Raw genomic sequence first — 57671 nt, 5'->3', positions numbered from 1 at the left:
GAAAATGTTTATATTGATATTCTCAATCAAGCTAGAGATTATGTTCATATCATGACGCCTTATCTCATTTTGGACAGTGAACTGGAGCATGCTCTGAAATTTGCGGCTGAACGCGGGGTTGATGTTAAGATTATTATGCCAGGAATTCCTGATAAAAAAGTGCCCTATGCTTTGGCTAAACGCTATTTCCCTGCTCTTCTTGATGCTGGAGTCAAAATCTACGAATTTGAACCTGGGTTTGTGCACGCCAAAGTTTTTGTAGCTGATGGTATTAAAGCAGTAGTAGGAACAATCAATCTTGACTATCGCAGTCTTTATCATCATTTTGAGTGTGCAACATACATGTATCAGACAGATTGTATCGCTGATATAGAAAAGGATTTTCAGGAGACACTTAAACAATCCAGGCGAGTAACCCGATCAACTCTCAGAAAAGAGAAAATTTCTACCAAAATAATCGGCGTGGTTGTTAAACTGGTAGCTCCGCTTCTATAGAACTTGGCAAATCACTATTCTTGTGTTACAATAGTTTTATGCGATGAGTCGATTGTGGCTATGCCACACGCGCTAAAGGAGATCATAACGCAGGAGCGGATCTTGGCAAGTTGTGTGAACCTGCTTGCCACGCTTTTTACAAAGTGCCTTTTCCCTTGTTTTAACAAGGGATTTTTTATTTTAAATTCAGTTCATACAGGCTTTTATTTTTAAGTGAAAAGTAGTATAATTAAACCTATTAAATGAATAATAATAAAGAGGTAATTTGAGACTATGGGATACACAGTTGCTGTCGTTGGTGCTACAGGCGCCGTTGGAACTCGCATGATTCAACAGTTGGAACAATCTACACTTCCAATTGACAAAGTACGTCTTTTGTCATCATCACGTTCTGCAGGCAAGGTTTTGCAGTATAAGGGACAAGATATCACTGTTGAACTAACGACTGAAGAATCGTTTGATGGGGTTGATATTGCACTTTTTTCAGCCGGCGGATCTGTTTCGGCTAAATTTGCTCCCTATGCTGTTAAGGCGGGTGCAGTAGTTGTTGATAATACATCTCACTTTCGTCAAAACCCTGATGTTCCTTTGATTGTGCCTGAGGTCAATGCTCATGCTATGGATGGGCACAATGGGATTATTGCCTGTCCTAACTGCTCAACAATCCAGATGATGGTAGCTTTGGAGCCTATTCGTCAAAAATGGGGGCTTGAACGGGTGATTGTGTCAACTTATCAGGCTGTGTCAGGAGCAGGTCAATCCGCTATTAATGAAACTGTTCGGGAAATCAAAGAAGTTGTCAATGATGGTGTTGAGCCTAAGGATCTTCATGCAGATATTTTGCCATCTGGCGGCGATAAAAAGCACTATCCAATCGCTTTTAACGCTCTGGCGCAAATCGATGTATTTACCGACAACGACTACACTTACGAAGAAATGAAGATGACTAAGGAAACTAAGAAAATCATGGAAGATGATTCCATTGCCGTTTCAGCAACCTGTGTTCGTATTCCTGTTCTTTTCTCACATTCTGAGTCTGTTTATATTGAAACTAAGGAAACGGCGCCAATTGAAGAAGTTAAAGCGGCCATCGCTGCCTTTCCTGGTGCAGTTCTCGAAGATGATACTGAGCATCAAGTGTATCCTCAGGCGGTTAATGCTGTTGGTAAACGTGAAACTTTTGTCGGCCGTATCCGCAAAGATTTAGATGTCGAAAAAGGTATCCATATGTGGGTTGTTTCAGACAACTTGCTCAAAGGTGCAGCCTGGAATTCAGTTCAGATTGCTGAAAGTCTTCATGAACGTGGTTTGGTGCGTCCTGCTAAAGAATTAAAATTTGAACTCAAATAAAGCCAAAACCGCAAACTAATCGTAAAACAGATGAAAGGGAGAGGTTATGTCAATTACAGATTTTAAAGACGCCAAAATTATTACAGCACTGGTTACACCATTTAACGAGGATGGCTCCATCAATTTTGCAGCTCTTCCAAAACTTATTGAGCATTTGCTTGCTCACCATACTCAAGGGCTTCTTTTGGCAGGGACAACGGCTGAAAGTCCGACTCTTACACACGATGAAGAATTAGAGCTGTTTGAAGCTGTTCAAAAGATTGTTAAGGGGCGGGTTCCTCTGATTGCTGGCGTCGGAACAAACGATACGCGTGACTCCGTAAACTTTGCTAAAGAAGTCGCAGAATTTGGTGGTTTTGCGGCTGGTTTGGCGATTGTTCCCTATTACAACAAGCCAACTCAAGAAGGATTATATCAGCATTTTACAGCTATTGCTGACGCTAGTGATCTTCCGATTATTATTTATAATATTCCGGGACGCGTGGTCACAAAGCTTGAAGCAGATACCATGCTGCGCCTAGCTAAACATCCTAATATTATCGGAGTTAAGGAATGTACCGATCTTGATACTATCGCTTACTTAGTTGAGAACAAGCCGGATGATTTCTTAGTTTATACTGGTGAAGATGGCGAAGCTTTTCATGCTCTTAATCTGGGAGCAGACGGCGTCATCAGTGTAGCTTCGCATACTAATGGGGATCAACTGTTTGATATGGTGGAAGCTATTGGAAACAGTGATATTAAAAAAGCGGCACAGATCCAGCGTCAGTTCCTGCCAAAAGTGAGTGCTCTTTTCTCAGTTGCCAGCCCAGCTCCTGTAAAGGCGGTACTCAACCATCAAGGTTTTAATGTCGGACCTTTGCGTCTGCCTCTGGTAGCTTGTACAGACGAAGAAGCCAAACGCATTATTGAAATTGTTGAAAAATAGGAAGATAAGGGTGGAGCTTGTTGCTCTGCCCTTGTTTTTTGAATACGATGGATTTCCCGATAGGCTGCTGTGCCAATCAAGGCTGTGAGAGTCAGGACACTTTCCTATCTTGACTTTTTAATGACATTATAGCTATTTTTCAAAGTTGTTTAGGTTAAAAAACTTGACAATTATTCTAACAATTTAGATAATAAGATAAACGTTAAAAGCGTTGAACAAGTTTTAGAAAGAGGTTTCTATGCAGGTTATTAAACGCAGCGGTCAGGTCGTTGACTTTGATCCCGATAAAATTTATCAAGCTATCCTTAGAGCAGCTCAAACTGTTTATGTATTAGATGATGCTTTGCGTCAAGACTTGGCGCAAGTAACAAAAAAAGTTGTTGTAGATTTGGAAGAAGCTCAGACTGAGCGCCCAACAATCAGCATGATTCAATCTTTAGTTGAGCATCGTTTGTTGGATGCAGGTTATATTAATATTGCGGAACATTACATTTCTTATCGCCTTCAGCGGGATCTTGAACGAAACGGTTATGGTGATCATATCAATGTGCATTTGCATTTTGAACAGCTTAAGTAGTGAAAAACGGCTTCATTTTATCAGATGGTTTAGACATATAGCAGTAGAGAGAGGAACTAGTTAATTGTACCCTCAGTTGGTTTTTTCAGACCGACTTTTGGGTATCAGCATAGTTGCTCTCTTTTTTTACAGAAACCTTATTTGATTTACATTTTACGATTTGATTACAAAATTTTATAGGCCAAAGATTATGATATAATGATATTATACGGAGGTCTTGCTTTATGTTAAAAGAAAAACGAAATAAGGGTTTTGTCCTATATTTAGTTTTGGGTTTTTGTTTTATTATTGGCGCTTTAGGAGCCTTTTTACTAATTTCACAAGCAAATAATCAAGAACCATCAGTTGTCTATAGGGGAGAATCAACCAACGCTTCTTCTGGGAATAGGGTATCTCTCGAAGTTTATGATATTTATTCTAAGCCAATAGCAGATATTAAGGGTCGTAAGACTGTTATCTGGCTGGTCAATTATAAAAATGGTTATGCCGGTCTGGAATCTAAGGAAAACGACAAAGATGTTGCCAAATTGATAAATGCTGGCGATTCTCTAAAAGACCATCCTAAGCGCATTACTGTTAAATACTATAATGCACATGGCAGTAACTTTAAAATCAGAAATTATTCAGGTGCTATGACTGGTGTTTTACGAACTTCTCCAGATATTAGCAAATATTTTTCTTATTATACCTATGCTTCGCTACAAGATGTTAAGTCTGATCGAGCATCTTTGCCTATCGTTTGTAGTATTTTAGGAGGAATTGGTCTTCTTTTTGTCGCAATTGCCTTCTTTGTACGATATAAAGTTAATAAAGCTTATGATGAGCTATATGCTGCTTATCCTGAATTAAACGGTAGTTTAGACCTCCTTCAGTCAGATGCGCTCTATCATGACGATAATCTTAAAATTGTAATTTATAAAGACCATTTGATTAGCTATTTTCGAGGCTTTGCTGTTATAAATTTACAGCAAATTGAACAGATTTATCATCGCATTGTCAAAACAAAACGTTTTTTCATAACAATCAATCAGCAATCCTTCCTTGTTGCTGTTAGAGCTGATAACAAGAAAAAAGTAAACTTGCCTATTCGCAATCGTGGCAAGAAGACAGATAGCGAGCTTCAGCCATTCTTTACTACAGTTCAGGAGCATTTTCCTAACATCAAAGTTGGTTATGATAAACTATTCTAAGGTTTTTATTGGCTAATATGTCTGACCGCAGGTTTGACCTGTGGTCTATTTTTTTGGTATGTCATATGTTCTGGAGCGAAAATCCCATGAGCATTAGCAGATTTGATATATTGAATACTTTTTTATGCTTCCTTAACAGAAGTAAAAACCGAACATTATTTTATTTAAATGAGTTTTTGTAGACAAAATCATTATGTTTTTATAATATATCTAGGGAAGGGTAAGAAATTACCTAGCGATGCTCTGCTGGAATATTTTTCTTCAGAGTTATAGGAAGGTCATCATATTAGTGCTACAAGTTGGCGAAGGATGACTTTTGACATACTCAAAAATCCTCTTTCAGTCCTTGTAGCTGAAAGAGGATTTTTTATGTATAACGATTTGCCTGTTTTTGATTATGAGGACATTCAGTTGATTCCCAATAAGTGTATCATCAAAAGTCGATCTGAAGCTGATACGACAGTGACTCTGGGTAAGCACCACTTCAAACTCCCTGTAGTACCTGCCAATATGCAAACGATTATTGATGAAGATGTGGCTGAAATGTTGGCAAAAGATGGTTATTTCTATATCATGCATCGTTTTGATGAAGAGGGACGCAAGCCCTTCATCGCACGTATGCATGCTCAAGGTTTGATTGCCTCTATATCAGTTGGAGTTAAGGACTATGAATATGACTTTGTCAGCAGTTTGAAAGACGATGCACCAGATTATATCACGATTGATATTGCCCATGGTCATGCAGATAGCGTAATCAAGATGATCAAACATATCAAGACAGAGCTGCCGGAAACCTTTGTCATTGCTGGAAATGTGGGGACACCTGAAGCGGTTCGTGAATTGGAAAATGCTGGAGCAGATGCGACCAAGGTCGGAATTGGTCCTGGCAAGGTTTGCATTACCAAGGTTAAGACCGGTTTTGGTACAGGTGGCTGGCAGCTGGCTGCTCTTCGCTGGTGCGCCAAAGCTGCACGTAAACCTATTATTGCGGATGGCGGTATTCGCACCCATGGTGATATTGCTAAATCAATCCGTTTTGGTGCAGCAATGGTCATGATTGGTTCGCTGTTTGCTGGACATATCGAAAGCCCTGGGAAACTAGTAGAAGTTGATGGTGAGACCTTCAAAGAATATTACGGTTCTGCTTCGGAGTATCAAAAGGGCGAGCACAAAAATGTGGAAGGTAAGAAAATCCTTCTGCCAACCAAGGGTCATCTTAAAGATAGTCTGCTTGAAATGAAGCAGGATCTTCAAAGTGCTATCTCTTATGCTGGTGGACGTGATATAAAAAGTCTCACACGGGTTAACTACGTTATTGTGAAAAACTCAATTTGGAATGGCGATACCATTTAATCTAGCAAACATACTGAAAGTTAAAAATCCCTCACAATCTATGGTAATTAATAGTAGAATTATATTCGTGTGATTGTCCAATATCTTTGACAACGAGAACAGACAGGTAAGTTTTTTGGTAGTAGGGGATTAAATAGAGATTTCAATTAATTGATTAGACACTAGCTCCCAAGCAATTTATCAGTCAGCATATTTTATAAAGAATGAATTCCAAGATAAGGCAAGGAATTTCACCATGCTAATTATTCGATGATTGAACGAATAATAGCCGTTAAGATTTTAGAAAATCGAAAATACTTTAGGGATGAACATGTTTACTAAAAGAGGTTAAACAAAAGTTCAACCTCTTCTTAATTTATATCTGTTTTTGTGAATAAGACAATTTTTGAGGTTATTTCACAATGATAATCAATAAATTTCGCATTTAGCGATTTTTTGCTAAGCTAATTTTGATGAAGCATTAGACTGTAGTTTTTCAAACCAAATACAATCTATTGTAAAAGATCATTTCTATTTACAGGTAAGATAAGAATATTGTCTATTGAATTGTTCTGAATAAAAAGTAATCAACCCAAAAATGCTTCACTGCTATCCTAGCCCTTTAAAAGTTGTATCTTTGTGATAAAGCCTTTTTACTGTTTGCTTCTTTGTAGATGATAAGGAAAGTTTGACGATATAGATCTCTTTATTTTAGAAAATAAACAAAAAACACTTGACTTGTAGTCAACTACAAGTGATACACTATCACCATCAACAAAAAAGGAGAAACAAAATGACAAAACATACAGCATCAATCGTACTTGGAACATGGTCTTGGGGAACTGGCGGATTTGCTGGTGGTAATGTGGTTTTTGGCAATCATCTTGATACGACTGACTTGAAAGATGTTTTTTCGGTTGCTATGGAAAATGGTCTCAAGACCTTTGATACTGCCTTTGCCTATGCTAATGGAGAATCTGAGAGAATTTTGGGTGAGTTAGTGAGCCAATATGACCGGTCAGAAGTCATCATATCTGACAAATTTACACCAGGAATGCAGGATGATACCAAAGAAAATCCAGTCGCAGATATGTTAGAAGGTAGTCTCAAGCGTCTGGGAACAGATTATATTGACATTTATTGGATTCATAATGCAGCTGACGTTGAACGTTGGACACCGTTTTTAGCAGACTTAGTCAAATCAGGACGAGTGAAACGAATCGGTGTATCCAACCACAGTCTTGAACAGGTTAAACGTGTTCAGGAAATCTTGAAACCAGCTGGGGTACAAATTTCAGCCGTTCAAAACCATTTTAGCCTGCTTTACCGTAATTCGATTGAAGATGGTCTGCTTGATTATTGTAAAGAAAATGACATCCAATTCTTTTCTTACATGGTTCTAGAACAAGGTGCTTTGTCTGGTAAATATGATAGCCAACATCCTATGCCAGCTGATTCCAATCGGGGTAAAACCTATAATCCAATGTTCTCGGCTTTGAATGATTTGCTTGCTGAATTGAAACACTTGGCTGATCAGTACAAGGTTAGTCCAGCACAAATTGCGACAGCTTGGGCAATCAGACGCGGAACAACACCTATTTTGGGTGTCACAAAAGTCGAACAAGTCCAAGATGCAGCTAAAGCTAGCAAGGTCCATCTCAGTGTAGCTGAAATGGCAGCATTAGAAGAATTGGCTTTACAAGCTGGTGTCAATACACGCGGTGGCTGGGAAGGACAAGCTTAGGGAGGTTTTTATGTTTTTAATCACAATTACCATTAATTCTGAACAAGTGCCAGCAGAGCAATCTGAGGAGTTGCTTGCCAATCACAGAGCATGGTTTACTTCTCAATTTGAAGCAGGGCATTTTAAAATCGTTGGCCCTTTGAAAGACAAAGGTATGGCAGGGATTGTCATTGCTAAAGTATCATCACGAGAAGCTTTAGATGAAATCATTGCACAAGACGCTTATTATCCAGACCTAGCTAACTACGATGTCGCTGAATTTAAGGCGAATTTAGTGGCAGATGATATCACAGGAGACTAAAATGAAAACAACCATTTTACTTTTTCACCCAGATTTACATGCTTCTCAGGCCAATAAAGCCTTAGCCCAAGCAGCTCAGGCAGCAGGAATTGAAGTACGTGATATTTATAGTCAGTATCCTGATGGTAAGATTGACGTGAAGACAGAGCAAGCCGTTCTTGAAACAACAGATCGAATTGTTTTTCAGTTTCCAATGTACTGGTATGCGACGCCATCTTTGATGAAAGAATGGTTAGACCAAGTTCTTGAATATGGCTGGGCCTATGGCTCTACTGGGAATGCTCTCCAAGGGAAAAAAGTTATTCTTGCCGTGACGCAGGGAGCTGGTGCGGAAGACTACACAGCTGATGGCCGCTTCCATGTGACGACTCAGGAATTACTCAAGCCGCTTGAAACCATAAAATACCATACAGGTCTGGTCTTTGAGGAACCGTTTGTTTTGCCAGGAGTGCTGAATCTATCTGAGGAATCTTTAAGTGAAGCAACTAAATCTTATGTTACACGTTTGAGTCGAGCTTGAAATTCTAGTATACTAGAGTTGAAAGATTCATTTAGATAGAAGGTAATGAGATGCAAGAAACGAAAAAATATACCATTACGGAAGTGTCACAAAAATATGATATTAATCCCAATACCCTGCGTTATTATGAACGGATAGGGCTTTTACCAGAGATTCCTCGTCAGTCTAATGGCAATCGTTATTTTACGGATGATCTCAATAAGTGGCTTGAAATGGTCATCTGCTTGCGTCACTCTGGTGTGCCAATAGAAGCCTTGATTGATTATTGCCAGTTACTCATGCAAGGAGATCAAACGGTGGAAGCGCGTGAAGCCTTGTTGCGTGAGCAACTAGCAGTGCTAGAAAACAAGCAAAAAAATCTCCAACGTTCCATTGATCGCCTCCATCGTAAATTAAGCCTCTATGAATCTGGAGAGATTTTAAATAAGGAGACTTACTATGAAGAATATGGCATTATCTTTGATGAAGATGGCAGCTGGAAGGAACGATTAGATGACTTTGAAAATTGATGCTTTTGCCCATGTGCTACTCCCTGAGTTTTTTGGAAAAATGCTGGCGCTGGATAAGAATCTAGTCTCAAAAATGCCCTTTATCCAAAACCCTATCTTGACGGATATGGCAAAACGCCGTAAGACTATGCCAGCTGAAACAAAACAAATCATTTCTTATGTCAATGCCAACCCAGAAGATTATCTGGACAGTGCTGAAGCTGCTCAATTGGTAGAACTTGCGAATGAGGAATTGCTAGCGACGGTCAAAGCGAATACGGATATCTTTGCGGGTGGAGTGGCCATGGTGGCGATGAACAATATTCCAGAAGCGGTGCGCGTGATTGAAAGTTTTGTTACTAGCCACCCTGAAATACTTGGGATTCAGTTATTCACACGTCATCTGGGGAAATCCCTAGCAGATGAGCGTTTCAAGCCAGTATTTGCAGCAGCATCTAAGGCAGATATTCCAATTTTGTTGCACCCAGTTTTTGATGAGCGGAAACCAGACAATAATATTATCTTTAGCTGGGAGTACGAATTAACCCAAGCTATGCTAGACATTGTGCAGGCTGATTATTTCAGAGAATTTCCAAATCTTAAAATCCTGGTTCACCATGGTGGGGCTATGGTTCCTTATTTTGCAGGGCGGATTGAGCATATTTTGCCAGAGGAGCAGGCGGCTGATTTCAAGAAATTTTATGTGGATACAGCCCTTTTGGGCAATAGCAAAGCTCTAGAACTTTGTGTGGATTATTACGGTGTTGACCATGTCCTTTTTGGGACAGATGCGCCACTCGGCATTCTCCCAGCTGGAGCGACAGAAGTAATCAGTCAAGCTATTGAAGAACTACCTTTGATGGATAGTGATAAGGAAAAGATTTTTCGTGGTAATGCTGAACGGTTATTTGAATGAGGTGGTGAAAAATGACAGAAATCTTTAGATTGTTTCGTCTTGGTTTGGACTTGGACTATGAAGAGGATTATAAGCAAATTGGCTATACGAACTTTACCCAGTCAATGGCACTAGAACCAGGGACATTGGCTATGTACGGTAGCCATCTTCCAGAAGATTTTAGTCAGCAGATTGTTGTGGAACGCTATGCTAGTGATGAAGCTTACCAAGAACATGTTCAATCGCCTCATTTTAAGGTCTTTGTAGATTTGGCACAAAAAGCACTGACGAGCCGTGAAGTGGTGACCTTGGTGCCACAATTATTGCTTCAAAAACCAACCGCCTTGCGGATTTTTGATGATAAGCAGTTAGCTGTTCGACTAGCTACCGTGACGGTTAGGGATAGCAATGCCTTTTCAGAGATTGTTTTACCTGAAATGCAGACCAGCATGGAAAAAGAAGCTGGAGTCTTGGTCATGTATGCTGGTACAGATGTGGACAATCCTGATACTTGGTATTTCTTCGAAGTCTATCAAAATGAAGCTGCTTATGAGCAACACAGAGAAACACCGCATTTTAAAGACTATATTGAGCAAACTACTAAATTGGTACTAGATAAACAACTTCAGACCTTGCATGGGGATATGTTGGTAAATCGTGGATAGATTTAGTAGCTTGATGATAAATTAAAATACTTTTGAAGCATCTATTAACTCTCATTATAGGTATTTGTCACTGTTAGTAGTTAGAGATATACTATAATTGAGATTAACATTATTATAGAAAGAAGTGATGACTCATGTTTAAACATGAAGATGTTAAAAACAATCCCTTATTTGCCTTTGGAGAAGAAAATCCGTACGGTGCTAGTTTTACGGGACAATCCTATCTAGCAATGTTGGCACAAGCGCCAGATGGCAATACCAGTGTTGGAAATGTGACCTTTGAACCGGGATGTCGTAATAACTGGCATGTGCATTTGGATGGGTACCAAATTCTTCTTGTTACTGGAGGAGAAGGTCTTTATCAGGAAGCTGGGAAACCCGCTAGACATTTAAAAGCTGGTGATGTCGTTGTGACCGACAAAGGAGTGAAGCACTGGCATGGTGCAACCAAAGATTCTTGGTTCAGTCATGTGGCGATCACAGCTGGTAGCGGTGAATTTTATGAACCCGTAACAGATGAAGAATATCAAGCAGCTCATAAGGAGGGAGAATAATATGTCTATTAAACAAACAGCAGGGCGTGATCAACTAGGCGAATTTGCGCCTGAATTTGCTCATTTTAATGACGATGTTTTGTTCGGTGAAAACTGGAATAATGAGGCCATTGATCTGAAGACACGCTGTATCATTACTGTGACGGCCCTAATGAGTTCAGGGATCACCGATTCTTCTTTGAACTATCATTTGGAAAATGCTAAGAAAAATGGTGTCACCAAGGAAGAAATCTCAGCGATTATTACTCATCTATCCTTCTATGTCGGCTGGCCAAAAGCCTGGGCAGTCTTTAGACTAGCTAAGGAGATTTGGGGAGATTAAGATTCGAAAGGTGCACGTGGATATAACAATAATAGGTCGTTCATCCAACAGGGTATCAGCCACGTGGGAGAACGACCTATTTTGCACAAACTAGAATGTTATACTCATTCAAAATCAAAATTAGAACTTTAGAACCTCTAATTTCATTGAGAGAGTGACGAGCGTAGCGAGAATAAAATGTTTCTTTCGCCATAGTGGTATTCTTAGCAAGAGTAAACTCTTGCTAAGAACGGGCGTTTTGAGACTTAGGCTCAAAAAGTAGCAATGAAACTCCGAAGGAGATTGCTTGCGTCCGCACTTTTAAGAAAGAAACAAAAAAAGTAATTTTTGAATTTGGTTAAGTATTAATTGATATTTGCGGACCTCCAAGTTACTTTTATTGAAAGGAAAAATCACATATTTTGGCAATGATAAAACATAAGAAAGTTGAATTAACGGAGCTATTTTACGATTTGGTTTACGTTTATGGCTTTAGTCAGACAACCTCGCTCATTCACCATGTTCATCAAGGGGTGATTCCTATGATGTCATTCTTTTCTTTTGCGATTGGCATGCTGATTATGCTTAACTCCTGGATGGTGCAGACAGTTTTTACCAACCGTTTTGGGCGAAATTCTCTGACCAATATTGCCATGATGTTTAGTCAGATGGTTTTCTTGCTGATTGCCTTGACGTCTATTACTGGTGAGGTTGATGCTGAACGTTTTTTGTACTTTTATGGCCCTTTTTCTGCGATATCTTTTCTCCTTTTGGTGCAATATATATTAGAATATATTCGGACTGAAGATTCAGCAGATAAGTTGTTTATCAGGCGGTTCTTTTCTATTTTGGGGGCTAGGACCACAGGACTGATGTTGGCTCTATTTCTTCCCTATCAAATTGGACTGGTTGTTGCTGCGGCAAGTGTTCTCATTACTTGGTTGCTGCCTGGGTTCTTGGTAAAGAGAAAGTACATGTCATCAGATTTAAAACCCATGAATTTTCCGCATTTGGTGGAGCGACTGTCTCTTCTGGTCATTATTACCTTTGGCGAAATGCTGATAGGTATTGCAGATTACTTTAGTCCTAATCGACTTGGTTTGTTATCCTTTTTCATATTTTTAATCGTAGCTAGTCTTTTTATGATTTACATTGTTGAAATTGACCATTTGATTGATCCAAATACGCCGAATCCCAAGGAAAATCAGTTTATCTACTGGCATTATCCCATCATTTTTGGACTGAGCTTTGTGACGGTTGCCATTGGATTTTTAGGGAATGCAGAAGCGCATAATGGTTTTGCAGTCGCTCTGTTTTACCTTGGCATTTTCTTGATGCTAACAGGAATTTACCAATTCAAATCAATGAATAAACCATCCCATCAGTTTACAAAACAGTTAGTGACGAGTTGTGTAGTCATTTGGCTAAGTGGTTTATCATTAAGTTGCTTTTTCTTAGCAAATGCTGCGCTGTTGATAGGTATTGGTGCAACGGTTACAGTTCTTATTGCTATTCTTGCAGTCCGCTTTAATCTGAAAAATATCCCCCGACATTAATGCAAAAACTCTCCCAAAATAGGAGAGTTTTTTGATGGCTTAATCTTGTAATTTATCCAAAAACAATTGGGCTGCTGCTGAGAAGACCTTATCTTTTTTCCAGACGAGGTAGTGGTCTGAGGTCAGTAGGGGGTCAAGTGGTCTAAAGGTCAAGTTAGGGTTGTAGGTCAGCTGGTCAAATCCGATCAGATAACCCAGACCTTCTTCAACCATGAAGAGGGCATTGTAACTGAGATTAAAGGTGCTGACAATATTTAGCTGGTTTAAGTCACCAAGCCAATTAAGAAGTTGGTTGTCTGACTGAGTCTTGGTCACTGCTTGGCGGGAAAGAATGAGGGGGAGGTGCTGAATATCTTCTAGAGCAATACTGTTTTTTTGAGCCAATGGATCAGTCGTCGGTAAAATGACTCCCCAAATATCCTGAGAAGGCAATTTTTGATAATGATAATGTGGCAGTTGCCTTGGGTGGACAATCAAGGCAAAATCTAATAACCCCTTGTCTAACAAAGATGTGATATCTTCTGCATTTCCTGAAGACAGGTGGTAGCGGACTTTTGGATATTGTTCTTGGAGTTGTTTAGCAATGATTGCAATATGCCTAAAAATATGGGATTCTGCACCACCAATATAGACATCTCCCTCGATAATATCTGTCAGATAGCGAAAATCATTTTCGGTTTTATCAACCATAGCAATGATTTCTTCGGCACGATTTTGAAGGAGCAGTCCTTCCTGAGTCAGCTCAATTTGCCCCTTTTTATGGCGGATGAAGAGTAATAATCGTAAACATATTTTATTGATTAGGAGTGAGAGAGGGAGAAGTTCAAAATAGCTCTATTTCTAAATATTTGAAAAGGATAGAAAGTAATCTGTCTTTATTTACCATATTTTTCTTTATAATCTACTCCCCAATCCCACATAGAATCAATGATGGGTTTGAGGCTAAAACCTGTTTCCGTCAATGAATATTCTACACGAGGTGGCACCTCTGCATAAACTTTACGATTTACTAGCCCTTGTTTCTCCATATCACGGAGTTGAGAGGTTAATACTTTTTGGCTAACACTTCCGATTGAATTTTTTAATTCTCCGAAACGCATCGTGCCCTTTAATAAATCTCGTAAAATAAGTACCTTCCACTTATCTCCGATTAAGGATAGTGTTGTTTCTACAGGACAAGCTGGTAATTCTTTCTTAACAGACATAATATCTCCTTAGTATCTTTTTGAAACTTTAATACTATTATAGCCTATTTGATTAAATCAAGCAAATTTTTTTAAAAAATTTTAGCCTTTAAAAAGCTTGATAATACTACAAAAGGAACTTTATGGTAACTACATTCCTAAAAAGTGCCTACTTCCCAAAAGAAACTAATGGTGTTAGACTTATACGTGTAAGGCAATAGCCGACAAAAATTTTAATTAGAGGAGATATTACTATGTCAACAAATATACAAAACGCAAAAAATCTTATCAACACATTCGTTACCGGAGATGTTGATGTCGCTCGTGAATTATTAGATGAAAACTATATTCAACACAATCAAGAATATCCAACAGGAGCTGCTGGTTTTATTGCTGCAGTTGAATCTTTAGCACAAGCACCTGTGAAAACAAGTGCAAAAATTGTTCGTGCTTTTGAAGATGGAGATAAAGTATTTCTACACACTATTTACAATTTTGCTGGTGCAGGAGAAGTAGTAGCTTTTGATATTCTTCGTTTTAACGACCAAGGAAAATTCGTAGAACACTGGGATAATTTGGATGGATTGACTCCTGTAAATCCAAGCGGACATACACAAACCGATGGTGTCATAGAGACGACAGAGGCAGATAAGGAAACAACTCGTACACTTGTGACGAACTTTGTTCAGGATGTTTTGCACGGTAAAAACTTGGATAAGTTGACAAGTTATTTTGACGGAGATAACTATATTCAACACAATTCAGGGATTGCAGATGGCGTATCTGGGTTAGGAGAGGCTCTGGCAGCTTTGGCTCAAGCAGGATTATCAATGACGTATACAAAAACATACCAAGTTTTAGCACAAGATGACTTTGCGCTTGCTGTATCAGAAGGAGAGTTTGCAGGTCGACATGTTGCCTACTATGATCTTTTCCGTGTGGAAAATGGCTTTATTGCTGAACATTGGGATGTTATTCAAGACATTGCTACAGAAGCAGCAAATGATAACGGAAAATTCTAAAATATAAGGTAGGGTAAGTCTATTACTCTACCTTTTAGGCCTCGGAGGGAGAAACTCATGAAGAAATCAGATTATCTTAAACTTTTGGTAGATGACATCCATTCTGTTGTCATTGCAAGTATCGACTCAGAAGGTCGTCCAACAACTCGTGTAATTGATATGATGTATCAAGATAGCAAAAATGTATATTTTTTAACAGCTAATACCAAAGCATTTTACAAACATTTGAAAGAAAATCCGTATATATCTGTGACAGGTATGACGCAAGGGAATTCTACTATGGAAAGAAAAATGATTTCATTAAGTGGAAAGGCTGAGTGTATTGGTAGAGAGAAGTTGAACATATTATTGGATCATAATCCTTATATGTACGATATTTATCCAACAGAAGATGGCAGGAAAGTTTTAGAAGTTTTCTGTTTCGCTTATGCACGTGGAGAGTTTTATGATTTAACTGTTTTACCACCACGAATAGATAGTTTTGAAATTAAGGGAGAATAATTGTGAAGAATTCTGACATTGCATTAAAAGCAATTAAAGATGCGGATGTTATCCTTATCGGTGCGGGTGCGGGGCTTTCATCGGCTGCTGGTTTAACCTATTCAGGAGAGCGCTTTAAAAAATATTTTCCTGAGTTTATAGAAAAGTACCATATAGAAGATATGTACAGTGCTGGTTTTTATCCTTATCCAACTGAAGAAGCTGAGTGGGCATATTGGGCTAAACATATTTATCATAACTCTTATGAGGTAGGTGCAACATCTCTATATAAAAAATTATTTGAACTTGTTGAGGATAAGGATTATTTTGTTATCACGACAAATGTAGATGGTCAATTTATAAAAGCAGGTTTTGACAAAGAGCGCTATTTTGAAGTACAAGGAAATTTTGAGCATTTCCAATGTTCCGTGCCCTGTCAGCAAGTGGTCTATAATAACAAAGAACACGTTTTAAAAATGATGGACAATATAGATGACAATCTAGAAATACCATCAGAACTCATTCCTACTTGTCCGAATTGCGGAGCTCCCTTGACGCGTCATCTTAGGGTTGACAATCGTTTTGTCCAAAATGAAACATGGTACAGACAGCAAAAAAGTTATGCCGCTTTTTTGGAAGGATTGGAAGGTAAAAAAGTAGTTCTCTTGGAGTTGGGTGTCGGCTATAATACACCAACCATTATTCGCTACCCATTTGAGCAGTTAACCTATCATTTGCCACAAGCTCAACTGATTCGTTTCAATCAGTCTGATACAGAGGGAGCGAAAGAAAATACTCATAAAACGTTGACAATCACAAAGGATATGGAGGAGGTATTTGCATCGTGGCTTTAGTGGATGAACTGATAGCAACATTATCGCCAGGGATAGAGATACCAGCAAATCTTGACAAGGATCTTGTTTTTCGTGGGCTTATGGCTATCCAAGAACCTCAGGATTTCAGTTCAGAATTTTATAGAAAGCAGGATTGCTATTTACAAGAAAAATTACGAGCTAAGGGAGTGGTAAAACTGGAAGACCTGTCTCCTTTTTCAAATAATCTCTATTTATGGCAAGGGGATATTACCAGATTACAAGTCGATGGTATCGTTAATGCTGCCAACAGTCAGATGCTGGGTTGCTTTGTTCCTAACCACGCCTGTATAGATAATGCTATCCATTCACAAGCTGGTTTGCAACTTAGAAATGAGTGTCATGAATTAATGCAAAAGCAAGGTCATCTTGAAGCAATAGGTCAGGCTAAAATTACTTCTGCCTATAACTTGCCAAGTAAATTCGTATTGCATACAGTAGGACCTGTTATTCAAGATCACACAAGTTTGGTACAGATGAGAGAGCTAGCTTCCTGTTATCAATCATGTTTAGAGTTAGCAGTCAAAAAGGGGATGACTAGTTTAGCTTTCTGTTGCATTTCGACGGGAGAATTTCATTTTCCAAATGAGTTAGCTGCCCAAATTGCTGTGCAAACCGTTAAAGAATTTTGTCAGGAACATTCAGATTTGAAGATAGTCTTCAATGTGTTTAAGGACATAGATTTGGAGATTTATTCAAGATTATTGTAAAAGAATATTTTATAATTGGAAAAACCAAAAAATGGAAAAGAAAGCAATAAAATGATTAAATTTATTTAATTTTGTATTGTCCATTATGGAAAAATGTTATTTTGTGATAGTCTGTTCAAGTTGATTTAAGTTCTAAAAGGAGTCCTGTAACACATAAAAATCTCAAAATTACTTCCTATCGGGGTGCATTTGATTTGGTTATCATCAGCTGCAATTGTTACTTCACTTCTTGCCATTCCTGCAGTCCGATTTAATCTGAAAAATATCCCCCGACATTAATGTAAAAACTCTCCCAAAATAGGAGAGTCTTTTTGATAGCTTAACCTTGCAATTTCTCCAAAAACAATTGGGCTGCTGCTGAGAAGACCTTATCTTTTTTCCAGACGAGGTAGTGGTCTGAGGTCAGTAGTGGTTCAAGTGGCCTAAAGGTCAAGTTAGGGTTGTAGGTCAGCTGGTCAAATCCAATCAGATAACCCAGACCTTCTTCAACCATGAAGAGAGCATTGTAACTGAGATTAAAGGTGGTGATAATATTCAGTTGATTTAGGTCTCCGAGCCAATTAACTAACTGATTATCTGACTGGGTTTTGGTCAACGCTTGGCGGGAAAGAATGAGGGGGAGGTGCTGAATGTCTTCTAGAGTAATACTGTCTTTTTGAGCCAATGGATCAGTCGTCGGTAAAATGACGCCCCAAATATCCTGAGAAGGCAATTTTTGATAATGATAATGCGGTAATTGACGAGGATGGACAATCAAGGCAAAGTCTAATAACCCCTTGTCTAGTAGAGATGTGATATCTTCTGCATTTCCTGAAGACAGGTGGTAGCGAACGTTTGGATATTTTTCTTGAAGTTGTTTGGCAATGATTGCAATATGCCTAAAAATATGGGATTCTGCACCACCGATATAGACATCGCCCTCGATGATATCTGTCAGATAGCGAAAATCATTTTCAGTTTTATCGACCATAGCAATGATTTCTTCTGCACGATTTTGAAGAAGCAGTCCTTCCTGAGTCAGCTCAATTTGCCCCTTTTTATGGCGGATGAATAGTTGTTTTCCCAGCTCCTCTTCTAATTCTTTAATTTGACGTGAAATAGTGGGTTGTGTTAGGTGGAGGCTATTTGCCGCCTGCGTGATGCCTCCTTCTTTGATAATCGCTAGAAAATAGCGGAGCACTCTAATTTCCATCATTTCCTCCTTTGTTTATGTTATTATAACATGCCTTTTGAGTATTTTATAATATTTAAAATGAGTATTTGCTATTTTTATGAGGAGAGGGTACGATAATATTACCAATAGACAGCAAAGATGAGAATACCTCATCTGCTAATTTTAGTAAGGGGAGATGATGTAACTTGAAGAGGTTATGGCTAAGAAGATATGGGATTGTGTTGTTTGGGCTATTGGGCTTGTTTTTGAGCTTAGCTGGCTGCACACCTACTAATTCATCATCTTCATCCAATATGCGGAAACCATCAGGCCATCAAAATCAAGAAAAAGGAGACAAACTGATGACAATCACCTTATCCATAGATGGACAAAACTTTCCAGTAATTTGGGAAGAAAACGAAGCTGTTTCAACCTTGAAAAAAGCGTTAGAAAAACAGCCATTGACTATCCACTTATCAGCTTATGGTGGTTTTGAACAGGTCGGAGAGCTTGGTATGACATTACCAAGTCAAAATACCCAGCAAATCGCTCAGCCGGGGGATATCATGCTTTACAATAGTAGCCAGTTAGTGCTCTTTTATGGTCAGAATCGTTGGTCTTATACTAAGCTGGGTCACATGGCTACGGATGCCAAATCCCAGCTGGCTAAGGACAAGGTAACAGTGACTCTTACTCTGGAGGAAAACAATGATTGATACACCTTTTGAACCGTATTTAAATACTGGAAAATTAGTTCCAGAACACGATGGCCTGCGCCAGCTCATTTCAACTATTCAGACAGAAAATCAACCCCTTGTGCAAGAATTGAATACTCAGATTCAAACCATGGCGAGCGCTAGGCGACTGGTTGAACAGCTGACGAAGGAAGCAATAGATGACACAGTTGCTATCAACGTTCCTTTTCAAACAGATTTTGGACGACATATTCACTTTGGTAAACATATCTATGTGAACAAGGATGTCTTTATGGTCGATTTGGGTGGGATTTTCATTGAAGATGAGGTTCTCATAGGCCCACGTGCCAAGCTGATTTCCGTGAATCATCCTTTGAAACCAACAGACCGTCATAAATTGGAACTCAAGTCCGTTACCATTAAGAAAAATGCTTGGATTGGGGCGGATGCTACCATTTTACCTGGGGTAACTGTCGGTGAAAATGCCGTTGTGGCTGCAGGTGCCATTGTTTCTAAGGATGTCCCAGCCAATACCGTCGTCGCTGGTGTTCCAGCAAAAGTCATCAACATCATTGAAGAATAACTTATAGAAAGAAGAAGTATTATGACAAAAACATTTGATATTTATGAAAACATCGCCTCACAAAACGTTCGTTTTAAAAACCGTTTCGGTATCGAAATTGCAGGGGATTTGTACTTGCCAGAAGGCTATGACCATCAGAAAAATCCTGCCATTGTAGTGTCTGGACCTTTTGGTGCGGTCAAAGAGCAAGCTTCAGGTCTTTACGCGCAAGAATTTGCCAAGAATGGCTTTGTAGCGCTAGCTTTTGACCCATCTTTTACAGGGGAATCAGGTGGAGCAGTGCGTAACGTTGCTGAGCCAGTGATGTTTACCGAAGACTACAGTGCAGCCGTTGATTATCTTGGAACCTTACCTTACGTTGACCGTGAACGTATTGGAGCCCAAGCCATTTGTGGCTTGTCAGGCATGGCTTTGACAGCGGCAGGGGCAGATATGCGTATTAAAGCCGTTGCAACAGCTTCTATGTACGACATGTCCAAGTCTATGTATCTTGGTTACATGAATAGCTATACCGATGAACAGAAGGCAAAACTGCGTGAGCACGTCAGCCAACAACGCTGGGTAGATGTGGACAATGGTGCCTCAGAAACTGGGAAATACCGTTTAGGTTATCATGAGCTAGGATTTGATGAAAAGGGTCATGTGGTGACGGGGGAGAGTCTATTCCCAGAAAACCTCCCAGAAGACGCAGATCCTGTTTCAAAAGCTTTCTTTGATTATTATTGCACACCGCGTGGATATCACGAACGCTCTATCAATTCAACAGCAGCCTGGACAGCGACAACACCAATGGCATTCTATGAATTTCCGCTTTACCATAATATCAAAGATATCTCACCACGCCCAATCCTTCTTGTAGCTGGTGAAAATGCCCATTCTCGTTACCACTCAGAAGAAGCATACGCAGTAGCGAGCGAGCCAAAAGAATTGCTGATTGTTCCAAATGCCGACCATGTTGACCTCTATGACCAAAAAGACAAGATTCCATTTGACAAGTTGGTGTCTTTCTTTACTGAGAATTTGAAGTAATCATAAGAGCTAGAAAAGCTTTAATGTTTTAAGGGTAAGAGTATTATCGTAATCCTTATGATGGTTGGAAGTTATAAATGATTAAAAACCTTGATTTTTCAAGGTTTTTTAACATGTAATTTTTCTTGTGGTGACGATTGCTAAAATAATCTCTTGTGTTATTTATATAGAAACCAAGATAGATATGGATTTGGCTAGGGACGGACGATTGACAGCTAACACACGACTTGGAAGTCCAATGTGATGGAAGTGAATGAAATAACAATTGTTTCTCAGCTAAAAGTGATAAGGTGAGTTTTGATAAAGGTTTTGGAGGATAGTGATGAGTTGTGTGAGTCCGTCATTTTGAACATCTTTGTGGTGAACAAGTACAAAGTCAAAGGATTCTGGACAGTCAAAAGGAATCCACGAAAATTGCCCAGAATGGTCATTTAAGAATCCTGGTGATAAGCAGATAGCTCTTCCAGCAGCTACTTGTATCAATGTAAAATCATGTGTTGGACTATTAAGGGTCTGGATAGGAACAGTATCAACGACACGCTGTTGAACCTGGCGCAAGGTTTGTGATGAGCCACCATTGACCAGAAGGGTGCGATGGGCTAAATCTTCTATCGTGATACGTTCTTTTTTGGCCAGTGGATCGATTGTTTGACATAACAAATAGATGTGACTGGTAAATAGCGGGGTAATAGTAACACCACTGAGTTTCTCAGCCTCCTCACGAGGGAGTAACATGATGTCCAGGTCCCGTCTCATAAAAGAGCTGATGGCATCAATAGTCGGTTGTATTTCAGGTACAATTTGAACTGTAGGTTGCTCGGCTTCAAAAATAGGGATAGCTTCTGGCAGATGAGTGAGCATTGTCCGCATGGGAAAGCCGATTTTAATAGCAGAACGATAGCGTTCTCCCATATTTTGAGCCTGCTCAATGGCAAATTGTATCTCTTGAGAAATTCGTGATAAGGAACTAATTAACTCTTTCCCTGCAGGTGTTAAGCGGATGCTTTTCCCAATACGATCAAAAATAGCAAAGCCCACCTCTTCTTCAATTGTCTTGATTTGATAAGATAGGGAGGGTTGAGAGATAAAGAGATTTTCAGCTGCTCGGCTCAAATTCAATGTTTTAGCGGTTTCGATAAGATAGGTCATTTGTTTGGTATTCATCTCGGCCTCTTATTAAATAATTTTATAAATAATCTAAAATAAGTATTGGATAATTTTATTATAAAGCATTATACTAAAGTCATCAAGTGAAAAGAAGACTGATAAAATGCGGAGCAAAAGAATGCGATACGGTATCCTAGCAGGTCTCATTCTAGGAATACTAACTGGTACTTATTTCGTTAGTGACAAGCAGACTATAGCGTTACAGTTACCTGATGTCATATCAGAAAGGAAATCGGAAATGTCAGAAAAAGAAACCTTACAAACCATATATCGCCAAATCAATCAAGCCATGGTAGAGAAAGATATTGACACCTTGTCTCAACTGTTACGAGCTGATACTGTTTTAGTTCACATGACAGGGTATTCTCAGCCAGTTGCTGAATGGTTGGAGCAGATTGAGTCTGAAGACATGGCGTATTATTCGTGGAAAGAAGACGCGATAAAAGATGTCGTCATTTCTGGAAATAGCGCCAGCCTAATTGGCCAAAGTCGGGTGAAAGCACGAATCTGGGGCTCTGGTCCGTCCACTTGGCGTCTGCAAGTCAAGATGTATTTTGAAAAAAGAGATGGTCAGTGGCAAGTGATGAAGCAGGTTGCAAGCACTTATTAAACGAAGGAGAAAAAAGATGAAACACTCAAACGATGTTGTCGTATTATTGGGAGCAGGAGCTATTGGTTTAGAGATTGTGAAGCGTGTCGCTACGAACAAAACAATTCTTTTAGGCGATATTAACCAAGATAATCTTTGTCGGGCTAAGGAAGGGTTAGGGAATGCTGGTTTTACAGTAGAGACTGCGATTGTAGATGGTGGTGACCGTCAAGCTATTCAAGCCTTTGCAGATCAAGCTGAGCAACTAGGAAATATCACATCATATATCCATACAGCAGGCCTTTCACCCAACCAAGCTGCCTTTGAAGACATCTTGCGTGTGGACTTAGTTGGGACAGCCATAGCCTTAGAGATTTTTGGTAAGCTTGTAACACCTGGTGGGGCAGGGCTTGTTGTTTCAAGCATGGCTGGGCATATGTTTGCAGATACAGTAACAGTAGAGCAACGCATGGCTTTGGCAACAACACCAGCTGATGATTTAGGAACCCTTGACTTTATGAAAGAGGACATTCCTGGAGGCGCATACGCAATTTCTAAGCAGGGCAATATTCTACGCGTGCAAGCAGAAAGTCTCAACTGGGCCAAACGAGGTGCACGTCTCAATAGTATTAGTCCAGGCATTATTATCACACCGTTAGCTCGTCACGAACTACAAGCTAATCCAGAAGGTTACCAAGCCTTGATTGATAATTCAGCAACCAAGCGTGTGGGGACAACTGCTGAAGTGGCCACAGCAGGAGCTTATTTGTTGAGTGAAGAGGCTAGCTTTATTACTGGTACAGACCTGCTGATTGATGGTGGTGTGATTGCTGCTATGACAAATGGCAAAATGGGATAACAATAAGGCTGTGAAAACTCAGCTAAGTGTCCTAAACTAGTAAAAATTAAATGAAATCGTGAAGGAGAGATGATGACTAAAGTAACGATTATTGGAGCGACAGGCTCCTTGGGGCGTGTGACTGCCAACGTATTATTAGAACAAACGGATGTTGACTTAACGTTACTGTCACGATCAGCCCATACGCTACCTGACCATGCGCGTGTTAGCAAAATTTCAGCGAACGTTTTTGACACAAGGGCCTTAAAAGAAGCTATTAACGGCAGTGATCTTGTTTTTGTAGCACTCTCTGGAGATTTACCGAAGATGGTTCAGGCTATTATTGATGTGATGGAGACGACCAAGGTCAAACGTATTATATTTATCTCATCCTATGGGATTTACGGAGAATTGCCTGGTCAAAATGGTCGTGTGGATAGTATCTTAAAACCTTATCGAAAGGCGGCAGATAGGCTAGAGCAAACTGACCTAGACTATACTATTTTGAGACCAGGTTGGTTTGATAATAGTAGTGATATCAGCTATCACCTTTATCCGAAAGGTGATGTTATCAGTGGGAATACCATCTCACGGTTAGCCATAGCGGATTTTGTTAAAGAAGCTGTACTGCATCCAGATTTTTACCTTAGGGAAAATCTAGGAATGGTACGAGATTAAATAAGGCTAGCTTAGATATTTCAGTAATTGAAAGTTTTTATCTATGAAGATGAAAAGACCATGTACACCAATTTTTAGAGGAGAACGATTATGCAACAAACTTACTTAACACTCAACTCAGGATATCAAATGCCACAGTTTGGGATTGGCGTGTACCTCGTTGCCCCAACTGATACCAAACAGAATTTACTGGACGCTTTTGACCTGGGCTATCGCCATGTAGACACGGCGCATGCCTATCAAAATGAGCGTGAGGTGGGCCAGGCGGTCAAGGCTTCTGGGTTGGAACGCAGCGAACTTTTTATCACCTCAAAATTCTGGCCGAGCGATTATGCAGATCCTGAAGCTATCGACAAAATGCTGGCGCGTTTAGATATGGACTACATTGACCTTGTCCTTTTGCACCAAGAAATAGGCGATTACAAAGCAGGCTGGAAACAGTTAGAAGCAGCTGTTCAGGCTGGTAAAGTACGCTCAATCGGACTCAGTAATTTCGAGTCTGGTCGCTTGGAAGAAATTCTTGAGATGGCAACAGTCCAACCAGCAGCCTTGCAAGTAGAGTGTCACCCCTATTTCCAACAACGTGAGTTAAAAGAACGGATTGTAAGTATTGGTACCATCATCGAAAGCTGGTATCCTCTGGGACACGGTGATGCCACCCTAATCGATGAACCCATCTTTACACTATTGGCTCAAAAATATGGCAAAACCAATGCGCAGATTATCTTACGTTGGCACATTCAGTCAGGACATGCTGTCTTTCCAAAGACGACCAATCCAGACCACTTAAAAGAAAATATTGCCATCTTTGACTTTGACTTGACAGAGGCAGACATGGCAGCCATCAATGCTCTAGAGAAAAACTTCCGCTATTTCAATATGACCTTGGAAGAACGGGAGCGTAATTTCAAAAATTTTGTACCGGCAGATTAGAAATAGTCCCTTGGATAAATATCCGAGGGTTATTTTCTGTGCTGTTAAGATATTGTTAATAAAAAAAGTATTTTGCTTGACTTTTTTAGTTGATATGCTTATACTTGTATCATAAACAAGAACAAGATGATGGGTAATTTATCAAATATTTGTTTAAAAAGGAGTCTTATGGATACGAAATTTTCAGTAGCCATCCACATTTTAACCATGATTTCTGAGAGTAAGGTGACCTTATCTTCTCAGGCATTGGCAACCAGTGTGGGCACCAATGCCAGTTATATTCGTAAGGTCATTGCTCTTTTGAAAAATGCCGATTTATTGATGTCACATCAAGGCAAGAGCGGGTATGCGTTAACGAAAGCACCAACAGAAATCAGTCTTTTAGACATTTACTATGCGACGCAAGAAGTGACTCAAGTCAAACTCTTTCAAGTGCATCAGCATGCCAATCTGGAATGTCCTGTCGGTAAACATATCGAAGGGGCAATCAATCCAGTATTTCAAAAGGCAGAGAGTCAGCTAGAAAAGGAGCTTGCCAGTCAAAGCCTTGCAGATGTCATTACAAATTTGTACCGTCAAGCAGGAGTTACCAAGTAAGCGCTTGGTGATTTCCTTCACCTTATCTTGTATCTGTATCTAATGCAGACACATTTGATAAAAAATTATCACGACATTTTCTAAAGGTCGTTTGAAGTTACAACCTTGCAGACCAGCTCTGCTATTTCCAAAAAAAAAGAAAGAAGAAACTAATGAAAGCAGCACAATTAAATGCCTACAATAAAAACAACCTTAACCTCAATATCGTCGATGTCCCAAGGCCTGAGCCAAAGGACAATCAGGTCTTAATCAAGGTGCTGACAGCCGGGGTCAATCCGCTGGACAATATGATTACCCGTGGTGAGGCCAAGATGATTGTTCCTTATAAAACGCCCCTTATCGCTGGAAACGAAGTGGTGGGACTGGTTGAAAAGATAGGTACTGGTGTGAGCCAGTTTGTCGTAGGGGATCGTGTTTTTGGTCGCTTGCCGTTAGATCGTATTGGTGCTTTTGCCGAGTATGTAGCCGTGGATGTGGATGCCCTTGCTAAGGTCCCTGACTATTTAACAGATGAGGAGGCGGCAGGTGTCCCGCTGACTGCTCTGACCATTATGCAGGCGTTTGACCTTATGGATGCTAAAGCTGGCAAGACCCTCTTTATTTCTGGTGGGACTGGTGGTGTCGGTGCCATGGCTATTCCCCTTGCTAAAGCCAAAGGATTAACCGTCATCACTAATGGGGACATCAGCAATCGTGACCGAGTCGTGGCGCTCGGGGTCGATCAGTTCCTAGATTACAAGACTCAGGACTACACCAAGCTCCTCAGCAATGTTGATTATGTCTTGGACACTCTAGGTGGCACTGAGACCGAGAAACAAATGGCTATCATGAAAAAAGGTGGTCAGATGGTATCTCTGCGTGCCATGCCAAATGGTGCTTTTGCTAAACGGATGAAACTTCCTAGATGGAAACAAATCCTCTTTACACTGGTTGGTCGCAAATTCGACAAAATGGCTGACAAATATGGTGTTCACTATCACTTTATCTTCGTCGAAAGCAATGGTCAACAACTCCAAGAAGTGGCAGATATTTTTACCAAACTAGAGATTAAGCCATCTATTGATACGGTTTATCCCTTTGAAGAGGTCAATGCTGCACTGGATAAGGTGGCAAATGGACGCTCACGCGGTAAAACTGTTCTCAGCATGAAAGGATAACACATGGCTTATTTAGAAACCAAAAACCAATACCTTACTGTTCAAGAGAAAAACATTGCCTACCGTGAAATCGGTAAGGGAAAGTCAGACTATCCATTGGTTATGTTAGTCCATCTCGCAGCAACCATGGATCATTGGGACCCTAAACTCATTGACCTTTTGACCCAAACACAGCATGTCATTTTGCTTGATTTGCCTGGTGTTGGGGCCAGCGACGGTAAGGTAGCAGGTACCATTCCAGGAATGGCTGAGCAGATGATAGACATTATCAAAGCCCTAGGCTACCGTAAAATCAACCTTCTTGGTCTGTCTATGGGGGGTATGATTGCTCAAGAAGTGGTGCGTTTGGCTCCAATTTTGGTGAATCGCTTGATTTTAGTAGGGACTGGTCACCGTGGCGGACTTGGTATTGATAAGGTAACAGCAAAGACCTTCCGTTACATGGCACGGGCTGCCCTACACCGCGTTGATCCTAAACGTTATATTTTTTATGATCATGATGACCATGGCAGAGCAGAAGCAGATAAGGTGCTCAGTCGCCTAGCCAGTCGCAAGAAAGCTTATGCGGACAAAGAGATGGCTGTGCCAAGTTTTCTACGACAGTTAAAAGCTATTAAAACTTGGGGGAAAGCCCCAGAAGATAACTTGCAGTTTGTGACCCCACCAACCCTGATTGTCAATGGTGACAAGGACATGATGGTACCAACAGAAAATTCCTACATCATGCATGATAGGATTACAAATAGCCAACTGATTATTTATCCTCATGCAGGCCATGGGTCAATTTTTCAGTATGCGGAAGATTTTGCTAAGGAGTTAGAAGTGTTTTTAACTCTAAGATAAAGTATTTTTTGCAGAAACGATAGTCATCATAAGAAAAAACAAGTGGCCTCCTAACTTAATGACGTGATGGAAGACACTTGTTTTTTTGTTATTCTGTTGGACAGTTTCACCCCACCCTCATCTGTCCAACGATGGCAAATAACTTATCTTGAGCCTCTGTAAGTGACAAATCAGTCTCTAACAACCAGTATTTGACAAAGGCGACAATAGCGCCAGAGAAGACGTGGATAGAAGCTGGGTCTATGGTCAAGCCAAGTTTTTGGCTGCCATCTAGATTAGCAGTCACAATCATCTGTTGGAAAGCTGTTGAAAAGCTAGCAGGTTGACTGGTCAAAAGTTGGTGGATGATAAAATGGTTGTGTGCCACGGCGCTTAGGATATTGTCTAAAAACTGACGGTTTTCTTCCGAGGTGATGCGCCCGAGGTCTTTGGCGACAGGACGGCAAGCATCTTCGATAGAAAGGAGAAGCTCATTGAGAATGTTGTCGTAAAGGTGTTCTTTGGTCTCGTAGTGTTGGTAAAAGGCATTACGAGATACCTGAGCCAGTTCGCAGAGCTCTTTGACGGATATTTTGGACAGTTCCTTTGTTTGTAGTAAATTGAGAAAAGCCTCTTGGAGGGCTTTTTCGGTTTTTTCAAAACGTAAATCCTGTTTCAATATGACATTCCTTCCTGATGTGTCACTTAAGTGACAAATGTTTGCTAAGTGTCAATTGACGATTTTAAATGACACTTGTAATATAAAGACTATAACATAGTGAAACAAAGAAAGCGAGAAAAAGATGGCAAATCGTGTAACAGAAATCTTAGGTATTGAGAAACCAATTATTCAAGGACCTTTGGCTTGGTTGACAAATGGGAAATACGCTGCGGCTGTGAGTGCGGCTGGTGGACTAGGTGTGTTAGGGATTAGTGCAGGTCAAAAGGTAGCGGCAACAACGGTTGAAGAAACCATTGAAAACATGCGCCGTGAAATCCGTATTGCCCGTGAGATTACGGATAAACCTCTGGGTATCAATGTGGCTCCTGGGCATGAATTAACCGATATTTTTACTGGTCCTATGCTTGAGCTCATGGTTGAAGAAAAGGTTCCAGTAGCTGTTATGGTTGGGCAATTTTCAGCTTACTGGGCTACAAAATTTAAAGAAAAAGGCATCAAAATTGTTTTTCGAGCAGAAAACCCAACAGCTCAAAATACGGAAGAAGCCATTCAAGGTGGGGCAGACATTATTGTGGCAACTGGATTTGACGAAGGGGGAACGGTTCCTAGTCAAGTGATTGGGACCTTCTCCATTGTTCCTATGATTGTGGATGCTGCTAAAGGTCGTGTCCCTGTTATGGCAGCAGGTGGTATCGCAGATGCAAGAACTGCCCGCGCAGCCTTTGCCCTAGGGGCAGAAGGGCTCTACGTTGGTACAGCCTTTATGATGTCAGAAGAATCTATCGTGGCGCAAAATATCAAAGACATGGCCTTGGAAGCTGACGCTACAGATCTCTTACTATACCGTACCGTTCCGGCCTACTACCGCTCATTGCCAGGTGAGATTCCAAACAAACTGTTAGAAATGAGCAATAGCGGAGCGACAGAAGAAGAGATTTTCGCTGTTCAACGTGGCTACAATGGCATGCGTGATGGGATGCTCTTTGGAGACCTCAGCAAGGGCTTTGCTTCATTTGGTCTTGGCATTTCAATGATTGACAAGATTGAGCCTGTCTCAGTAATCATGGACAAACTCATGTCAGGTATTGAAGATTTAATCTAAACGATTTAATAGAGATGAAAATGAGGAAACTATCATGACAGAAAAGAAACAAATGAAACTCGGTCTTGCCATGTTTGGAGCCGCTGGTTTAAATTTTAAATCTTGGTTGGCTCCAGAAGTTAGGCTTTCTGAGTATCCAGATATTTCAGTGGATGTCAAAGCGGCACAACTAGCTGAAAAAGGAAAATTCCAATTCATGTTCTTTGGTGATTTTCCAGGAACAAAAGCAGTAGCAGATGCTGATATGCAGACCATGGGGTTGGATCCTTTATTGATTGCGACAGTCATTGCTAGCCAGACAAAGCATATTGGTTTAGGGATTACTAGAGCGACGTCTTGGAACAATCCCTACGAAGTTGCTCGCCAATTCAAGACGCTAGATGCGATTAGTAAAGGTCGTGTGGCTTGGAATGCCGTAACTGGTGCTAATGGCGTCAGTGCTAATGCTTACGGTGTGCACCTCCCATCTAGCTTTGATCGTTATGGCAAGGCGGCAGAATTTACGCAAGCAGTCCAAGCCTTATGGGCAACTTGGGAAGAAGATGCGCTTAAACTAGATCATGACAAGCAGATTTTTGCGGATTATGAGAAAGTCAAGTCTGTTACTGTAAAAGGTCAGTATGTTGAAACATCTGGTACCTTGCCAATTCCACCATCAAAACAAGGTCAGCCACCTATTTTCCACTCAGGAGGTTCTGGTAATAGCGTTGCCTTTGCTGGTCAGCATGCAGATGTCTATGTCGGTGAAGTTTGGACCATTGAGCAGGGACAAGAGATGCGCAAAGCACTTAGCCAAGCAGCCGTTAAAAATGGTCGTCAGCCAGGATCCGTTGCTTTTATCGCAGGAGTCATGCCTCTCATCGGAGACAGTAAAAAGGACGCCTTAGAACGTCATGCAAGATTCATTGATGAGGATACTTTCTATCAACGAGTGGCTCATATCGGTTATGCCTTGGGTGTTCAATTTACCATGGCTGATATTGAAAAGCCTATTGCTCCAGAGATTTTAGATGCGGTTGGAATCACACCTTACAGTGACCCACGGACAGAAAACATCATTCGAGTAGCGCGTGAAGGTTGGACCTTACGAGAAGTGGTCTATCATTCAGTTATTGACTATCACCCTGCCGCAGTCGGTACCCCAGAGGACATTGCAGATCACTTGACAGAATGGTTTGAAAGTGGCGCAGCTGATGGTTTCTGGGTCATGCCAGATGTTTATGAATCAGATTTAAAACGTTTTGTTGAGGAAGTCGTTCCAATCCTCCAAGAACGTGGTATTTTCCATACAGACTATGAAGGGGAAACCCTCCGTGAAAATCTTGGAATTCCTTATCAATACGGGGTGAGGGAAGAAGCATAGTTATAACACAGTCATGTGCAATCATGGCTGTGTTATTGTATGATATAATAAATCTTATCATTACTAGCAAATATGAGGAAGACATTTGAAATTAAGGAAAGAGTACACCTGCCCTTTGGAATTCGTCCATGATATGATTAAAGGGGAATGGAAAACAATCATCATTTTTCAATTAAAAAACGGTCCCCTATCACTGTCGGAGCTTCAAAAAACAATTAATGGTATTTCGAAAAAATGCTATTAGAACAATTGAAAGAACTCGTTGCATTTCAACTGGTACAGAAAAATGTATTTGAAGGTTACCCTTTGAAAGTAGAGTACTCTTTAACAGAACGTGGGAAGAAATTATTATCAGCAATTAAGATTATGCAAGAAATCGGTGTGGATTATATGGTAGATCTGCATCTGGAACATATCCTTGATGAAAAAGGAATAGCCTACTAGGATACACACAAAAAGTGGGTAATGTACAAGAAATTATGGTTATATTATACTTTAGTTATCATAAAAGATTAAGAGAGGTATACACATGAAAGACGCATTACTTATCATTGATGTTCAGAATGATTATTTTCCCAATGGGAAGTGGGAATTGCATCAAGCTAATAAGGCATTAGAAAATGTCAAACAACTTTTAGACTATTATCGAAAACATCAATTGCCCATTTATCACGTTCAGCATATTTCGCCAGAAGGAGCTGCCTTTTTCGAAATCAACACTCCCGGAGCTGATATTCATCCCGAAGTTAGTCCACTTAAGGATGAGAAAGTTATTCAAAAACATTTCCCATCGGCTTTTTTGAAAACCAATCTTAGAGAGGTTTTAGAAGAGGACGGTATCACTCATCTTACGGTTTGCGGCATGATGACTCACATGTGTATCGATACAACAGTTCGTGTTGCCCAAAACTATGGCTATGACGTTAAACTAGTCGATGACGCCTGCACCACAAAAGATTTGGAAGTTAAAGGTCAAGTGATTGACGCTGAAACAGTTCACAACACCTACATGGGGTCATTGGCACAAGGCTTTGCTGAAATTGTTGTGACAAACGACGTTCCAAAATAGTCTAGCATCGTCAGTGACCATACCATAAAAGTTATACACCCCTGTCTTATTAAAGAGACAGGGGTTATTGTGGTATAATAAAGTTAATAGACTCAAAATTAGGAATGAACGATGACATACACAGGTGAATTAGCGATTGAACAACAACTCATTGACCAGTTGACGACTGGAAACAGTCAATGGAGTTATCGGAGTGATTTAAAAACAGAGGATGCCCTCTGGGACAATTTCTTTGCTAAATTAGAGCAAAATAACGTTGCCGTGTTAAATGGCACGCCTTTGACAGAACAAGAAAAGGCGCAGATTAAAAACCAGCTTAACTTTATCAATTACTATGAAGCCGCTAAATGGTTGGCGGGTGAAAATGGTATCGCTAAGGTGCAAGTTCAGCGTGAAGATGCTAGTCTAGGCACTATCCGTTTATCCGTCATTTGGCGAGATAATGTTGCTGGTGGTACCTCTTCTTATGAAGTGGTGAATCAAGTGGAGCGTCCTAAAGCAGAACCAGCAGACCAAGACAGAAGACTTGATGTGACGTTGTTAATCAACGGACTGCCACTGATTCAGATTGAGCTGAAAAATGCCCAACATCCGTTTATGGATGCTTTTCGTCAAATTAAAAAATACGACCGTGAAGGCAAATTGCGAGGGATTTACTCTAGCTTACAGATGTTTGTCGTATCTAACTTGACGGATACCCGCTATATCGCAGCCGCAAAAGAAAATAAGCTCAATGAGACTTTCCTAACTAAGTGGGTCGATACCACTAATCAACCAGTGCTGAATCTCTTTGCCTTTGCCAAAGAGGTGCTCTCGATTCCAAGAGCGCATCAGATGGTTATGCAGTATTCCGTCATTGACGATGACAAGAAAGCTTTGATTTTGCTTCGTCCTTATCAAGTTCATGCCATTGAAGCGGTGCAGGAAGCTAGCCGTAAGCAAGAGTCAGGCTATGTCTGGCACACGACAGGTTCAGGTAAGACCCTGACTTCTTATAAGGTCGCTCGTAATCTTTTACAGATTCCGTCTATTGCCAAGACCATTTTTGTGGTGGATCGTAGCGACTTGGACCAGCAGACGACCTCAAGTTTTCTCTCCTACGCTGCCAACGATGTCATTGACATTGATGAGACGGACAATACTCATCAGTTGGTAAAACGATTGGTGGCAGAGGATAAGCGCGTGGTGGTGACAACCATTCAAAAATTGGCAACCATGATGCGCAAAATCGAAGACGGACTTTACAGCAAGGAAGCGGATAAAATCAAGCAACTCAAAGTCGCCTTTGTTGTGGACGAGTGCCACCGTGCGGTGACGCCACAGGCTCAGCTTAAACTCTCAAGCTTCTTTATCCATTCGCTCTGGTATGGTTTTACAGGAACACCAATCTTTGCAGAAAACAAACGCCAACAACTCGGGAATCTCGCCCAAACGACCGAAGAACAATACGGCAAACGCCTCCACGAATACACTGTTAAGGAAGCGATCCATGATAAGGCTGTCCTTGGCTTCAAAGTGGACTATAAAAACACCCTCATTCTCAATAAAGAAATTGCTGAAAAGGATATTCCAGACAGTGCCTATGAGGATGAGGAGCACATGCTAGAAGTGCTGGACGCTATCATCAATAAATCCCGTGGGCAACTTGGCTTTCAAAACGGTGTCGGACAGACGTTCAATGCGATCTTAACCGTGAAGTCTATCCCTATGGCGCAGAAATATTATGACCTCTTAAAACGCGTCAAAGCTGGCGAAACCAGAGTGAAAATTTCTGAGCGCGTGAAGCAAGTCCTCCCAGATTTTCCAAAGTTTACCATCACTTACTCCGTGACGGAAAATGACGAGGAGTCAACGGTCAATCAGGACAAGATGAAGGAAGCCATCTATGATTACAATACCGAGTTTGGCACCCACTACACGATAGCAGACCTGCGTGGCTTCAATACCGATGTCAATAATCGCCTCGCTCGTAAGAAGGACAAGTACCTCTTCCGTGAAGAGCAACTGGACTTGGTTATCGTGGTCAACCGTCTTCTGACAGGCTTTGATGCCCCTTGCCTCTCGACTCTCTTCATTGACCGCAAGCCCATGCAGCCTCACGATTTGATTCAGGCCTTTAGCCGAACTAACCGTATCTTTAGTAGCACTAAAAAGTTTGGTCAGATTATCACCTTCCAAACCCCAGATGCTTTTAAAGAAGCCGTGGACAAAGCGTTGCGCCTCTATTCCAACGGCGGTGAAACCAGTGTTTTAGCCCCTGAATGGTCAGAAGAAAAAGCAGTCTTCGACGAAAAATTAGCCATCCTGCAAAATCAAGTAGCGACAGACAGCGAGCTTGGACTGGATATCAGCAGTGCTAGTACCGAATTACTCAAGAAATTTGCCAAATCCTACCAAGAATTTGACCGCTATTTTGCTTCTATCAAGGTCTATTCCGAATACGACCAAGATACCATCTTTGCAGAAACAGGATTGACAGAAGAACTCCTAGAAACCTATATGGGGACCTACCAAAATGTCCTCGAAGAAATCAAGAGACGTAAAGATGATAATGACGATTCAGACGATGAACCACTCGATATCCTCTATGAGTTGGAATCCGTCCATCTCGATGAGATTAACTACGAGTACATCATTTCCCTCATCCAAGCCTTTATCCCACAGGCAGATGATGCCCAAAAAGAATTGACTGCAAAAGACATCGCAGCCGTGGATGCCTATATCGCAGACCTTGCCAAAACCAACCAAGGACTAGCCCAAGTCATCGCTGACCTTTGGCTTCAAATTCAAATGGACCCAGAAAGCTACCGTGGCCAATCCATCACCAATATCCTCGACCAGATGATAGAAGCGGTGATTACCAAGGAAGTCACCCAACTGGCTAAGAAATGGTATATCGGCGCAGACGAACTCATGTATCTGGTCAAAAACTACCGCAAAGGGGAAAGCAAACAACTCGGCGAAAGCGAACTCAGCCAAAGCCAACGCTACCAAGACTACAAAACTGACGTCGCAGAAGCCCTCAATCCCCTCAAATACAAAATCGAAATCAAAAAAGCCTACACCCAACTCATCGAAGAAGTCATCGAACCGTTAAGAGGGCGGAAGTGAACTAAATTCAACATAAAAAAGCAAACACCCTAATCAATATTTCTTGAACAGGGTGTTTATTTAGTTCTGAGAAACGACCAAAAATGGAAGATTTTGCGAATAGATAAAATAGAAATAGTAAAATAGGATAAAGGAGTTTTATGTTTTATCTTGTCCAATTTTGTGTTACAATATCAAATAATAGTGATAGTTTACTTGATATAACTTTAAAGGGATTAAATCATGATTGACGATATTATAAGATTGATAAATGAAATCGGTAAGCTGCATCAAGATTTTTCACATAATTTTTTTAAAGGGCATATCGCTTATAACCTGAAAAAAACTAGAGTAGACAAGGTTTTACAAGAGACCTCTTATGATGAATCCTTTATTAGTTTAGTTGATGATTATATTGAAGAACTATCATACTGGCTTATTTTTCTTGAATTTAGTTCAGAGTCCTTAATTTTAGAAACACGATTTAGAGGTAAAAATAAAGAATCTGCTCTTAATAAGTTATACTACTATCGCGTAGGAAAATCAGATCCTACAATACCTGTTCAAAAATGCTTGAATGATTTGCTTGGATTTCGCATCATTATTAATAATGCGATTGATTACGATTGTCTATTAGACAAAATAAAGTGGTCAGATAAATTGAATATAAAATTATTTAGACCCTATGTTAGAACAGACCAAAACTACAAAGGTATCCATCTGTACGTCAAAAGTGATAATAATCATTATTTCCCTTGGGAAATTCAGATTTGGCAAAAGTCTGATGAGGTTTCTAACGAACGTTCTCACCGAAATCATAAAGAAAAACGCCAATATATCAATTGGACAGAAATATACAAAGACTATCAAAGAAAGGAGTAACAGAACATGGTTCAGCATGTTATCGCTATTGCAAGTTCTTACCGACTGGGTAAGCGAATTGCTTGGCATTATACAGCCGATGTCATCAGTAAAGATGTCTTAACAGAATTAAGAGATAAAACAAAAAAGCTCCTAGGACGTCCAGACTATGTCATCCATAAATTAACAACGGATTCGAAAGATTGGAGCAGTGTTGTTAATAAGGATAGTTTCTTTGCGGATTTAGAAGTCTATGGTTCATTAGATGATTTTCTACAAGTTATAGCTGCAGATAAAGAAATCACTGCGCTTGACATTGCTAAGTATCTCTTATCAGTACTGCCTATGTCCAACTTAAAGCTTCAAAAGATGATTTATTTAGTCTATGCGGATTATCTAACAAAGACTGGTAAAAGGTTATTTAAAGATAAGATTATTGCCATGCAGTATGGACCAGTTATTCCTACTGTTTACGAAAACTACAAAGGAAATGGTAAGGAAGAAATCGCTGAAGCTTCAGACGATAAAACAGATGTTCATCTAGACGGTATTACAGTACCCTTGACTCTTGCAAAGATGTTGCAAGCAGATGATAACCAAACCATACTAGCTTCCATTAAGGCCACTTTAGAAATATTTGGTAAGAAATCAGCAGGTCAGTTGGTGGATATCACCCACAGAGCTGATAGTCCATGGAGCCAAGTAAGTTTATTTGATGAAATTACTGACAGTATTATCTTAAAACACCATAATGTCGAACTAGTTTAAAAATATCGAGACTGAGCAAAAACTCGTCCAGTATTCCTGTTTAGGAGAATAAAGTTTGCAAAGCAAATGTCAAAAACGGTCTGAGGAGAGACCATTTCAGGTTGCTGATTAGAAATTAGGAAGTGGTGAGAACCAAAATTTTCAATTTTTTGGTTGAACCCACTCCCTTTTTTATATCTAACAGTGACGAGACAACAGCCGGACAGGCAGATACATTCTCTCCAGATATCTAGGAAAGCTGGATATCTATTCAGGTCTCGTCATGTCCTAGAGCATCATTAAAGAGAAGAAGTACTATGATGCCTTTAAGATCACAGGTGATGCCGACAATAGGACTACCAACAGTCCTGCTATATAGAACTATGATTATCTGGGTATAATCATGAAAGAAAATCATAAACTAACCAAAGCAGCCCGAACTCAAGGGCTGCTTTTCAAATATTCAAATGCTCGAACTAAGAAAAGAGTCTGTGACAAACCGCGATGATGGCTGTTTGTCACAGACTCTAAAGAACAGCCATACTAAAAAAGATAACCCCAGGCGCGTGTGAATTCTCGTCCATTAGGTATTTATTTAGTACTTTCTTTATATTCCAATATTCTTTTTTCTAGTGCATCAAAAAGTGGAATAAATTTATTGAAATTAAAAGATTGATAATGTCTTAATATGTATTTAGATAAAATTTCTTTACTGTAAGAGTTTCGTCCTTCGTCATTATTATTCTTCGAGAAAGATTTATTATTTAATATTGGCATGGATTGCTCTGCTAGCAATAAATCTTCAATATCACTAGAAGATTTTCCTGAGAGTAGTGGAATCAATAGTAAAAATAAATTATTTTTTACAAAGATATCCACTGCATTTATTCTAAGAATATCTAGGGTTTGCGAGTCTAATTTTAAATCTCTAGCATGATTTGCGAAATTGTAAAGTGGATTTCCTTTTGGTTCATTATCAAAGAGGAAAAAAGTAGGATTTTTGGGTTCTCGTGAGGTTAATTCCCGAAAATATTTCAAATAATTGGGATATAAGTATTTTTGTTGCTTTATACCAGTGTTGTCCGAGAAATAGTTATATAGATGTTTAAAAACTTCTCCTCCACCTTTAGGGATATTAAATAAGTAATCTATAGTAGCAGTATGAGAGAAAAAATTAATTTTAAAATTAAATTGATTATCTTCTTTTTCAATTAGTGAAGGATATTTAGAAGCTAAATTCTTTAGTGCAGCTTTCAGATAAACTATATCAGTTTTACCTTCTGTAACAATTAGTGGTCTGTTGTTCATGAAAAAATTTTTGAAGAAAAGAAATTTCTGATATTCTTTTTCTCTGGACGAAAAATTTTCCATGTAATTATAATTACTATTTTTTTCTGCTTTGTAGAAAGTTTGGGGAAGCTCGTATTTTTTATGTTTGCTATTCCAAAAATTTGTAGGCTCAACTAAATCCTGTTCGTTAAAAATATAGTGATGATAAAAATTATCTCTCCCCTTTTTGTTTTCATATTTAGGTAGAAGATATTTTTGATATTCAATCCCGTTAGTTGATAATGATTTTTTATACAATAGATAGTTATTGTAGTTTTCGATTTGTTGTATATAAGCAAATCGTCCATTTAATTGATCAATAGTTCCTGGCTTACCATCAATTTCAAATTGGCCATCTTTGTACAGATGAAAAGCCATCGCTTTTGTATTTTTGAAGTATTCTCGTTTAATATTTACTTTTTTATTGACGATTAGCCCTGTCACTTCTTGCCGCTGACCATTATCACTAATTCTGGTTTTTCTGTGATTAATTGAAAATCCAGAGCGGTGTATAATATCTTGTAGTTGGGTGAAAAATGCTTCAAATGATTCAGCCGGTAATTCAGCGTTAGTAGAAAAAGTTAAATCATCAGCATATCTAGTATAAGTCAGTCTATATTTTTTAGCTAACTTGACAATCCTATGATCTAAAATTTGACAAATTAAGTTTGTGATAATAGGAGACGACGGCGCCCCCTGTGGAAGACTCCCTTTATAGCAGGTTAATTGTGCAATGAGTGTGGCTACTTCCTCAGGAACTTGAAAATCACGATTTTTTAAGAAAAATCCACGAACCCTGCCAAAATGAAAGCTTCCAAAAAAATCTTCTAGATCAAGATTTAAAACAAATTTTTTATTGCGATGTCTTTTGGCATTGGTAATGATACTTTTGTTCTTTTCAAAAGCATGAGAGACATTAGGTAATTTTTTATGCTTTTTATTTGATGTGGGTTGAAAATTTTCAACATAAGCCTCCCAGAGAAGACTGGCGAATCTTTTCTGAAGTTTCTTTAACGCTTTTTGAGGCGCATAGATTGTCCTTGTACCGCCAGTCTTTTTAGGAATCTCAAAACTAGTATAAAGGTTATCAATACCGATTTTATATAGCAGATAGGTAATTGAGGAATATTTCTTGTAGCCTAATAAATGTGCAAAATCTTCTTTTGATTGAATTGTTTGTAGTTTATTCATAATATTTCAAAAATAAAAAAAGCGTGTGACAACTCATTATGCGAAAAGCAGTTGGCCTAAGGGAAGTACAGATGTTTTCTCAGCTGAAAGTCTTCCTGGTGAGATATTAGAGGCTGAAAAAGTATTCCAACCTTTGTTGTTAATACTTGCGAACACACAAGTCAAAAATCTAGTCACACGCATTGTTATTATAACATAAGTAAAATACAGTTGAAGAATATATTATCAATAATATTGCTTGTGATAAGTAATAAACACAAACAGTTACAAGCATTAGGGTGGATAAGAGAAAAGAGCTGTATAATAGAAAATAAAGATAAACTTGGTGAAGGCTGATCTAATATTGAATTGCTGCTATCCGACCCAAGAAAAAAGACCCTCAAACTTTGATGAAGGGCTAAAGAACCATCATACTAATAAAGATAACCCCAGGCGCGTGTGAATTCTCGTCCATTAACTTACTCCCATTCGGGAACACAGCGGTAATCCTTCGAAAGTTATCTTTATCAGGTTCATTCTAACATATAAGATTGATACTGCCAAAGCCCAAATAATTTTTGTAAATGGTTAAACACCTTGTTTGAAGATCAGCCATTTCCAGTCTGATCTTTTTCTTTTGGTAAAATAGCAGAGCTAAAGATAGTAAGAATTGTTTGAAAATTAGGTAGACCATCCTTTGAGAGGGACAGAAGTGGTGGTATAATAATAAGCAAGAGACTAATAAAAATAGAAAGGGGAATCAGTGCCAAGCAAAAGTATTTTAGAGATGACAAATTCAGAAGCAAAGAAATTTTTCTTAAAATCTGAATCATATTTTAATGGGCATTTACCATCTTATTTTGATTTTGAAGAATTATTAGTTCAAGCAGAAAAGCTTATTGGGCAATCAAAATTAAATGAGATATCCATTTGTAAAAATGCTGTAAGTCAAAGAGATGATGTCAATTATAAGATATTAATGAATAAGGATGGTCAATATGCATGGCGACCCGTTCAATTAATCCACCCGCTACTTTATGTTGATTTAGTTAATACAATTACCGAGCAAGAAAACTGGGACAGCATTGCAGCTAGGTTCTCTCAATTCCAATCAGACAATCGGGTTAAATGCATTTCAATACCTGTTGAGTCTACGAGTGCAAAGAATGACCAAGCTGAGCAAATTTTAAACTGGTGGGAGAATTTAGAACAAGCACAAATAAAATTTGCTTTGGATTACAATTACTGTATTCAAACGGATATTACTGATTGCTATTCCTCGATTTATACTCATACAATTCCTTGGGCATTACATGAAAAAGAGTGTGCAAAGAAGAATAGAGAAAATGGAATAGGAAACGTTTTAGATACAAAAATTAGATCTATGCAAAATGGTCAAACAAATGGTATTCCTCAGGGAAGTGTTTTAATGGACTTTATTGCCGAAATGATTTTGGGATATGCTGATATGCGACTAATAGAGTTGGCAGACAGCAATGAATTAACTGATTTTCAAATATTAAGGTACCGTGATGATTATCGCATTTTTTCAAATCAACTTGAAACTGCTGAAAAAATTATGAAACTATTAACAGAAGTGCTGTTTGATTTAAATTTAAAAATTAATTCTCAAAAAACATTTTTATGTGATGATATTATTATAGATGCCATTAAGCCAGATAAACTATATTGGACTAGCCAATACGCTAGTATTGCTAATAAAACTTCAAACGGAGAATGGCATTTTCAGCTGTCTTTACAAAAGCACCTTCTTCAAATTAAAATCCTAGGTGATAAATTTTCTAATTGTGGGCAAGTAAAGAAAGCTCTTACAGATATTTATAAGAATCGTGTTCATAAAAATATATTAAAGAAAAAACCAGATGATATTTATCAATTGATTAGTATAGTGACAGCAATCATGCTTAAAAATCCCGGAAGTATTCAACATTGTGTAACTATTCTTGCCGCATTATTTAAATTCCTTGAACCATCAGAAATTAACTCAACAATCACTAGTATTCTCAGTAAATACGATAGTCTGCCTAATACAGACTTTATAGAACTGTGGTTGCAACGTATTTCGATTATTAAAGAGCGCGATAAAAAATACAAATCCAAAATGGCTAAAAAAGTCAGGGAACCTAACAACATTAATTTATGGAATTCTGATTGGTTAAAATCGAACAAACAGCCTGACGAATCGCTTTTGATAAATGAAATAAAAATTTCTGAATTAACCCTAGAAACTCCGATTGAAGAAATTGATATGTTTAATGATAGCTATGATTTTTAACATAAGGGATAGGTATTGTATATAGGGGAGGGGCTCAGATCAATGACTGAAACAACAATAGATTTAACACAAATTCAATTTTCAGATTCAGATAAACCGTTATTTGATGGGAAAAAACTAGAATTGCGTAATAAGAATTTTATTTTTGCTAGAAATGGTTCTGGTAAATCAACGTTAAGTGATGCTATTAAATTCCAAAAGTCCGATGATTTTGACGTTCAGGTTTTTAAGGGCTTTGAAACACTAGTTGGTGAAAATGAAAATCTAGACGCTTTTTCTTTAGCTGTTGATGCAGGAGAAAAGGAAGAAGAAATCCGTAAGATAAACAAACAACTAGAAGCAAAACGATCAGAATATACGCTTTCAAATGGTCGTATTACCGATTCAGAAGATGAGAATGAAAATCTCTATAGTAAACTTAAAGCAAGTGAAGATAGCTATAACAAGCAGAAGAAAAAGTTAGATAAATTCTATACAGACTCTGCTAGAAGTATTGGCGATATATCTAATCCCCAATTGGTTACAAGTTCTCGTAATTATAGGAGTAATAACTTTAAAAATGAAATTAGTCGAGCCAATCTCTTACAAGATACTGAAATTAATCAACTGAAACAGGTTTTAAAGTCAGAACCTAAGCGTATCAATAGAATTAATTTCCAAGATATTGATTTCGATAAATATTTAATTGCTGTAAATGAAATTATTTCAAGTAAAGTAGAAGAGCGAATCAAAATAGCAAGGTTAGATAACCAAGAGAAAATCAATTTCGCCAAAACTGGCTTATATATTCACGAGAAAGAACAAATTTGTGCTTTTTGCGGGAATAAAATCACTGATGAAGTTTTCAATGAATTAGAAAGTTATTTTTCTGCAGATGAAGTGAAAGCTCTTCAAGATAGGATAAAATCAGGAAAAGATAAAATTAAAAGCCTACAAGAACAGCTAAATGGATTACAAATTAGTACAGAAGGTTTTTACCCAAATTTTCTTGATAGAGCGGTAGAAGAACAGAAGAAAATTCTTGAGTTAAAAGAAGAACAAAATAAGTTTTTAGATACCTTGTATACAGAACTTGAGAATAAAGAAAAAAATCTATTTAATGAAAGTGATCTTATAGATACTGAGGTTCCAGAGGGACTTGATTTTAATAACCTAAATCTCCTTATTGATGAAAACAATCGATTTTCAGAAAATCTGGAAAAAGAACAAAAGATTGCACGAGATAAATTAAGATATCATGAAATAAAAATTTTACTTGATAAGTTTAATTATCAAGTTGAAAGTAACCAATTACAAAATCTTTCAAAAGTCCAAGCAGAACGACAAGAAGACTTTGATAGAGAAAAAGAACATCTGAATAACTTACAGAAAGAAATTAACCAGCTAACGATTGATATTGAGAAATTAAAGCCAAAAGCTGAAAAACAGGCTATTGACCGAATCAATAAAAAATTGAAATCAAGAGTTCAATGGGAGTTGGATTTTTATGAAAACGAAGATTCCGGATATTATAGAATAATGCAAGGTGACAGATATAGAAGTGTTAAAAAATTATCAACAGGAGAAAAGAATATCATAGCTTTTCTGTACTTTATTGAAAAACTGGAAGAGGTTAGAGATAGTCAGGCCAACAAACCAAAACTAATAGTATTTGATGATCCAATGAGCTCCAATGATACGACTATGCAATACCTTATTACTTGGGAACTGCAACGACTTTATCAAGGGAAAGATAAAAATAAATATGATATTAACAAGGATATCATGGTTATTCTTACTCATAATGTTCATTTTTATTTAAATGTACAGCCTCATGGTAACTTTAAAGATGATAAAGGTAGAACAAAATATGATAAAAATAATTTTTATCGGATTGATAACCATAAATTTATAAAAATAATCAGTGAAAAAGAAGACTTCAAAACCAGTTATGAAGCACTTTGGGTAGAGTTAAAAGATCTCTATGATTGTGGCCACAAAAATTCAATGCTAAATACCATGAGACGGATTATTGAGACGTATATGAAATTTAATTCTTTAAAGCAAGATAAGTTCTATAAAGGCAATGAACAGTACTTAAAGTTATTTAACGTCAATTCTCATTCTATAGATGATTTATCAGCGGAATCATACTCTGAGACAAAGGAAGAAATGAGAGGCTTGTTCTATCAAATTTTTAAGGAAAATGAATGTGAGGAACATTTTAATAACTATTGGAAATTCTGAGTTGGTACTGTAGGGGAGAGAAAGCTATGGACTACACAGTGATAGTGCAAGGAATATCAGATTTACATGGTGTTCCTAATATGGATAAAGAATATGTTCTTTTCTATGATGAAACAAACAATGCTAGAGTTTTTCGTTTAAAGGATGAAAGTTTTAATTTTGATGAAAAAGCCTATTTCATTTTAGGCGGATTGGGTTTTGAGAAAGGGAAATTACCCACACAAGATAGTATTGAAACTCTATTTATGGATTTACAGGTTAGCAAGTCGTCTGATGAAGTAAAATTTAAACATATTCAACAAGGGGCTAAAGATTTTATATCTCTCATGTCAAAATCTAGAGTTCAAAAGTTTATTCAATGGTTGTATGATAATGACTATTGGATTCATTACTATTATCAAGATAACTTCTATTTTAGCGTAGTTGATATCATAGATTCACTTGATGAATCAACATTTGGTGGATTTGAGTTTAGTAGGGCTCTAAAAAATACCTTATATAAATATCTCAACAGAGATAAGGATTGGTTTATTCAACTAATGATTTATTTTGATTATCCCAATATCAAAGATCATGAAGGTTTTATCAATGAGGTAATTAATTGGATTGAGTCAATTCAACCTACTAGTGAATCAGATGAATTTCATTTAGAATATGTAAAACAGTCAATTAAGAGTTATCGAAAAAAGAATTTGCTACTTTTAGAAAATAATATTGATAAGGTTCTCATTCAAAATTTCAAAAGTATTTACGATAATGCTATTTTAACATTCTATAATTCGGAGCATATTTTTGACGAAGAGTTAGAAATTCAAAAATTATTTGAACAAGAGAGTGTTGAAGTGTTTGGTAAAGTAGCAGATTATAAATTTATTAATTCAAGAGACTCAAAATTAGTTCAATTATCTGATTTAACTGTTGGCATATTAAGGATTTGGTTAAGTTTTTTAGAGAAATATTCCTTTGTTGAATTACAAGAATTGCTAAGTAATCTCAATCATATTCAAAAACAAACTATGGGACAATTACAAGTGGTTATGCAGAACTCGATGAGAGAAAGTTTTGGTTTTAAGCATGGTACGGGAAGCGATACATTTGAATTAAAGATAAATTTATTTTTAGAATATGATTTTGGAGTTGGAGGTAAAAAATGACCAAACAAACAACCCCAGCCATCAGATTTCGGGGATTTGATGGTGAATGGGAAGAGAAGAAATTAGGCGACTTAGGCAAAGTGGCTATGAACAAACGGATTTTCAAAGAAGAGACTGTTCCGGATGGAGAGATTCCTTTTTATAAGATTGGGACTTTTGGGGGTGTCGCAGATTCATTCATTTCAAGAGAGAAATTTGAGGAGTACAGAGTAAAATATCCTTATCCAAAAGAGGGAGATTTATTATTATCTGCATCTGGAAGTATCGGTAGAGTTGTTGAATATGACGGAGAAGAGGCATACTATCAAGATTCAAATATAGTTTGGTTAGAACATGATGAGCGCTTAGAGAACTCCTTTTTGAAACAATTTTATTCTTTTGTAAAGTGGGAAGGTATTGAGGGAACAACTATCAAACGGCTTTACAATAAAAATATTATGGATACTAAAATTGTTTTGCCAGAATCAACCGAACAATCCGCTATAGGGTCGCTTTTCCAGACGCTTGATGAACTCTTGTCTGCCTATAAGGGTAATTTGGCCAACTATCAAGCCTTTAAGGCGTCCATGCTGTCCAAGATGTTTCCAAAGGCAGGACAGACCACTCCTGAAATCCGCTTAGATGGATTTGATGGCGAGTGGAATTTGGATAAATTTGGTAATTATTTAACTGAGAGTAGAATAAAGGGGAATACAGGTGCTAATTCAAAGAAGCTCACTGTTAAGCTTTGGGGAAAAGGAGTTGTTTCCAAAGAAGAAATCTATTCTGGAAGCGAGAATACACAATATTTTAAAAGGCTGGCTGGTCAATTTATATACAGTAAACTTGATTTTCAAAATCAAGCATTTGGGATTATTCCTAAGGAATTAGATTGTTTTGAATCAACTCTAGATGTTCCAAGCTTTGATATTGATAAATTAGATAAGAAATTTTTGATAGAGTATGTTATGAGACGATCATTTTATGAATATCAAGGATTGATTGCTAATGGATCACGAAAAGCTAAGCGTATTCAACCAGATGATTTTATGGAAATGCCATTATTATTACCATCGTCTGAAGAACAACGTGCTATAGGTTCTTTCTTCTCTAGCCTTGACAATTTAATTTCTTCTTACCAAGAAAAAATCACACAACTTGAAACTTTGAAGAAAAAGCTTTTGCAGGATATGTTTGTTTAATTTTTAATAGAAAGACTAATTGTATGAGTAAGAAAAATAATGATAAAAAAGATATGATAAAAATAGTTTATTTTGATGAACCCTCTGCAAGTGATTATAATGTTATAAAAGAAGGAGGAAAAATAGACTGGACAACCGAGAAAAATAAAGAAAAATTAGCAAAAATAGTAGGAGAAATTGAAGCACAAGCGAAAGCTGGGTTTAACTTATTAACTTATCTAAAATCAACAATATCAGGAAAAATAAATATAGGTACTGAAATTGGAGCTAAAAGTATTATTAATAGTACCATTACTAATACAATATTGACTGATTATATAGATCATGCTGATAAAGATAGTCAAATAAAAAAATTTCATAATCATAAACTAGTTACTCCTCAAAATTCTGTTACTATGTATAGAATGTATAGTTCATATTTAAACATTGTTCCGCAAGATCAAATTCCGATTAATATAGAAGGGCTTAATAATGCTATTCTTGGTGAAAGAGGATATTATCAGATGTTGGCATATGATAATGAGAATACTCAATCTCAGTCTGTCCTTAGATTTAATATTAATGCCTTCAAAAATAGTTATACACTTGTTGATTTAACAAAAATGGATTTATCATATTATGCTGTAAAAGTTGGTAAAACGACTTTGGAAAAACTATCTTTGGAAAAAGAATTTGATGTAGAGGTACCTGAGTCTAGAATAGATATTCAGGAGATTGTTACAGGAGAAAAACAAGAAATTAATCAAGAAAATTACTTAGATGTTTACGATGTTGTATTAGCAGGAGTAATGAGCAATGAATGAAATAAGTAATGTGATAATTTTTAATGGTTCAAAAAAAGAGTTTGACAAACTACTTCCTGAAACCTATACGACATTAACTGAGTTAGTCTATCAATTTGATAATGAATCAAAAAATCTGAAACTGATGCTACCAAACAATAATGGAGAGTATCCTAAGGAGGAGATGCCTGAAAAAATTTCTGTAGAAAATTTCGTAATTGGTTCTTCTGAGTATGCGGGAGTTAATGAACATGTCATTACCAACTTCATAAATTTTTTATCAAAGTTCGAAATTGATAATCTGCATATTCAAAATCCACCTAAATTACTGGAAGACCAGATTATCCGATTGTTCCCAGATGTTAAGCGACAAAAACAAGAATATAAAAAGTTAGAGTTAAGGCATTTAAAAGAGATTAATTCTAACTATGATAATGTTATTCTTGGACAAAAATCGGTAAAATCTGAATTACTGCAATCCCTATTCCCATTAACAATAGAAAAACGTCAAAAACCTGTGGTATTATTATTCTATGGAAAGTCAGGTATAGGGAAAACTGAAACAGCTAAGTATATCTCTAAGGTGTTAGACGAACCCATATTTAGAAAGCAATTTTCTATGTACCAAAATACCCAGTTTGCAACATACCTTTTTGGAGGTACTCATCATGAATCTAGCTTTGCAAAGGATTTACTAGATAGAGAATCAAATGTCTTGTTATTGGATGAGTTTGATAAGGCAAATCCTGTTTTTCATAGTGCTTTTTACCAGTTATTTGATGAAGGTATTTATGAAGATAGAAATTATTCACTTCATTTAAGTCGTTCGATAATTATTTGTACCTCAAATTATACGGATTTAGCTGATATAAAAGAAAACTTAGGTGGAGCTATTTATAGTCGCTTTGATAAAATAATAAAATTTTCTGATTTGACTGCAAATGTAAAAAATCAAATTGGTGAAAAAGAATATGCTAAAATTTCGCAAGAATTTAATTACGCTTTACCTACAAAAGTACAAAAAAGATTGATTGAAGCATATGATAGATGTGAAAATGTGAGAGAAATACAACACTTAATAGAAAATACATTTTCGTTTTCAATAATAAATGATATGATACAAGAGTAATTCTCCTTTTTCGAATAATAAGATGAACACTTAATGTGTTTTAATAACTTAAAAGTATTTACTTCTAATAACTTTTAAGTTATAATTTAGACGAAAGAGGTTGCTGAGTGCACGATATCTATTTTTACAAAGATAAGCAGGGCAATGAGCCTGTTCTTGATTATATGAGGGAGCTGGCTTCTAAAAAAGGGAAGGATAGTCGGATTAAACCGACTAAGATTAGAGATTACATCAAGATTCTACAAATTGAGGGAACAAGGGCAGGCGAGCCCTTTGTCAAACACCTTGAGGGTGATATTTGGGAATTACGTCCTTTGAGGGATAGAATTCTCTTTGTCGCTTGGCTTGATGGCAGTTTTGTCTTATTGCACTCCTTTGTCAAAAAGACTCAGAAAACACCTCGCAGAGAGATTGAACAAGCAAAGCGTGAAGTAGAAGATTTAAAGAAACGAGGCACGGTATGATGAAAAACAATCCAGCTATTGGTAGTCGTTGGGAAGAGGTTCAAGCGGAACTCTTTACGCCTGAGGAATTGCGTGAAAGTGATTTGAGAGTGGCAGTTATGCTTGAGCTCATTAAGGCCAGACAAGAAAAGGGTATCAGTCAGAAGAAATTGGAGCAGCTCAGCGGTGTTAGTCAACCTGTGATTGCTCGGATGGAATCTGGAAAAACCAGTCCGCAACTTGATACCGTTTTGAAAGTGCTAGCCAGCCTTGGAAAGACCTTGGCTGTTGTGCCTTTGGAGCAGGAATAAAGCAGTAGTAAAACAACGACTATCTAGTTTACTTGGAATATTGCCTATCAGCTCTGCTATTTTCCAAAAATAAACCATTAGAAAGACAAAAACATGGAACAACTACAAACCTCTCAATCGCTCTATCAGGCGCTTTGGAATTCGGCGGATATTCTCCGCTCTAAGATGGATGCCAATGACTACAAGTCCTATCTCTTGGGCATGGTCTTTTACAAGTACCTGTCGGACAAGATGCTCTTTTATGTGGCTGAGACCATGGAGGAGCCGACCGATGATTTGCACAAGGCCTTGGACCTTTATCGTAGTTACTACGAGGATGAGGAGACGCATGCTGATTTGCTGGCGGTGATTAAGGGTGAGATGTCTTATGCCATTGAGCCAGACTTGACCTTTACGGCCTTGGTGGATCGGGTTAATGACGGCACTTTCCAGCTAGAGGACTTGGCACAAGGCTTCCGTAACATCGAGCAGGCGGACGAGCTCTTTGAAAATCTGTTTGAGGACATTGATTTGTACTCGAAGAAGTTAGGGGCGACGCCTCAAAAACAAAACCAGACCATTTCTGGGGTCATGAAAGAATTGGCAGTGCTGGATGTGGCAGGTCACGCTGGTGACATGCTTGGGGATGCTTATGAGTATCTGATTGGTCAGTTTGCGACTGACTCAGGGAAGAAGGCTGGAGAGTTTTATACGCCACAGCCTGTCGCTAAGCTAATGACGCAGATTGCCCTGCTTGGTCGTGAGGATAAGAAAGGCTTCACTCTTTACGATGCGACCATGGGATCTGGCTCTCTATTGTTGAATGCTAAGCGGTACAGCCATGAACCAAATACCATTTCTTATTTTGGCCAGGAGCTCAATACCTCGACCTATAATCTGGCTCGCATGAACATGATTTTGCACGGTGTGCCGATTGAAAACCAGTATTTGCACAATGCAGACACGCTTGATGAGGACTGGCCGACGCAGGAGCCAACCAACTTTGATGGGGTGCTCATGAACCCACCTTACTCAGCCAAGTGGGCAGCAGATAGTGGTTTCTTGCAAGACCCCCGTTTTTCAGCATTTGGTGCTTTGGCTCCAAAATCAAAAGCGGACTTTGCCTTTCTCCTGCATGGTTACTATCACCTCAAACAAGACGGTGGGGTTATGGCCATTGTCCTACCACACGGCGTTCTTTTCCGTGGGAATGCGGAAGGGAAAATCCGTCAGCATTTGCTAGAAGAAGGGGCTATTGACACTGTGATTGGTTTGCCAGCCAATATCTTTTTCAATACCAGCATTCCAACCACAGTTATTATTCTCAAAAAAGATAGAACCACTCGTGATGTTTACTTTATTGATGCTTCTAAGGAATTTACCAAGGGTAAAAACCAGAACCTTCTGGAAGATAAGCACATTGAAAAAATCTTAGAGGCTTACAAGTCTCGCGAGGATATGGACAAGTTTGCCCATCTGGCTAGCTTTGAAGAACTGCAAGAGAATGATTTCAACCTCAATATCCCTCGTTACGTTGATACTTTTGAGGAGGAAGAAGTAGCCCCATTGACGGATATTGTGGCGAATATTAACAAGACTAACCAAGAAATTGCAGCTAAGTCAGCCCAGTTGACTGACCTCCTTCACCAACTCAAAGGCACCACACCAGAAGCACAAGCAGAGTTAGACGCCTTTTTGAAGGATTTGAATCTCTAGTATGTTCACACCAGGCCGTGTAGCTTGGTGTTTTTAGGTCTATGATTGTTACGTCACATTGACAAAGGAAAGAAGCCGCCTAAGACTGAGATTGAGAATCTTGTCCTACCAATCGATATTTGAGAAATTTGCGTTTTCTTGTAGACTTTTCATTTTTGAATTAAGACCATTTTTGATAGGGATTTTGGAATGGAACATTAGGTTTATCATATCATTAACTTAGAAGGATTTGAACAGTTTGTGAAGTGAAGACAAAAAACAGTCAAATAATGAAAATCATGTTATAATAAAAAGGTTACTTGTTTTATTGGCAATAATTTCGCTTTTCTTTTTATAATGGAAGTGATTGAAATATGGTTTATAGCCATAAATGGAACAATATGATTTCGTATAATAGAAACAAAAATTACTGACGATAGATATCTTAGTAAAAATGGATACATAATAATTTAAGCTAAATAAGGAAATTGGGAAGTTCAGAACCCTTGATACGAAAGGAATTATACACTCATGGCAATTATTCAATGGTTTCCAGGGCATATGTCCAAGGCAAGGAGGCAGGTACAAGAAAACCTCAAACACGTGGATTTTGTGACGGTTTTAGTGGATGCTCGTTTGCCCTTGTCTAGTCAGAATCCTATGCTGACAAAGATTGTAGGGGATAAACCAAAGTTGATGATTTTAAATAAGGCAGATTTGGCCGATAGTGCTCGTACTTTGGAGTGGCGTAGCTTTTTTGAAAAACAGGGAATTAAAACCTTGGCAATTAATTCTAAAGAGCAGTCGACTGTCAAGAAAGTAACTGATGCAGCCAAAGAGTTGATGGCAGAAAAGCTTAGTAAACTTCGTGAACGCGGCATAAAAAAAGAGACCTTGCGAACCATGATTATCGGTATTCCAAACGCTGGTAAGTCAACGCTTATGAATCGTTTGGCTGGTAAAAAAATTGCTGTCGTTGGTGATAGACCAGGAGTGACCAAGGGGCAGCAGTGGCTGAAATCTAATAAGAACTTAGAAATTTTAGACACTCCAGGGATTCTCTGGCCTAAATTTGAAGATGAAACAGTAGGGCTTAAATTGGCTTTGACAGGAGCTATCAAAGACCAGTTACTCCCAATGGACGAGGTGACGATTTTTGGACTCAGCTATTTCAAGGAAAATTATCCAGAGCGGTTAGAAGAACGCTTCAAAGGAATCGGTCTTGATGCGGAAGTACCGGAAATCATCATGAACATGACTCAAAAACTTGGTTTTCGTGACGATTATGATCGTTTTTATTCTTTGTTTATTAAAGAAGTTCGCAACGGGAAGCTTGGCAGGTACACATTGGATAGGGTTAGTGATTTAGATGGCGACAATTAAGGAAGTAAAAGCAGCGTTACAAGCTATTACAGATTTGACTGATAGCCGTTGGGAAGCCTTTTACAGCGATACCCGCTCAGGGGTGCAGGCTGCCATTAAACAGCGTCGCAAAGCGATTCAAGCCACGATAGATGAAGACATGCGTTTAGAAAATATGTTGCGCTATGAAAAGGAGTGGTATGATCAAGGAATTGAGCTTATCGCTGGTATTGATGAAGTGGGACGTGGCCCATTGGCTGGTCCCGTTGTCGCAGCAGCAGTCATCTTACCCAAACACTGTAAAATCCAAGGGCTAAATGACAGTAAAAAAATCCCCAAGGCCAAACATCGTGCTATTTATGAAGCGGTTATGGCAGAAGCTTTAGCTGTTGGCATCGGCATTAAGGACAGTCAGGTCATTGATGAGGTCAATATCTATGAGGCGACAAAATTAGCTATGTTGGATGCTCTAAGCAATCTTACGCTTAGTCCTCAAGGGCTCTTGATTGATGCCATGAAGTTAGATGTAGATTTGCCGCAACAGTCCATTATCAAAGGAGATGCAACTAGTCTATCAATAGCAGCAGCCTCTATTGTTGCTAAGGTTACGCGCGATCGCATGATGGCAGCCTATGATCAAGAGTTTCCAGGGTATGGTTTTGCCCGAAATGTTGGCTATGGAACCAAGGAACATTTAAAAGGACTTCAGGAACGAGGAGCGACGCCGATTCATCGGCGAAGTTTTGAGCCAGTCAGGTCTCTGTGGGCTAATAAATAAATTAAACTGGGACAGCATATAATGTGCTGTCCCCGATTTTTTTGCATTGATGCAAAAACCTTATACGGATTTTCTAATTTTTATGATAAAATAAGTTGGTAAGCTTGTTTGCTTACATCAAATTACACTTTTCGAGAGGAATGTTTATGAAAAAAGTACTCTCTGTTCCAGTGCTGGGAACAGCAGCAGTCTTTCTTTCTCTCGTTTCAATATTTATCGGTGTCAAGAGCCTTTCAGTTTTTGATTTGGGTTCTTTAGACGATTCACAATTTAATATTTTATTATCTAGTCGTATTCCTAGAACAATTAGTCTCTTAATTGCTGGTTCTAGTTTAGCCGTATGCGGTTTGACAATGCAGCAATTAACACAAAATAGATTCGTCTCGCCAACCACGGCCGGGACAATGGATTGGGCAAAGCTGGGAGTTGTTATCAGCATTATCTTTTTTAGCAAATCTTCTTTGCTGTTACAGCTGACTGTCTCATCAGTCTTTGTCATTTTTGGTTCCTTGTTTTTTGTTTATCTTTTAAGGGTTATTAGATTTAAAGATGAGATTTTTATTCCATTAGTAGGTTTGATGCTGGGACAGGTTGTATCAGCTATTAGTACCTTTTTAGGGGTTCAATTTCAAATATTACAATCAGTGAATAGTTGGTTGGAAGGTAATTTTTCTATCATAACTTCTCATCGGTATGAGATTTTATTTTTAGTACTTCCTTGTTTGCTGGTAACCTATCTTTATGCGCATCAGTTTACAATAGCAGGACTGGGTGAGGACTTTTCCAAGAATTTAGGGCTCAATTATCAAGCAGTTATCAATCTAGGTTTGATAATCGTTTCGATTATGACTGCCGTTATTGTCACAATCATCGGCAGACTTCCTTTCTTGGGGTTAATCGTTCCAAACATGATTTCCAATATCAAGGGCGACAATATGAAAAAAAGTTTAACACTAACGTCTCTTTTAGGAGCTGTGATTGTCTTAAGCTGCGATATTTTAGGGCGCCTGTTGATTTTTCCTCATGAAATTTCGATAGGATTAACTATGGGGATAGTCGGAAGTTCTTTCTTCCTTTATTTCTTACTGAAGGGAAGGAAGAGCTGGTGAGAATATCCTTATCTCATAGGAAAAAATTGGGTCTGACTTGTATTTTGGTTCTTGCCTTGTCTTTGCTTTATTTACTTTATGGAATTGGAAGGGATGCTAATTCTTTTTTACTCATCTATATTGTCCAAGCACGCTATAAGAGATTGTTAGCTCTTTTGCTAACAGCAGTATGTATTGGTGTTTCTACGCTGATTTTTCAAACAATCAGTAACAATCGTATTTTAACACCAAGCATTATTGGTTTAGACAGTATTTATGTCTTTATCCAAACTATAATGCTCTTCTTTTTGGGCAGTCAGCAAATCATTAAGCTGTCTTCTTTTGTTAATTATCTCTTATCCTTAGCGATTATGATAGGATTTGCTCTTTTATTGTTTAAAATTCTTTTTAAACAGCAAGAGTACTCGGTTTATTTTATTTTGCTTTGCGGCTTGGTTTTAAATACTCTTTTTAGTTCTTTATCTTCCTTTTTCCAAATGTTAATTGATCCCAGTGATTTCTTGGTTTTGCAAAATAATTTATTTGCCAGCTTTAATGCTGTTAATACTAAGCTTTTATGGGTATCGGTTATTATTGTTTTTTTGATTCTCTTGCTCAATAGTGCCTACTTGAGTCAATTGGATGTTATTTTGCTGGGAAAGGATACTGCGATTAGTCTGGGTCTGGAATATGATCGTCTGATTATGAGATTGTTTATTTTAATCTCTGTTTTAGTTGCTGTTGCGACTGCACTTGTTGGTCCCATTACTTTTTTTGGGCTTCTGGTTGTTAATCTGGCTTATCAGCTTTTTCCGACCTATCGTCACAGAATTTTATTGCCAGCCAGTGTTTTGATAGGAATGGCTGCCTTAACTGGCGGACAGGTTATTGTCCAATATGTTCTTTCCTTAGGAACACAGCTGAGTGTTATTTTAAATTTCTTTGGGGGGATTTATTTTATCCTCATTTTATTAAAGGAGAGTAAGGATAAATGATTTCTATAAGAAATATTATTAAGCGCTACCGGCAAAAAACAGTTCTCAAAGATTTGACTCTGAACATTGAAAAAGGAAAAATCACAGCTATTATAGGACCAAATGGTTCAGGGAAAAGCACCTTGCTGTCTATTATCAGTCGTCTGAAGGATTGTGACAGCGGTGAGGTTTTTCTGGACAAAAGGAGCTTAAAAGCCTATAACAGCAAAGAACTAGCTAAACACTTGGCTATCTTAAGACAGTCTAATTATATCAACCTTAAGATTACAGTAGCAGAACTTGTAGCCTTTGGAAGATTTCCTCACAGTCAGGGAAGGCTGTCTGTAGATGATCACGATAAGATAGAACAAGCGCTTCATTACATGGAGCTAAAAACAATCAAAGATCGTTTTCTTAATGAATTAAGCGGCGGTCAAATACAGCGAGCGTTTATTGCTATGACGCTGGCGCAGGATACAGACTACATATTGCTGGATGAACCTTTGAATAATCTGGACATGAAACACTCTGTTCAAATTATGCAGATACTGAGACGTCTAGTAAAAGATTTTAATAAAACGATTATACTTGTGATTCACGATATTAACTTTGCTTCTTGCTATGCCGACAATATTATCGCTTTAAAAGAAGGAAAGATTATTGCTAACGGAACTGTGGATGAGGTGGTCAAAGAAGATATCTTGTCTGAAATCTACGATATGCCAATAAAAATTGAAACTTATCAAGGAAGAAAGATTTGTAACTATTTTGACCCTCAGGAGCAAGTGCATTTGTCAAACAGCACGCTACCTATAAACAAATGAATTGCTCTTTTCACGTTATTATCATGAGGAGATGAGAATGAAATTATCTAAAAAAACGATTGTTATTGCTTTCTTTATAGCAGTGTTTGCTTTTGTGTTGCCAAACAAAGCTTTTGCAGCAGATAAAACTGTAAAAATTGAAAATAATTATTCTATTCAGTCAAGGGACAGAAATGCTGAGCCTAAAATGGTAAAGGAAACGGTCACTGTAAAAAAGAATCCTAAAAAAGTTGTTGTTTATGATTTAGGAGCCTTGGATACAATTACTGCATTGGGAAAGGAAAAGAACATTGTTGCTGTCCCAAAATCTCAACACGGTCTTGATATGCTGAATAAAGATATGAAGAAAATTTATTCTGCTAAAAAATATCAAAATGCGGGATCCCTTTTTGAACCTGATTTCGAAGCTATTGCAAAAATTCAACCTGATTTGATTGTTATCAGTGCACGTTCTGCGTCATCTAAGAACATTGAAGAATTGAAAAAAGCAGCTCCAAAAGCATCTATTGTTTATGGTTCTGCAGCTTCTGATGCTAATCTTATCGCTGGTGTGAAAGAAAAAGTAACAACTTTTGGTAAAATTTTTGGTAAGGAAAAGAAAGCTGCAGCTTATAACAAAGAACTTGACAATTCTCTTAAAAAGTTAAAGTCAAAAGTTCAGGCTCTGGATAATTCGTCAGCCTTATTTGTCTTAGCAAACAGTGGTGAACTTTTAAGTCAATCGCCAGAAGGACGTTTTGGCTGGATTTTTAAAGAAGCTGGATTCAAGGCTGTTAACGAAGGAGAAAAAGCAAGTATTCATGGTTCCTCTGTTTCTTACGAGTATATCTCGGAAAAGAATCCTCAGTACCTTTTTGTTTTGGACCGAGGAGCAACAATTGGTCAGGATGCTTCTGCAGATAAGATCCTTAAAAATGATGTTATCAAGGATACAGATGCAGTCAAAAATAAACATGTTTTTCAGGTTAATGGCAAAAATTGGTATCTTAACACAGGCGGTGTTAGAGTTACCAAATCAATGATTAAAGAAGTTCAATCATTGATTACTAAAAAATAAAGAAAAGGCGTTCGATGTGTTAAAAATCGAACGCCTTCATGCTATAATAGACTTAAAGTACAGTACTAAAAATGATTAATGAAAAGTGATTTTTATGGTGAGTGAGAGAGAAAAAATGCTGGCTGGAGAGCTGTATGATGCAGCTGATGCGGATTTAAAACAATTGCGATTAAGAGCGCGTGAGAAGATGGCTGTTTTTAATAATGAGCTCGATCGCATCAAGCGTCAGGAACTGCTAAAAAATTGGTTTGGCACAACTGGTAACCATATCATGATTGAACCGCAGTTCTCCTGTGATTATGGCTGTAATATCCATGTAGGTGAGAATTTTTACGCTAATTTTAATTGTACTTTTCTTGATGTCTGTGAAATTCGCATCGGAGATAATGCCATGATTGGCCCCAACACTCAGCTGCTGACGCCGCTGCATCCGCTGGATGCCAAAGAACGCATTTCCGGTCTGGAATATGGTGCATCTATCACAATAGGTGATAATCTCTGGGCAGGCGGTGGGGTGACTATTTTGCCTGGTGTTGTGCTGGGAGATAATGTTGTCATTGGAGCAGGGAGTGTTGTAACAAAATCGTTCGGTGATAATGTTTTGATTGCTGGCAATCCTGCAAAAATTATTAAAGAGTTATAATTTGAAAAAAACTTGGCCAAATTGGTCAGGTTTTTTCGAATAGTTTAAATAGTGAGGTATAAAATGGATAATTTTCAACTATTTAAACTAAAAAAAGCTGGCTTGACCAACCTTAATATCTTGAGTATTCTTGATTATCAGAAAAAGAAGCAGAAATCTTTATCACTGCGGGATATGGCCGTTGTTTCCAAATGCAAGGATCCTCTGATTTTTATGGAAACTTACAAAAATCTTAAGAGCAAAGAATTACGTGATGAATTTAATCGTTTTCCGTCTTTGTCTATATTAGATAAGGAATATCCCTTAGAACTCAAAACGATTTACAATCCGCCTGTTCTTTTGTTTTATCAAGGCGATTTGGAACTTATGAACAAGCCTAAAATGGCCGTTGTTGGCTCTCGAAATGTCAGCAAGATTGGTGCAGATGCTGTTAAAAAAATCATTCAGGAACTAGGAAACCAGTTTGTAATCGTCAGCGGATTAGCCCGCGGTGTCGATACTGCTGCGCACCTAGCCAGTTTAAAGAATGGCGGAGCCACCATTGCTGTTATTGGCACAGGTTTCGATGTTTATTATCCTCATGAGAATCGTCAGTTGCAAAATTACATTGCTGAAAAACAATTATTGTTATCAGAATACGAAGCTCACAGTCTGCCGCTTAAGTATCACTTTCCAGAGCGCAATCGTATCATTGCTGGTCTTTCTCAAGGAGTGGTAGTAGCAGAGGCTAAAACACGTTCAGGCAGCTTGATTACTTGTGAGCGGGCTTTGGAAGAAGGCCGAGATGTTTTTGCCGTCCCAGGAAATATTTTAGACGGTCAGTCAGATGGCTGCCACCATCTCATTCAGGAAGGTGCAAAATGCATTACATCAGGTGCTGATATTTTAAATGAATACCAATTAAAAAATTAGCTTTCCTAAAAGTTTGTTC

At 38.3% G+C, this 57671-nt stretch carries 59 protein-coding genes and 1 pseudogene (1 of these 60 running past the window's edge); 54 read left to right on the top strand and 6 right to left on the bottom strand.

The annotated features are described in order from the left end of the window. The 16 genes from cls to SCSH_RS01715 form a co-directional block, all read left to right on the top strand. Nucleotides 1–495, top strand: the final stretch of a protein-coding gene (gene cls / locus SCSH_RS01785) for a cardiolipin synthase (RefSeq protein ID WP_057490184.1). The gene continues 1041 nt to the left of window position 1, outside the view; 495 of the gene's 1536 nt are visible here — the last part of the coding sequence; its start codon lies off the left edge, out of view; the stop codon is at nucleotides 493–495. A 60-nt stretch (nucleotides 496–555) separates the two neighbouring features. Then, on the top strand, nucleotides 556–708 hold the full coding sequence (locus tag SCSH_RS10840; protein WP_082581927.1) for an aspartate-semialdehyde dehydrogenase: 153 nt from the start codon (nucleotides 556–558) through the stop codon (nucleotides 706–708). Between the two features lie 60 nt (nucleotides 709–768). After that, nucleotides 769–1845 (top strand): aspartate-semialdehyde dehydrogenase, encoded by a 1077-nt coding sequence (locus tag SCSH_RS01780; protein WP_057490183.1) that lies wholly within the window; start codon nucleotides 769–771, stop codon nucleotides 1843–1845. Nucleotides 1846–1891: 46 nt separating this feature from the next. Next, nucleotides 1892–2773 (top strand): 4-hydroxy-tetrahydrodipicolinate synthase, encoded by an 882-nt coding sequence (gene dapA / locus SCSH_RS01775; RefSeq protein WP_057490182.1) that lies wholly within the window; start codon nucleotides 1892–1894, stop codon nucleotides 2771–2773. A 238-nt stretch (nucleotides 2774–3011) separates the two neighbouring features. Further along, nucleotides 3012–3350 (top strand): ATP cone domain-containing protein, encoded by a 339-nt coding sequence (locus SCSH_RS01770; RefSeq protein WP_003088305.1) that lies wholly within the window; start codon nucleotides 3012–3014, stop codon nucleotides 3348–3350. A gap of 224 nt (nucleotides 3351–3574) precedes the next feature. Further along, complete coding sequence (locus SCSH_RS01765) at nucleotides 3575–4540, top strand: hypothetical protein (RefSeq protein WP_057490181.1); 966 nt, start codon at nucleotides 3575–3577, stop codon at nucleotides 4538–4540. 369 nt (nucleotides 4541–4909) lie between these two features. After that, on the top strand, nucleotides 4910–5893 hold the full coding sequence (guaC, locus tag SCSH_RS01760) for a GMP reductase (protein WP_057490180.1): 984 nt from the start codon (nucleotides 4910–4912) through the stop codon (nucleotides 5891–5893). Nucleotides 5894–6665: 772 nt separating this feature from the next. Beyond that, nucleotides 6666–7616 (top strand): aldo/keto reductase, encoded by a 951-nt coding sequence (locus SCSH_RS01755; protein ID WP_057490179.1) that lies wholly within the window; start codon nucleotides 6666–6668, stop codon nucleotides 7614–7616. Between the two features lie 10 nt (nucleotides 7617–7626). After that, nucleotides 7627–7917, top strand: coding sequence for a YciI family protein (locus SCSH_RS01750; RefSeq protein WP_057490178.1), 291 nt, complete (start codon nucleotides 7627–7629; stop codon nucleotides 7915–7917). 1 nt (nucleotide 7918) lies between these two features. Continuing rightward, a complete protein-coding gene (locus SCSH_RS01745) occupies nucleotides 7919–8437 on the top strand; it encodes an NAD(P)H-dependent oxidoreductase (RefSeq protein ID WP_057490177.1) in 519 nt (172 codons plus the stop codon). Nucleotides 8438–8487: 50 nt separating this feature from the next. Further along, entirely contained in the window at nucleotides 8488–8946 is a 459-nt protein-coding gene (locus SCSH_RS01740) for a MerR family transcriptional regulator (protein ID WP_057490176.1), read from the top strand. After that, entirely contained in the window at nucleotides 8930–9841 is a 912-nt protein-coding gene (locus SCSH_RS01735; RefSeq protein ID WP_057490175.1) for an amidohydrolase family protein, read from the top strand. The genes SCSH_RS01740 and SCSH_RS01735 overlap by 17 nt, the downstream gene beginning before the upstream one ends. Nucleotides 9842–9852: 11 nt before the next feature. Beyond that, nucleotides 9853–10485, top strand: a complete 633-nt coding sequence (locus SCSH_RS01730; protein WP_057490174.1) for a putative quinol monooxygenase — start codon at nucleotides 9853–9855, stop codon at nucleotides 10483–10485. A 134-nt stretch (nucleotides 10486–10619) separates the two neighbouring features. Beyond that, nucleotides 10620–11039 (top strand): cupin domain-containing protein, encoded by a 420-nt coding sequence (locus SCSH_RS01725; RefSeq protein WP_057490173.1) that lies wholly within the window; start codon nucleotides 10620–10622, stop codon nucleotides 11037–11039. Between the two features lies 1 nt (nucleotide 11040). Further along, nucleotides 11041–11361 (top strand): carboxymuconolactone decarboxylase family protein, encoded by a 321-nt coding sequence (locus SCSH_RS01720; protein WP_057490172.1) that lies wholly within the window; start codon nucleotides 11041–11043, stop codon nucleotides 11359–11361. Nucleotides 11362–11768: 407 nt separating this feature from the next. Further along, nucleotides 11769–12896: a low temperature requirement protein A gene (locus tag SCSH_RS01715; protein WP_057490171.1), complete on the top strand. Its 1128-nt coding sequence runs from the start codon at nucleotides 11769–11771 to the stop codon at nucleotides 12894–12896. Nucleotides 12897–12935: 39 nt separating this feature from the next. On the opposite strand, the gene SCSH_RS01710 is transcribed toward SCSH_RS01715, so the two are convergent. Both SCSH_RS01710 and SCSH_RS01705 read right to left on the bottom strand, forming a co-directional pair. After that, a complete protein-coding gene (locus tag SCSH_RS01710; protein ID WP_238581360.1) occupies nucleotides 12936–13586 on the bottom strand; it encodes a LysR family transcriptional regulator substrate-binding protein in 651 nt (216 codons plus the stop codon). Nucleotides 13587–13771: 185 nt separating this feature from the next. Then, nucleotides 13772–14101, bottom strand: coding sequence for a winged helix-turn-helix transcriptional regulator (locus SCSH_RS01705; protein WP_057490170.1), 330 nt, complete (start codon nucleotides 14099–14101; stop codon nucleotides 13772–13774). A gap of 233 nt (nucleotides 14102–14334) precedes the next feature. Here SCSH_RS01705 and SCSH_RS01700 point away from each other — a divergent pair, with 233 nt between their 5' ends. From SCSH_RS01700 to SCSH_RS01685, 4 genes are read left to right on the top strand one after another with little or no spacing between them, the layout of a single operon-like run. Further along, nucleotides 14335–15102 (top strand): nuclear transport factor 2 family protein, encoded by a 768-nt coding sequence (locus tag SCSH_RS01700; protein WP_057490169.1) that lies wholly within the window; start codon nucleotides 14335–14337, stop codon nucleotides 15100–15102. Nucleotides 15103–15159: 57 nt separating this feature from the next. Then, nucleotides 15160–15603, top strand: a complete 444-nt coding sequence (locus SCSH_RS01695; RefSeq protein WP_057490168.1) for a pyridoxamine 5'-phosphate oxidase family protein — start codon at nucleotides 15160–15162, stop codon at nucleotides 15601–15603. A 2-nt stretch (nucleotides 15604–15605) separates the two neighbouring features. Further along, nucleotides 15606–16436 carry an SIR2 family NAD-dependent protein deacylase gene (locus SCSH_RS01690; RefSeq protein ID WP_057490167.1) on the top strand — a complete coding sequence of 277 codons (831 nt, stop codon included), beginning with the start codon at nucleotides 15606–15608 and terminating at the stop codon, nucleotides 16434–16436. Beyond that, nucleotides 16427–17164: a protein-ADP-ribose hydrolase gene (locus tag SCSH_RS01685; protein WP_057490166.1), complete on the top strand. Its 738-nt coding sequence runs from the start codon at nucleotides 16427–16429 to the stop codon at nucleotides 17162–17164. The genes SCSH_RS01690 and SCSH_RS01685 overlap by 10 nt, the downstream gene beginning before the upstream one ends. Nucleotides 17165–17483: 319 nt before the next feature. Here SCSH_RS01685 and SCSH_RS01680 read toward each other — a convergent pair whose 3' ends face one another. Further along, a complete protein-coding gene (locus SCSH_RS01680; protein WP_238581359.1) occupies nucleotides 17484–18359 on the bottom strand; it encodes a LysR family transcriptional regulator in 876 nt (291 codons plus the stop codon). A 320-nt stretch (nucleotides 18360–18679) separates the two neighbouring features. Between SCSH_RS01680 and SCSH_RS01675 the strand changes: the two genes are divergently transcribed. The 3 genes from SCSH_RS01675 to SCSH_RS01665 are packed head-to-tail and all read left to right on the top strand — an operon-like array spanning nucleotide 18680 to nucleotide 20624. After that, nucleotides 18680–19033: a cyclophilin-like fold protein gene (locus SCSH_RS01675; protein WP_057490164.1), complete on the top strand. Its 354-nt coding sequence runs from the start codon at nucleotides 18680–18682 to the stop codon at nucleotides 19031–19033. Beyond that, nucleotides 19026–19595 carry a DapH/DapD/GlmU-related protein gene (locus SCSH_RS01670; protein ID WP_057490163.1) on the top strand — a complete coding sequence of 190 codons (570 nt, stop codon included), beginning with the start codon at nucleotides 19026–19028 and terminating at the stop codon, nucleotides 19593–19595. The genes SCSH_RS01675 and SCSH_RS01670 overlap by 8 nt, the downstream gene beginning before the upstream one ends. A 21-nt stretch (nucleotides 19596–19616) precedes the next feature. Further along, on the top strand, nucleotides 19617–20624 hold the full coding sequence (locus SCSH_RS01665) for an alpha/beta hydrolase (protein WP_057490162.1): 1008 nt from the start codon (nucleotides 19617–19619) through the stop codon (nucleotides 20622–20624). Between the two features lie 276 nt (nucleotides 20625–20900). Here SCSH_RS01665 and SCSH_RS01660 read toward each other — a convergent pair whose 3' ends face one another. After that, on the bottom strand, nucleotides 20901–21788 hold the full coding sequence (locus tag SCSH_RS01660) for a LysR family transcriptional regulator (protein WP_057490161.1): 888 nt from the start codon (nucleotides 21786–21788) through the stop codon (nucleotides 20901–20903). Nucleotides 21789–22029: 241 nt separating this feature from the next. Between SCSH_RS01660 and SCSH_RS01655 the strand changes: the two genes are divergently transcribed. The 7 genes from SCSH_RS01655 to SCSH_RS01625 all read left to right on the top strand — a co-directional run bounded on the left by SCSH_RS01655 (nucleotide 22030) and on the right by SCSH_RS01625 (nucleotide 27426). Further along, a complete protein-coding gene (locus tag SCSH_RS01655; protein ID WP_026217383.1) occupies nucleotides 22030–22401 on the top strand; it encodes a nuclear transport factor 2 family protein in 372 nt (123 codons plus the stop codon). A 16-nt stretch (nucleotides 22402–22417) separates the two neighbouring features. Then, nucleotides 22418–23239, top strand: coding sequence for an SDR family oxidoreductase (locus tag SCSH_RS01650; RefSeq protein WP_057490160.1), 822 nt, complete (start codon nucleotides 22418–22420; stop codon nucleotides 23237–23239). Between the two features lie 72 nt (nucleotides 23240–23311). Continuing rightward, on the top strand, nucleotides 23312–23896 hold the full coding sequence (locus SCSH_RS01645) for an NAD(P)H-binding protein (protein WP_057490159.1): 585 nt from the start codon (nucleotides 23312–23314) through the stop codon (nucleotides 23894–23896). Between the two features lie 90 nt (nucleotides 23897–23986). Next, nucleotides 23987–24829, top strand: coding sequence for an aldo/keto reductase (locus tag SCSH_RS01640; protein ID WP_057490158.1), 843 nt, complete (start codon nucleotides 23987–23989; stop codon nucleotides 24827–24829). A gap of 168 nt (nucleotides 24830–24997) precedes the next feature. Beyond that, on the top strand, nucleotides 24998–25426 hold the full coding sequence (locus SCSH_RS01635; RefSeq protein ID WP_057490157.1) for an Rrf2 family transcriptional regulator: 429 nt from the start codon (nucleotides 24998–25000) through the stop codon (nucleotides 25424–25426). Nucleotides 25427–25578: 152 nt separating this feature from the next. Further along, a complete protein-coding gene (locus SCSH_RS01630) occupies nucleotides 25579–26583 on the top strand; it encodes an NADP-dependent oxidoreductase (RefSeq protein WP_057490156.1) in 1005 nt (334 codons plus the stop codon). 3 nt (nucleotides 26584–26586) lie between these two features. Continuing rightward, a complete protein-coding gene (locus tag SCSH_RS01625; protein ID WP_057490155.1) occupies nucleotides 26587–27426 on the top strand; it encodes an alpha/beta fold hydrolase in 840 nt (279 codons plus the stop codon). Nucleotides 27427–27532: 106 nt separating this feature from the next. On the opposite strand, the gene SCSH_RS01620 is transcribed toward SCSH_RS01625, so the two are convergent. Next, nucleotides 27533–28084: a TetR/AcrR family transcriptional regulator gene (locus SCSH_RS01620; protein WP_057490154.1), complete on the bottom strand. Its 552-nt coding sequence runs from the start codon at nucleotides 28082–28084 to the stop codon at nucleotides 27533–27535. Between the two features lie 124 nt (nucleotides 28085–28208). Between SCSH_RS01620 and SCSH_RS01615 the strand changes: the two genes are divergently transcribed. From SCSH_RS01615 to SCSH_RS01585, 7 genes and pseudogenes are all read left to right on the top strand, one after another. Further along, complete coding sequence (locus SCSH_RS01615; RefSeq protein ID WP_057490153.1) at nucleotides 28209–29189, top strand: NAD(P)H-dependent flavin oxidoreductase; 981 nt, start codon at nucleotides 28209–28211, stop codon at nucleotides 29187–29189. A gap of 34 nt (nucleotides 29190–29223) precedes the next feature. Next, nucleotides 29224–30552: an NtaA/DmoA family FMN-dependent monooxygenase gene (locus SCSH_RS01610; protein WP_057490152.1), complete on the top strand. Its 1329-nt coding sequence runs from the start codon at nucleotides 29224–29226 to the stop codon at nucleotides 30550–30552. A 133-nt stretch (nucleotides 30553–30685) separates the two neighbouring features. Beyond that, a pseudogene (locus SCSH_RS11340) lies at nucleotides 30686–30996 on the top strand (winged helix-turn-helix transcriptional regulator). An 85-nt stretch (nucleotides 30997–31081) separates the two neighbouring features. Next, entirely contained in the window at nucleotides 31082–31621 is a 540-nt protein-coding gene (locus SCSH_RS01600) for a cysteine hydrolase family protein (RefSeq protein ID WP_057490151.1), read from the top strand. 111 nt (nucleotides 31622–31732) lie between these two features. Further along, nucleotides 31733–34732: a type I restriction endonuclease subunit R gene (locus SCSH_RS01595; protein ID WP_057490150.1), complete on the top strand. Its 3000-nt coding sequence runs from the start codon at nucleotides 31733–31735 to the stop codon at nucleotides 34730–34732. A 222-nt stretch (nucleotides 34733–34954) separates the two neighbouring features. Continuing rightward, complete coding sequence (locus tag SCSH_RS01590; protein ID WP_057490149.1) at nucleotides 34955–35593, top strand: RelA/SpoT-related domain-containing protein; 639 nt, start codon at nucleotides 34955–34957, stop codon at nucleotides 35591–35593. 6 nt (nucleotides 35594–35599) lie between these two features. Continuing rightward, nucleotides 35600–36340: a Panacea domain-containing protein gene (locus SCSH_RS01585; protein WP_057490148.1), complete on the top strand. Its 741-nt coding sequence runs from the start codon at nucleotides 35600–35602 to the stop codon at nucleotides 36338–36340. A gap of 570 nt (nucleotides 36341–36910) precedes the next feature. Here the strand turns inward: SCSH_RS01585 and SCSH_RS01580 are convergent. Further along, nucleotides 36911–38839, bottom strand: a complete 1929-nt coding sequence (locus SCSH_RS01580; RefSeq protein WP_057490147.1) for a retron Ec67 family RNA-directed DNA polymerase/endonuclease — start codon at nucleotides 38837–38839, stop codon at nucleotides 36911–36913. A 766-nt stretch (nucleotides 38840–39605) separates the two neighbouring features. Here SCSH_RS01580 and SCSH_RS01575 point away from each other — a divergent pair. From SCSH_RS01575 to dprA, 17 genes are all read left to right on the top strand, one after another. Then, on the top strand, nucleotides 39606–41114 hold the full coding sequence (locus tag SCSH_RS01575) for an RNA-directed DNA polymerase (RefSeq protein WP_057490260.1): 1509 nt from the start codon (nucleotides 39606–39608) through the stop codon (nucleotides 41112–41114). Nucleotides 41115–41156: 42 nt separating this feature from the next. Further along, nucleotides 41157–43340 (top strand): AAA family ATPase, encoded by a 2184-nt coding sequence (locus tag SCSH_RS01570; RefSeq protein WP_057490146.1) that lies wholly within the window; start codon nucleotides 41157–41159, stop codon nucleotides 43338–43340. Nucleotides 43341–43366: 26 nt separating this feature from the next. After that, entirely contained in the window at nucleotides 43367–44494 is a 1128-nt protein-coding gene (locus tag SCSH_RS11330; protein ID WP_238581356.1) for a DUF3800 domain-containing protein, read from the top strand. Next, on the top strand, nucleotides 44491–45675 hold the full coding sequence (locus SCSH_RS01560; RefSeq protein WP_057490145.1) for a restriction endonuclease subunit S: 1185 nt from the start codon (nucleotides 44491–44493) through the stop codon (nucleotides 45673–45675). Before SCSH_RS11330 ends, SCSH_RS01560 begins: the two co-directional genes overlap by 4 nt. Nucleotides 45676–45698: 23 nt before the next feature. After that, a complete protein-coding gene (locus tag SCSH_RS01555) occupies nucleotides 45699–46478 on the top strand; it encodes a DUF6414 family protein (protein WP_057490144.1) in 780 nt (259 codons plus the stop codon). After that, nucleotides 46471–47586 carry an AAA family ATPase gene (locus SCSH_RS01550; RefSeq protein WP_238581355.1) on the top strand — a complete coding sequence of 372 codons (1116 nt, stop codon included), beginning with the start codon at nucleotides 46471–46473 and terminating at the stop codon, nucleotides 47584–47586. The genes SCSH_RS01555 and SCSH_RS01550 overlap by 8 nt, the downstream gene beginning before the upstream one ends. 107 nt (nucleotides 47587–47693) lie before the next feature. Further along, nucleotides 47694–48050 carry a type II toxin-antitoxin system RelE/ParE family toxin gene (locus SCSH_RS01545; RefSeq protein ID WP_057490143.1) on the top strand — a complete coding sequence of 119 codons (357 nt, stop codon included), beginning with the start codon at nucleotides 47694–47696 and terminating at the stop codon, nucleotides 48048–48050. Next, entirely contained in the window at nucleotides 48050–48340 is a 291-nt protein-coding gene (locus SCSH_RS01540; RefSeq protein WP_057490258.1) for a helix-turn-helix domain-containing protein, read from the top strand. The genes SCSH_RS01545 and SCSH_RS01540 overlap by 1 nt, the downstream gene beginning before the upstream one ends. 93 nt (nucleotides 48341–48433) lie before the next feature. Then, a complete protein-coding gene (locus tag SCSH_RS01535) occupies nucleotides 48434–50035 on the top strand; it encodes a type I restriction-modification system subunit M (protein ID WP_057490142.1) in 1602 nt (533 codons plus the stop codon). A gap of 510 nt (nucleotides 50036–50545) precedes the next feature. Continuing rightward, complete coding sequence (ylqF, locus tag SCSH_RS01530; RefSeq protein WP_057490141.1) at nucleotides 50546–51397, top strand: ribosome biogenesis GTPase YlqF; 852 nt, start codon at nucleotides 50546–50548, stop codon at nucleotides 51395–51397. Continuing rightward, nucleotides 51384–52154 carry a ribonuclease HII gene (rnhB, locus tag SCSH_RS01525; RefSeq protein ID WP_057490140.1) on the top strand — a complete coding sequence of 257 codons (771 nt, stop codon included), beginning with the start codon at nucleotides 51384–51386 and terminating at the stop codon, nucleotides 52152–52154. Before ylqF ends, rnhB begins: the two co-directional genes overlap by 14 nt. Nucleotides 52155–52300: 146 nt before the next feature. Continuing rightward, entirely contained in the window at nucleotides 52301–53263 is a 963-nt protein-coding gene (locus tag SCSH_RS01520) for an ABC transporter permease (protein ID WP_057490139.1), read from the top strand. Between the two features lie 2 nt (nucleotides 53264–53265). Further along, the gene (locus SCSH_RS01515; protein WP_057490257.1) at nucleotides 53266–54237 is read left to right on the top strand and encodes an iron chelate uptake ABC transporter family permease subunit; all 972 of its coding nucleotides are present in this window, start codon (nucleotides 53266–53268) and stop codon (nucleotides 54235–54237) included. Beyond that, on the top strand, nucleotides 54234–55040 hold the full coding sequence (locus SCSH_RS01510; protein WP_057490138.1) for an iron ABC transporter ATP-binding protein: 807 nt from the start codon (nucleotides 54234–54236) through the stop codon (nucleotides 55038–55040). The genes SCSH_RS01515 and SCSH_RS01510 overlap by 4 nt, the downstream gene beginning before the upstream one ends. A 37-nt stretch (nucleotides 55041–55077) precedes the next feature. Beyond that, nucleotides 55078–56097: a siderophore ABC transporter substrate-binding protein gene (locus SCSH_RS01505; protein ID WP_370695898.1), complete on the top strand. Its 1020-nt coding sequence runs from the start codon at nucleotides 55078–55080 to the stop codon at nucleotides 56095–56097. Nucleotides 56098–56191: 94 nt separating this feature from the next. Next, entirely contained in the window at nucleotides 56192–56740 is a 549-nt protein-coding gene (locus SCSH_RS01500) for a sugar O-acetyltransferase (protein WP_057490136.1), read from the top strand. 63 nt (nucleotides 56741–56803) lie between these two features. Continuing rightward, complete coding sequence (gene dprA, locus SCSH_RS01495; RefSeq protein WP_057490135.1) at nucleotides 56804–57652, top strand: DNA-processing protein DprA; 849 nt, start codon at nucleotides 56804–56806, stop codon at nucleotides 57650–57652. The last annotated feature ends 19 nt before the right edge of the window (nucleotides 57653–57671 follow it).

It is taken from the genome of Streptococcus orisasini (genome assembly GCF_001431045.1).
Classification (GTDB): Bacteria; Bacillota; Bacilli; order Lactobacillales; family Streptococcaceae; genus Streptococcus; species Streptococcus orisasini.
This window is presented reverse-complemented; position numbering and strand designations above follow the sequence as displayed.

Bases quoted from the DNA above. Each gene is read 5' to 3' on its own strand.
- SCSH_RS10840 (WP_082581927.1), top strand. From the start codon at position 556: ATGCCACACGCGCTAAAGGAGATCATAACGCAGGAGCGGATCTTGGCA.
- SCSH_RS01780 (WP_057490183.1), top strand. From the start codon at position 769: ATGGGATACACAGTTGCTGTCGTTGGTGCTACAGGCGCCGTTGGAACT.
- dapA (WP_057490182.1), top strand. From the start codon at position 1,892: ATGTCAATTACAGATTTTAAAGACGCCAAAATTATTACAGCACTGGTT.
- SCSH_RS01770 (WP_003088305.1), top strand. From the start codon at position 3,012: ATGCAGGTTATTAAACGCAGCGGTCAGGTCGTTGACTTTGATCCCGAT.
- SCSH_RS01765 (WP_057490181.1), top strand. From the start codon at position 3,575: ATGTTAAAAGAAAAACGAAATAAGGGTTTTGTCCTATATTTAGTTTTG.
- guaC (WP_057490180.1), top strand. From the start codon at position 4,910: ATGTATAACGATTTGCCTGTTTTTGATTATGAGGACATTCAGTTGATT.
- SCSH_RS01755 (WP_057490179.1), top strand. From the start codon at position 6,666: ATGACAAAACATACAGCATCAATCGTACTTGGAACATGGTCTTGGGGA.
- SCSH_RS01750 (WP_057490178.1), top strand. From the start codon at position 7,627: ATGTTTTTAATCACAATTACCATTAATTCTGAACAAGTGCCAGCAGAG.
- SCSH_RS01745 (WP_057490177.1), top strand. From the start codon at position 7,919: ATGAAAACAACCATTTTACTTTTTCACCCAGATTTACATGCTTCTCAG.
- SCSH_RS01740 (WP_057490176.1), top strand. From the start codon at position 8,488: ATGCAAGAAACGAAAAAATATACCATTACGGAAGTGTCACAAAAATAT.
- SCSH_RS01735 (WP_057490175.1), top strand. From the start codon at position 8,930: ATGACTTTGAAAATTGATGCTTTTGCCCATGTGCTACTCCCTGAGTTT.
- SCSH_RS01730 (WP_057490174.1), top strand. From the start codon at position 9,853: ATGACAGAAATCTTTAGATTGTTTCGTCTTGGTTTGGACTTGGACTAT.
- SCSH_RS01725 (WP_057490173.1), top strand. From the start codon at position 10,620: ATGTTTAAACATGAAGATGTTAAAAACAATCCCTTATTTGCCTTTGGA.
- SCSH_RS01720 (WP_057490172.1), top strand. From the start codon at position 11,041: ATGTCTATTAAACAAACAGCAGGGCGTGATCAACTAGGCGAATTTGCG.
- SCSH_RS01715 (WP_057490171.1), top strand. From the start codon at position 11,769: ATGATAAAACATAAGAAAGTTGAATTAACGGAGCTATTTTACGATTTG.
- SCSH_RS01710 (WP_238581360.1), bottom strand. From the start codon at position 13,586: ATGGTTGATAAAACCGAAAATGATTTTCGCTATCTGACAGATATTATC.
- SCSH_RS01705 (WP_057490170.1), bottom strand. From the start codon at position 14,101: ATGTCTGTTAAGAAAGAATTACCAGCTTGTCCTGTAGAAACAACACTA.
- SCSH_RS01700 (WP_057490169.1), top strand. From the start codon at position 14,335: ATGTCAACAAATATACAAAACGCAAAAAATCTTATCAACACATTCGTT.
- SCSH_RS01695 (WP_057490168.1), top strand. From the start codon at position 15,160: ATGAAGAAATCAGATTATCTTAAACTTTTGGTAGATGACATCCATTCT.
- SCSH_RS01680 (WP_238581359.1), bottom strand. From the start codon at position 18,359: ATGATGGAAATTAGAGTGCTCCGCTATTTTCTAGCGATTATCAAAGAA.
- SCSH_RS01675 (WP_057490164.1), top strand. From the start codon at position 18,680: ATGACAATCACCTTATCCATAGATGGACAAAACTTTCCAGTAATTTGG.
- SCSH_RS01670 (WP_057490163.1), top strand. From the start codon at position 19,026: ATGATTGATACACCTTTTGAACCGTATTTAAATACTGGAAAATTAGTT.
- SCSH_RS01665 (WP_057490162.1), top strand. From the start codon at position 19,617: ATGACAAAAACATTTGATATTTATGAAAACATCGCCTCACAAAACGTT.
- SCSH_RS01660 (WP_057490161.1), bottom strand. From the start codon at position 21,788: ATGAATACCAAACAAATGACCTATCTTATCGAAACCGCTAAAACATTG.
- SCSH_RS01655 (WP_026217383.1), top strand. From the start codon at position 22,030: ATGTCAGAAAAAGAAACCTTACAAACCATATATCGCCAAATCAATCAA.
- SCSH_RS01650 (WP_057490160.1), top strand. From the start codon at position 22,418: ATGAAACACTCAAACGATGTTGTCGTATTATTGGGAGCAGGAGCTATT.
- SCSH_RS01645 (WP_057490159.1), top strand. From the start codon at position 23,312: ATGACTAAAGTAACGATTATTGGAGCGACAGGCTCCTTGGGGCGTGTG.
- SCSH_RS01640 (WP_057490158.1), top strand. From the start codon at position 23,987: ATGCAACAAACTTACTTAACACTCAACTCAGGATATCAAATGCCACAG.
- SCSH_RS01635 (WP_057490157.1), top strand. From the start codon at position 24,998: ATGGATACGAAATTTTCAGTAGCCATCCACATTTTAACCATGATTTCT.
- SCSH_RS01630 (WP_057490156.1), top strand. From the start codon at position 25,579: ATGAAAGCAGCACAATTAAATGCCTACAATAAAAACAACCTTAACCTC.
- SCSH_RS01625 (WP_057490155.1), top strand. From the start codon at position 26,587: ATGGCTTATTTAGAAACCAAAAACCAATACCTTACTGTTCAAGAGAAA.
- SCSH_RS01615 (WP_057490153.1), top strand. From the start codon at position 28,209: ATGGCAAATCGTGTAACAGAAATCTTAGGTATTGAGAAACCAATTATT.
- SCSH_RS01610 (WP_057490152.1), top strand. From the start codon at position 29,224: ATGACAGAAAAGAAACAAATGAAACTCGGTCTTGCCATGTTTGGAGCC.
- SCSH_RS01600 (WP_057490151.1), top strand. From the start codon at position 31,082: ATGAAAGACGCATTACTTATCATTGATGTTCAGAATGATTATTTTCCC.
- SCSH_RS01595 (WP_057490150.1), top strand. From the start codon at position 31,733: ATGACATACACAGGTGAATTAGCGATTGAACAACAACTCATTGACCAG.
- SCSH_RS01590 (WP_057490149.1), top strand. From the start codon at position 34,955: ATGATTGACGATATTATAAGATTGATAAATGAAATCGGTAAGCTGCAT.
- SCSH_RS01585 (WP_057490148.1), top strand. From the start codon at position 35,600: ATGGTTCAGCATGTTATCGCTATTGCAAGTTCTTACCGACTGGGTAAG.
- SCSH_RS01580 (WP_057490147.1), bottom strand. From the start codon at position 38,839: ATGAATAAACTACAAACAATTCAATCAAAAGAAGATTTTGCACATTTA.
- SCSH_RS01575 (WP_057490260.1), top strand. From the start codon at position 39,606: ATGACAAATTCAGAAGCAAAGAAATTTTTCTTAAAATCTGAATCATAT.
- SCSH_RS01570 (WP_057490146.1), top strand. From the start codon at position 41,157: ATGACTGAAACAACAATAGATTTAACACAAATTCAATTTTCAGATTCA.
- SCSH_RS11330 (WP_238581356.1), top strand. From the start codon at position 43,367: ATGGACTACACAGTGATAGTGCAAGGAATATCAGATTTACATGGTGTT.
- SCSH_RS01560 (WP_057490145.1), top strand. From the start codon at position 44,491: ATGACCAAACAAACAACCCCAGCCATCAGATTTCGGGGATTTGATGGT.
- SCSH_RS01555 (WP_057490144.1), top strand. From the start codon at position 45,699: ATGAGTAAGAAAAATAATGATAAAAAAGATATGATAAAAATAGTTTAT.
- SCSH_RS01550 (WP_238581355.1), top strand. From the start codon at position 46,471: ATGAATGAAATAAGTAATGTGATAATTTTTAATGGTTCAAAAAAAGAG.
- SCSH_RS01540 (WP_057490258.1), top strand. From the start codon at position 48,050: ATGAAAAACAATCCAGCTATTGGTAGTCGTTGGGAAGAGGTTCAAGCG.
- SCSH_RS01535 (WP_057490142.1), top strand. From the start codon at position 48,434: ATGGAACAACTACAAACCTCTCAATCGCTCTATCAGGCGCTTTGGAAT.
- ylqF (WP_057490141.1), top strand. From the start codon at position 50,546: ATGGCAATTATTCAATGGTTTCCAGGGCATATGTCCAAGGCAAGGAGG.
- rnhB (WP_057490140.1), top strand. From the start codon at position 51,384: ATGGCGACAATTAAGGAAGTAAAAGCAGCGTTACAAGCTATTACAGAT.
- SCSH_RS01520 (WP_057490139.1), top strand. From the start codon at position 52,301: ATGAAAAAAGTACTCTCTGTTCCAGTGCTGGGAACAGCAGCAGTCTTT.
- SCSH_RS01510 (WP_057490138.1), top strand. From the start codon at position 54,234: ATGATTTCTATAAGAAATATTATTAAGCGCTACCGGCAAAAAACAGTT.
- SCSH_RS01505 (WP_370695898.1), top strand. From the start codon at position 55,078: ATGAAATTATCTAAAAAAACGATTGTTATTGCTTTCTTTATAGCAGTG.
- SCSH_RS01500 (WP_057490136.1), top strand. From the start codon at position 56,192: ATGGTGAGTGAGAGAGAAAAAATGCTGGCTGGAGAGCTGTATGATGCA.
- dprA (WP_057490135.1), top strand. From the start codon at position 56,804: ATGGATAATTTTCAACTATTTAAACTAAAAAAAGCTGGCTTGACCAAC.